The organism is Gloeothece verrucosa PCC 7822, assembly GCF_000147335.1.
Lineage (GTDB): Bacteria > Cyanobacteriota > Cyanobacteriia > Cyanobacteriales > Microcystaceae > Gloeothece > Gloeothece verrucosa.
In genome coordinates, this window is record NC_014533.1 from 634,388 (window position 1) to 692,058 (window position 57,671).

A 57,671-nucleotide genomic window follows, 5' to 3' on the forward strand; every position below is an offset into this window, starting at 1 on the left:
TGCGTAACTGCTATTTTTTCAGGTTTTAAGACAATTGACGCAAATGGTCACATTTAATGTTGTTCTAATGAATTTTTGAGGTTAGTAACAAGATGAGCCATCTTGCTTGAGGTTATGGGATTCATTTCCTTTTAAAGCAGGTGTAAAAACACAGACAAGGCGTAAAGTTTTTTTAGCTCGGAGGTAATGCTTATCATGCTTATTCAGCGCATACATACTACCGGCTTTGATGGGATAAATAGTACCGTCTGCTTCGACTTCGCCTTCCCCTTCAATGCAATAACAAGCTTCCATGTGGTTTTTATATTCGAGTAATGACTCGGTCCCTGCATTGACGATGGTGTCGGTTAGAGAATAGCCCATTCCATCTTTTTCAATCAAGAATCGGCGGCTTTTTCCGTTGCCCCATTCAACATCTCTTTCAGTGTTCAGAAGTTCGCTTAATTGAGTGATAATCATTGTTAAAATCTCCTATTTGTACTGTTGAAAAATCTAAAATCAAGGTTGAAAAAAAGCTGTTTTTGAGCGATATTTGCATGAAACTATCGAAACAACATTTATGATAGTTGTACCCAATCAAACGGCTTACGCAAAATCATAAAAGACATTCCTGTTGCTCCGGCAAAGTTATCCAAAATCAAACCATGTTCGTTCCTTGCCACTATTCCCTGTCCCTGGAATAGGCGATAAAGACGATAACGAAAGTAGTTTTTTAAGAGTTTTAGTAATGGTACATACTGCACGTAATTTCGAGGATATAATTCAGCATCCAGTCGCGGAAGTAAATACCAAGGACAACTCATTAACCGATGGTGTGCGTTGTGATAATTGTTGTTCAAACACAGTAAAACACTAAGCCAGGGCCGCAAGACAAGAGAGTAAGAATTAGTTTCTTCATACTCTAAAGTTTGTTTCGGCACTTCTCCTTTAATTTGAAAAGCTGAATAGGTGTGTTGAAAGCCTTCTATAAATTGAAGGGTGTGAAGAAAGCCGATGTAGCCAATAAAATAAAATATTAGGGAGCGAGGAGAATACAAAGCTAAGGCTGTAATTAAACCTCCTCTTAGTATTATGAGCAATACCTGAGAAAAACGCTCATTTTTACGGTTTTTACTCAAAAAAGGAGACAAAATAATCATCCAGCGAAACATAAGATTGACTATTGGGATACACAGCCATTCCAAAACAACAATTATTTTTAACAAAAGTTTGGGAAGCGACTGTAAAAAATCAATCATCGAGAAAGGATAAAAAGGAGAAAAATCAGCCCGGTAGATATGGTGGGCAAGATGATGGGAGGCTAAATCACCAAAGGGGCTATAGCAAGAGCCAGTGATGAAAAGCATGGCTTCTCCAAATACCAAGTTTAGACGAGAGTGAGCAAAAATATTTTGGTGAAAAAATTCATGAACAAAAAAAGCCGCCCACGTTAATGTATGCGTTAAAAGAACAACTCCTAACAAGTTTAACCATCCATTATTTGCCGTAATACAAAATAAGGACAATCCATAGCCGCCAAATATATATGCTATGACTATTCCGTTAAGCCAGTTGTTACGATGGTGAGCATAAAACTTAGGGTTAGGAATTTTCTTGGCCACTACCGATGATATAGGCGCTAAGAGGCTATTAGTAAACATGAGCGAGTTAATTTCAGTCATAGCTCAACAGTTCCTTTTGCTGTGGTAAGAACATCATCGAAACATCCAATTAGTGAGTTTGCAATTTATTTTGCCAATAGATTTGCTCAAACAGCAGTGTAACTGTAACCAACAGTTTTTTAGCTAAAAACTATTGAGACAATTGCACTTATCAGTAATAGCAGGGAAAATATTTTGAGGATTTAATAAGCCGTAGCCACTAAAAGTTTTGGAAAGAGTTTGAAATAGCACTATTGTTAATATAACCCTTGGTTTTAAATCCTTCAATATTTTTATGTAAATTGTACAGTATTAAGTTTTTAAATAAAATAAAACACATCAAAGCTTTATTGAGTTTTAGTTTAACAATCTATTTTGAGAATAAACCCTATTACTATAACCTCTTTTTCTATAAGTACCTGGACAAAATTAAAGTTAACTGTTTGGTAAGGGAACACCGGATCTGGGAACAGGGAACAGGAAAGGCTTTCAAGGCTTTTACATTTCTTAACATAATCAACTTTATTGATGTCCAGGTACTTATAATAATGTAACAGAAAATAAATATTTCTTAACATTGTTATAAGATTTTCCTGAATCTTAAAAAATGATTAATTAATTAATAATGGCTTTGGTGCATGAATAGGCAACGCGAGAATATGATAATCTTAAGATCTCTGTAAATTGTTTTGCTATCCCTGTAAATTGTTTTGCTAATGAGTAAGAGTAAGAATAAGAATAAGAGATCACGTCAACTCTGTCGCGTCTGTAATAAGAAAAAAGACGAAGCATTCCTTAAAAAACGAGGAATTTTAACATTTTGGCTAAGTAGTGACGTGGTAGGTGCAACAAGGCCTTTTTCAAGTCGGAAACCCCAATTTTTGAAAATGCCAATTTGGCACATTTTTAGCGACCTACATCAAGCTCTATCTTAAGGATGAATTTTGTAAAAAAATAAGGAATAGTCTTTAGCACTTTTGTGGTCACAATTATTGCTACATAACAGTAATTATTTGGGGGTGTCCTTTCATGAAGTTTTCTAACTCTTTACAAGTGACAAAATTCGAGGATGAATCACTGTCTCAAATATTACAACAGCAGATAACAGACAAAATCTCAAGTTTTGACTATGCTGTTCTTTCTCCAGAAATCCGAAATCTTGTCCAAAATAGAACTTGCGAACTTAAAAGTTTGATGCGACGAAGCGCTCAGGATATGATTGAGATTGGACAAAAGTTAATTGAGGTTAAAGAACAGTTAGGTCATGGATATTTTCGGGCTTGGCTAAAAACAGAATTTGAATGGAGTATAAGAACAGCAACTAGATTTATGCAAGTCACTACTCAATTCAAAGCAGCTAATCTTGATAATTTAAATATTGCTGTTTCTGCTCTTTACCTTTTAGCAGTACCATCTACTCCAGAAAAAGCACGCCAAGAAGTTTTGGAGCTTGCTCAAAGGGGACAAACGATTACTTATAGTAAAGCGAAAGCAATCATTAAGTTTCATCAACAAGAAGCTCAACTTCAAGCAAAGCTATCTTCTCAGTCGTTAAACTCTCTAGAGATGGCAAAAAACCAGGAGGCTTCGGCTCTGCCCAGTCTTTCCCCGCCATCAAACTCTCTAGAGATGACAAAAGACCAAGAGGCTTTGGCTCTGCCCGCTCCTTCCCCTCCGTCAAACTCTCCAGAGATGACAAAAGACCAAGAGGCTTCGACTCTGCCCGCTCCTTCCCCTCCGTCAAACTCTCCAGAGATGACAAAAAACCAGGAAGAGATGACAAAAAACCAGGAAGCTTCGGCTCTGCCCGCTCCTTCCCCTCCGTCAAACTCTCCAGAGATGACAAAAGACCAGGAGGCTTCGGCTCTGCCCCGTTTTTCCCCGCCGTTAAACTCTCTAGGTTTAAAAGAAGAAAAAGTTGTAGATTTGCCCGCTTCTTCTGAGCCTTTAAATTTTAAAAGAGAAAGCTGCTCTAAAATAACCGAACAATTAATTGGAACTTTATCTGATCATTGCTCGGATGATAATTGGCTTTCTAGAAAATTTTCAAAAACAGCATTTCAATTAGAGCCTGAAATTAGTCCTTGTTTGCGAATCCTTAACATCCAACCAGAAAATTCCGCTTTGCTCATGAATATTGCTCACACTTTTGAATTAAGTTTTTCGGGGACACGAGTGACTTTTGAAGGAGATCTAAAAGCATTATTTTTCTTATTTAAGTATATGCAAAATAATGCCTGTTTTGCGGAACAAATTTTACAACAAGTGAGATATATTATTGATGATTTAGGTTATGATTGGGATGATTTTATTGACCCAACTTAATTATCAAGTTCACTCCCAATTTTAAAATGCTCTAACTGGAGTAGCATATTTTGTAGAGATAGTGCCTAAAATGTCTCTACAAATTTTTTAATTTTCATCAAAAATTAAAGTTTAATAAAATTTAATCTTTAATAATTTCGGCTAAAATGCTAGGAGTTACGCACTCCGAATTAAAAATAACAATTTTATGTCATCCTTCGTTACCGCTTAGGAACTCGGACAATTTTAAACCCTGATGATTTGGTTACAGTGCGTAAGTCCTAAATTCTTGAAAAAATCTGAAAAATTTTTAGCCTTCTAATAAAAAAAATAGTTGACAAATAAGAAATATAGATTTAAGATGATTTTGAGGAAGAAAAATAAGCGTAGCCACAATATCTTAAGTAGTTTCGGAAAAGTTTGTTATTCATTAATTGAATTTAAATAGCCACAATTTAGTTAATCTAAAATCATTAAAATTTTAAAATTTATTTAATTATTAGTGATTTAGAGATAACTAAAAAATTTAGGCCAAGTTAGCTATTGGCTAAAAAAATTCAACGGAGCTACTTAACCATGACAAAGTATTTCACTCCCACTACTGTTGCTATTGGAAATTTTGACGGCATACATTGTGGACATCAACAAGTCCTTCAACCTATTTTGAATTCAGCAGGTCATCAAATCCCCAAAAATGGTTGCCAAAATCAATTTTTTTCATTTTCTACTGAATGTAATGAAACTCAAATTTATTATCCTACTGTCGTTACATTTAATCCTCATCCAAAACAGTTTTTTAGCAGACAGCATCGCCCTTTGCTAACTCCTCTACAGGAGAAAATTAAACAACTATTATCATTAGGCATTAAACAAGTAGTACCACTGACTTTTAATGAGGAATTAGCAACTATTAGTCCTCAGCAGTTTGTTGAGAAAATTTTAGTACAACAGTTAAAAGCTCAAAAAATTAGTGTAGGACATGATTTTCGTTTTGGGTATCAACGTAAGGGAACCGCTACGGATTTACAAGAAATAGCAGGATCTTTTGGCATTCCCGTTACTATCGTTCCTCCTTATACTTATAAAGGCGAACGTATTAGCAGTTCATTGATTCGTCAAAGCTTAGAGCAAGGCAACCTCCAATATATTAAAGCTTTGTTAGGCCGTTCTTATACTCTTCAAGGTTTCACTGAAAAACAGCAGGAAATGGGAGATTTTTCCCGGATTAAACTTAAGCTACCTTCAGAAAAGCTATTACCTAGACCTGGAAGTTACGCAGCAAGAGTTTTTATAGAAGACGCTAACCAAACGGCGTTGGAAACAGCTATTCTAAAAAATTTATCTTGCCAATTTTCTTTTCCTTTACTTTATCAAGGGATTGTTAATATCAATAACTTTTTTGGCATTAATGAGGAAGAATCTTATGTAGAAATCTATTTGTTAGATTGGCCTGGTGATTTACAAGGACAAACCATAACTATAGAACTAGAATATTTTTTACGACCTCAGCTAGAATTTACTTCTTTAGAGGCTCTCAAAAAACAGATTCAGATTGATCTAAGCCTAGCTAAGGTCATGCTTGATGTAAAGCCGACATCTTTTGTTAAGCAACAAAAAGAACATTTGCTTAGTAAGAGTGTACCTTAAACACTAGCAAATTTTTTGAATTTTTTAAATTTTTTCTAAAGCAAACAGATAAGTGGTTGCTTTTTAGAAAAACCCTTCCGTCAACTAAGTTTCAATATTAGTTGAACCTATTTTTTTAAAGGTAATTATTTATTTCTGATTTTCTCATCTTTAATTGTTGGAAAAAAGAATTAAATACAGCTTTAGAAAAAATAGGTATCAAAAAAAGCTCTAGTTATCAACTCAAGGTGGAATCATGGCATTAGTAAAATCTTCTGCTCAAAATCCTACAAAAGTCTATCAAGATAGGAATCTCCAAATAATATTTCTTACCATTCTAATGGCAGTTTTGGGGGCGACCAGTATTACTCCTGCTTTTCCTCGGCTGGCACGAGAGCTAAGTATCCCTACAGAACAGGTCGGATGGCTAACTACAGCTTTCATGTTTCCTGTTTTTTTAGCAACTCCTATTACGGGTCTTCTTGCTGATAGATGGGGAACCAAAAAAATCGTCGTTCCTTCGCTTATTTTATTTGCAGTTGCTGGAACAGCTTGTGCTTTTATTCAAGACTTTAAATCCTTGATAGAATTACGCTTTATTCAAGGAATTGGAGCGGCTAGTTTAGAATCTTTGGGTTTGACATCCATTAGCAAACTTTACTCCGGTGAAAAGCTTACTGCTGCTATGGGTTATAATTCCAGTGTTATTGGCATGGGCTTAGTAATTTATCCTTTAATTGGCGGCGCTCTTGCTACCCTAGGATGGAGATTTCCTTTTCTTCTGCCGCTAATAGCTATTCCTGTAGGAGTTATCGTTTTATTTAAGCTAAAAATTCCTGAAAAAAATAATACCCAGAATTTTAAGGAATATTTAGGCAGTGTCGGAAAAAGTATTAATAACCATCAAGTGATAGGGCTTTTTGTGGCAACTTTTTCTCTTTTTGTTTTACTTTTTGGTGCTTTTTTTACTTACATTCCCATGCTAGTCGGAACGACTTTAGGGGCTTCTGACTTATTCATTGGAACAATTCTATCAACGATGGCTGTCACTATCGCTTTAGTCTCTGCACAGTTGGAGAAATTGATAAAATTTTTCTCAGAACTGATCCTTATTAAGGTATCTTTCATTCTTTATGCCATCGCCTTAATTATTATTCCTTTCATTCATTATGCTTGGGCGGTTTTAATTAGTGCTGTTATTTTTGGCTGCGCCCATAGCCTAGTTTTTCCCTGTAGCCAAGCCCTTTTAGCTAGGTTAGCACCCAATGATTGTCGGGCCGGATTTATGGCAGTCAATGCAACTATTCTTACATTTGGTCAGGCAGTCGGGCCTCTCATCGCTGGTGCGGCTTTTACCCTATGGGGGATGAATGGTGTTTTTTATTTCAGTGCCATTTTTTCAGCAGTCACCCTAATCTTACTTCAATGGCTACTGCCACAACGGTAAGTATTGCTATCAGTCTTTCAAGGGACGGAAAAGGCAGGGGCAGAAGTTTATCAGGTGACTGCAAAATTGAAGTTAATTCTATCTAATTTCATCTATAACTTGTTAAACCTCTTGCATAATTGTCGGCATCCTGTAGCAGATGAACAATGAAATTAACATCCACGCCCAAATTTTAAATGACTGCGCTCTTGTATTAGGGAAAATTTGAATTTTATTTCAAATAAACTTTTGCTTTCTGCCTTCGTTTCCTTCTTTCATCACCTTTTTCTGATCACCGAGGTGGGTTTTGAGCCATACCTCTTGATTGATTTATATCTAACACTCTAGTAGAGGTAATTGATCATGAGTACACTACAAAAATATCATGGATGGATGATTTCAATTATCGACGAACCCATTGGCTTTTCTTTTTACTGCTGTTTTCCCCTAAAACGTATCGCCCTTGATGGCTGCCAAATTTATTCTACTCAGGAACGAGCTTTAGCCATAGCTAAGGATAGAATTGATTTAGCATTAGCTTGTTTGGCCTTAATGAATTTTTTAAATGAAGCCAAACAACGCCTTTACTATCTTAGTTCCCAAGAACATGAAGTTTTAAGTTATTACCTGATTGATTTGGCTCAATTTCAAAAGCAAGATACGGTTTGGGGTATGGGTTCATAGATTTAATTTTTTTGTTTAAATCTCTTGACAGGCTTCAAAATATTTAGTATTTTGGAATTAGCAAGATGACTGGTCATATTAAAATGCCAAAAGCAAACGTGCGCGATAAATTACTAACGGCGGGACTTGATGTAATACACCGTCTTGGCTTCAATAGATGTAGCGTGCAAGATATTACTCAATTCGCCGGCGTACCGAAAGGCTCCTTTTACAATTACTTTGAAAGTAAAGAGGTATTTGGGGCAGAGATTTTAAAACTTTACTGGCAAAAAGCGGCTTCTAGTTTAAAACTTCTCAGTGATAAGACACAATCACCTATCGTGCGACTCGAGCTATACTTTGATTCTTTGGCTGAGTTAACGAGTTTGGACTACCAGCGCGGCTGCTTACTAGGAAACTTCTGTGGTGAACTTTCAACCCAAAGCCCTTTAGTAAGAGAGTTATTATCTTCTCTACTCACTATATGGGCAGAAACACTTGAGAATTGTATATGCGATGCTCAAAATAAAGGTGAAGTTCGCTCAGATCTCGATGCCACCACTCTAGCCCACTTTTTAGTCAACGCTTGGGAAGGCTGTGTATTACGCTCCAAAGTCGAGCAAGACGGACGCTCATTCGAGCAATTTAAAACCATAATCTTCTCGTCCATTCGCGCGAGCGATAGCTAACAAATATGCCCAGTTATATTGCACAAAACAAGATTCAGACTACTACATTAAGAGAGTTTTTTATGTCCAAAACAGTCGTGTACAACCCTTCCATTGCAATTCCTTGCGACGCTTATTCTCAAGCAATCAGCACTCAATCTCTAGTTTTTTGCTCCGGGCAACTTGCCTATGATGCCCAAAATGATCGAGTATTTGACGGTTCAGCAGCCGAACAAACAGAGTATCTGATGAAAAACATTCAAGCTGTTTTACAAGCAGCCGGATTACATTTTAAAGATGTCGTCAAAAGCACTATTTACTTAACCAACATGAATGATTTCCCGGCGGTTAATGAAGTGTACGCCCGCTATTTTTCTGAAAATCCGCCAGCCCGCGCTACTATTGGAGTCGCGGCTTTGGCAAAAGGTGCTTGTGTTGAAATTGAAGTCATTGCCCAACGCCATTAAAACCGCCATTTTATTTCAGTTATTTCTGTTGAAAAGATAGTAAAGCTATCAAAGTATGATTAACTTTGAGTAAAAAGTAAAAGCTTGTCAAATAAAAAAGTCGGATAGCTTCAATTTATTAATACTGACACGGCTTAATTACTTAAAAAAAAGAATTTGGAACTTTAATCAATTCGATGATAAAGATAGATTCATTTCTAATTAGGGCAACACAAAAATTTAACATAACTTGCTCTTACCTAAATAACATCATTGATTTAGTTCCAGCTACTTAGGCTTTACTATCTATTACTTTTAGTCTTTTGGCTTTTAGTAACTCCAAAATTGTAAGGCAAATGCTTTTTGAATAATTATTGATTTAACTACTATGTCACCATCAATCATTTTACCGATAAAAAGTCAACAAAATCCTGACACAATAAAATCAAAAGAGTTAATACTCTTCCGTGAAGAAATTCAACATAACATTCAAAATAGAGAACAGTCTTCTACCAAAAACCACCAAACTCAATCCAGTAAAAAAGTTGACCAGTTTTTAAAAAAATGTGTTTATCAAGGAAAATGTTTACACCCAAGGAAGTTTTGTCGTCGGTGGTTTGGCATAGAAACTCTAGATCAATATGGGATACCTCGCTATACAGAACATCAAATTTTAGCCATTGAATCCGAACATGGCTATCGGGAAAAATGTATTAACTTAATTGCAAGAGTTTTAAAAATTAAGCCCAATACAATTCAGCGATGGGGAAAGGGAGTTGAATTTGATAAAATTCCTCAAAACAAGCGAGAGGAATATGAAACCTACCTAGGTTATATTGATACTTTAAGAGTTATGTCTCTTAGTATTGCCAAGTTAAATGAAGATTTTTTGCCCGAACTATTGCACCGTTTAGATTTTTCTTAACTTTTTGAAATTAATCTTTATTGAGCTAATACTGCCTTAATATGAGAAGTGCCAATTTGGCACTTTTTCCCATTACTACTTATGATAAACCCCTACAAGACATTCAAGACTCTATTGTGTACTAAATCCATGAATGCAATAAAGTACCTGGACAAAATTAAAGTTAACTGTTTGGTAAGGGAACACCGGATCTGGGAACAGGGAACAGGAAAGCCTTTCAAGGCTTTTACATTTCTTAACATAATGAACTTTATTTATGTCCAGGTACTAAGGATTTTTATTATGTCTTCTGTCTCCTGACTGCTGTCGTGCTAACAATCAATAAAGCTATTATCCCCCATATTCTTACTTCGGGAGAAGGTTCTGGAATGGCTTGGGGTTCTTCTAATACTGAAACAGCATATTCTGCAATCAGTTTATGAGCAGTAGTTGTCGGATGGATACTATCCCAGAAAAAAACTTGATTCGGGTTGCTACCACAAAGACTAGAAAGATCCGAAGCGGGTAAAGCACCTATTACTGTATTACCTAAGCAAGAACCGGTTACATCCTTAAAACCAAATTGATCGGGATTAGCAAAAACTTGATTGAATAATCCATTAATATCTAAAGAAACAATATTTACTTGGTTTAGTTCGCTTTTTAAAGCGTGAATACTTTGGGCTAGACTAGCGTTGTATTGAATAGTAGATTTATTAAGTTGGTTAGAAATTTCGCTATTGATAGTGCCTGGCAAATCTCCTAAATTTGGCAAATTAGCTACTAAAATATTTTTAGCTCCCCCTAGAGCAAGATTACGCACCCCTGTTAATATATTCATAACAGGCTCATTAATATCAATAGTGCCATTAGAAACAAAAAGATCGTTAAATCCCCCTGAAACAATGTAAAGCGCGTTCGGATTAACTGATGGAGTAGTCCCTAAAAAATTATTAATTTGCGATAAAACTCCCGTTAAATATAAACTAGGTATTGATGAAGGTGCAACCGCGTTATATAGCCCAGACGTTGCCCCAAGTACGGCAAAATTATTGTTTGAATTAGGACTTAAATTTAAATCCTGAGCCAGATATTCGGCCCAGACATTACCATTGGTAAGACGGCCTTCATAGTAAGGCTGTGGAGGAAATCCTGAACCAAAAATATTTTTGGTGTAATTATAATAATTTCCTACATCTAAGTAGCTATCTCCAAAGGCATAAACGGCTTCAAAGTTGGCGGCTAGAGTTTTTATCGGAAAAATAAAAGACAAAAGACACAATCCAGTTGTTATCACTTTTGACTTCATAATCATCGTTTATAATCCATTAGACAGTAACAATTATTATTAAAACTGTAATTGTTAATCAAGGCTTTTAGGATTAAAATTTTAAATTTAATTAAACTCAAAATTTTAAAAATCTTATGCCTGCTAAAATTCAATCTAAATCTTAAGTTATTTTTAAAATAACTGATAAATTCATGTTTGATTTTTTGATTTTGAAATTAACTGTACTCTTTTGAGTAAATTTGTATATTTTTTGAAAATATTATTAAATAATTAATGTTTAAAATCATTTTTTAAAACCGTTTATAATTTTTATGTAGCCAAAATATAGGAACTATTTTTATGAGCAGTATTAAAAATTTAGCAATTACTGTTGGAGCGATTTTAGTTACTTTAGAAACCGGTAATATAGCTAAAGCAGCTATTTTCCTGGGCAACTCTCCCCAAAAACTAGGAAACGGCATGATTAATTCCTATGTAGTAGTTGATGACCTAACCGGCGAGCCAGCCTCTATCGGTCTGACTTTTGATGTAGGAATTTTGTCAGGTTTATCTGATGGAGAAACTGATTCAGAAGATCATAGCCATGAACATGAGCATATTGACACAGTAATGTTGTCATTGCCTAGTCAAGCTTCCTCCACAGCATTTGAATTCGTGGCAGTGAATTGGAACCCTGATGGACATCCTCCTACGGGTGTTTATAATACTCCTCATTTTGATTTTCACTTCTATACCATTCCGCAATCTATTCAGCAGCAAATTAATCCGGCAAATCCTCAATTTCCTTCAGCAGCCTACAAAGTACCTCCTCCAGGTTTTGTCCCTGCCGATTATTATTTAATCCCTAACACAGCCGTTCCCGGAGAAGGGTCTCATTGGGCTAATTTCAATGCACCCGAATGGCAAGGAGTTCCTCATGGTTTTGAGCAGACATTTCTTTATGGTTATTGGCAAGGAATCATGGCTTTTCAAGAACCTATGGTTACCTACGAATTTTTAATAAATCAACAAAATCGATCAACTTTTTCTGAGGCAATCAATTTACCCGCTTTTTTTCCCAAGACTGCTTTTTATCCTACCAGCTATAGCATATCCTTTGATTCTTCAACAAGTATTTATAATGTGTCTTTAGACCACCTTACATGGCGCGTAGCGACACCTGTTCCCGAACCCTTTACCCTTTTAGGTGCTGGTATAGCCGTAGGATTTGGATTTCTGTTTAAACAAAAATTTCCTTCATGAGATTTAACCGTTTTTTGGCGAGCGCATTCGCTTAACTTACACTTTTGATATTTTATTTAGGACTTACGCACCATAACCCAATGATAAGGGTTTGAGAGTTCCGAGCTATAGCGAAGAATGACATAAACTCGTTAGTGCGCGTTTCTGAGTGCGTAACTCCTAAGCTAACACGCATTTAATTTTTATAACTTTATTTTTGGTACAAAGGTTCAATCCTTTCCCCTTTCCCCTTTCCCCCTTCTTTATCTGGACTAATAATTTAGATGCGTAACAGCTTATTCGCGATCCTTCGCCAGGCTGGTGGATGACATAAAATCAAAGAAAAACAAAAACTGTTTAATTAATTTTTTCAAATCCCGATAACAGTAGAACCAGCGTTAAAAATTATATTGCCTTTAACTTCAATAGAACCAAATAAGGTTGAATTGCCATTGTAAGTAAAGTTTTTAGCCGCTAAGAACTTGCCTCGGGTATTGGCTGCACCATTGTAAGCAATAGAACCTTGAGCAATAACCCGCAATTGACTGTTTGCATCGGTGGTTGTGGTAGCCCCATTAAAGTTAATACTACCGCTATTACTGCTATTAGCTAATAAAGTCGAACCCGAAAAACGCGCTCCTCCATTCATATTAATAGAGCCAGAAGCAAATACCGATAAATTACAAGACTGAACATTAGCTAGATTTACATTACCGTTGTTAGCAATTAAAACTACATTGTTGAGGTTATGACCTTGACCGTTAAAATTAATATCTCCTCCTTCCACAATAATTACATAATTACTGATATTTACGCCGCTAGGAATCGTTAAGCCGCCATTAGTAACACGAACCACAGTAGGCGCAGAAGGCGTACCGGCTGGGGGGAACTTCGTAGCCCAATCTGAGGCATTATTCAGGGGATTTTGTTGAGAATTGAAGATAACAGTAGGTGTTGCTGTGGGAATTCTACTCGTTAATTCCTGATTTAAAATATCTGTATAAGCGGGAACATTGACCGTCTGTTGCTCAATTACTTGAGGTGGAATGAGATTACCATATTGACGAGTAGTGGCATTGCTAACGGTGTAATTAGGAGCTACCGTAACCGCCCTATCTACCAAAATCAGCTTACCAGAATTATCTAGTATTGCATTACCCTGAGCATCTCGCAGAACCGGTAAAGTGATATTACCGTTAAAGGTAAATCCTTTACCCGCATAAATAAGAGCATCGTCTTCAGTAATTAGTGGATTTCCATCAAAATCGCCACCTCCGTTAATTGTGACAGTTCCTTCCGCTTTAATCGTAAAGGCAGGGGGTTGATCATTATTAACGATAGTTCCAGTTCCTTGAGCTTTACTCAAAATAGCATTAATAGGATTGCTTAGATTGAGCTTAAAAGTTTCATCAGGTTCCACCAGAAGATCTCCTTTAACGGTTACGGAAATGGTTTTACTGGTTTCTCCGGCGGCAAAAGTCAATGTTCCGCTTGCCGCTAAGTAATCAAGTTGTGCGGTAGCTGTACCGTCAGCAGTGGCATAATTTACACTGACTGTTTTAGCAGAAGCGGCAGAAAGACTCACCGTAAATATAACGATTTGTGTACCACTGTCCCCTTCAGTAATAGTTTGATCACTAACAGTTAAAGCGGGTTCATTATCGTTATCAATAATCGTACCAACAGCAACCCCATCACTTAGAGTAGCATTTGTCGCTTCAGTCAAATTGAGTAGGAAACTTTCATTAAACTCATCAAGTTGATCATTGAGAATTTGTACAGCAACCGTTTGTGAAGTTTGTCCGGGGGCAAAGGAAAGGGTGCCGCTTGTGGCTGTGTAGTCGAGTCCAGAAGAGGCTGTATCATCGGCGGTAGTATAATTGACCCGTATAGTTTTGCCACTAGCAGCAGAAAGCGTCACATTAAAGTTAGCGATCACAGTACCGTTATCACCTTCAGTAATGGAAATATCTCCCACCGATAGGGTAGGTGCAGCATCATTATCAATAATTGTCCCTTGTCCTTGATTATCTCCCAAAGTCGCTAAACATGGGTTACTCAAAACCACCAAGAAGTTTTCGTCAAATTCATCCTCAATATCGCCAACAATAGCAACAGCAATTGTCTGACTCGTTACACCAGGGGCAAAGGTTAAAGTGCCCGCCGTTGCCGCATAATCCAGCGATGAGTTTGCACTTCCGTCTTTGGTGGCAAAATCTACGGTAACGGTTTCACTACTGGGTTCTGATAAGCTGACAGTAAAGATTGCATTCGTGGTGTTATTATCCCCTTCTACTAAGGTAACGTCATTAATGGTTAAGCTAGGAAGCGGCTTCACATTAACCGTAAACTCGTCAGTCGTGCTTCCTCCGTCATCATCTGTCACCGTCAAGGTAACTGTATAAGCTCCTCCATTAGCATAAATATGAGTAGGTGTCAATGAGTCTGTATTACTGGTTCCGTCGCCAAAATTCCAGACAAAAGTATGAGTATCGAAAATACCGGGGTCTGTATAACGACCCTCAAAATTTATGGGTTGACCCTGATATACAATGCGATTTAATCCGGCTTCTACTGTAGGAGCGACATTAGAGACATTGACTTCTAAGTTTCTGGTGGTCAGTGCCCCTTCTGAATCTTGTACATTAAGAGTCACCAGATAAATTCCATTTTCAGCAAAAACGTGATTAACATTTTGTCCGTTTACTGCATCGCTACCATCCCCAAAATTCCAACTGTAAGTAATCGCATCATTACCCGGATCATTGGCGATAGCATTAAAGTTAGCCGTTGAACCTTCAGAAGGAGTTAGATCGCCAGTAATATTGGTGATTGTCGGTGCTTCATTATTAACTGTAATTGTGACGGTATCGCTATCGGTTCCTCCGTCAGAATCAGTCACTTGTAAAGTAGCTACATAGACCCCACTGTTAGCATAAACATGAGTAGGATTAAGTTGATTACTGAGGGTTGTTCCGTCTCCAAAATCCCAGATAATTGTATGGGTGTCTAGAATACCTGGGTCTGTAAAACTACCATTAAGGGTGATTGCTTGGCCTTCGGAGACGGTTTGATCTAATCCCGCAGACACCACAGGGGCGACATTATTAACTGTTACTAATAAAGTTTGACTGGTGGATGCTCCCTCAGCATCTGTCACGGTTAAAGATACGGTGTATTCGCCATTATTTGCCCAAATGTGGTTAACCGAAGCCGCATTAACGGGGTCGCTATTATCACCAAAATCCCAAGTATAAGTTAACGCATCGTTGCCGGGATCAGTTGCTGTCGCACTAAAGTTAGCAGAACTTCCCTCATTAAGAGTAGTTTGTCCGTTTACATTGGTTAAAGTAGGAGCCAGATTGTTGACTGTAACGGTGAGGGTATCAGTACCGATATCTCCATCAGAATCTATTACACTAAGCGTGACTGTATAGGTTCCGTTATTTGTATAAGTATGAGTAGGAGTTAAGTTCTCGCTTGTTGTAGTACCGTCTCCAAAGTTCCAGACAATGCTATGGGTGTCTAAAATACCAGGGTCAGTATAACTACCGTTGAAACTGACGGTTTCTCCTTCAGAAGAGGCAAAGTCTAAACCCGCATTGACTGAAGGAGCAACATTATTAACGGTAACACTTTTGCTTTGCTGTGCTGTCTCGCCTTGAGTATCGGTAACTGTTAAGGTAACGGTATAAGTCCCGTTATCCGCAAAGGTATGACTAACCACTTGACCGAAAACGGGGTCACTATTATCACCAAAGTTCCAACTATAAGTTAACGGATCATTATTGGGATCGATTGCTGTGGCACTAAACGTTGCCGGGGTTCCTTCATTGACGGTTGAAGGACTCGAAACATTGGTAATTGTGGGAGCAGAATTATTGACATTTACGGTTAAGGTTTGGGTTGCGCTGCCGCCATTCGTATCTGTAACCGTTAGAGTGGTGATATAGGAGCCATTATTAACAAAAGTATGAGTTACCGTTTGGCCCGTAATTGGATCGCTACCGTCGCCAAAATTCCAAGTATAAGTTAACGCATCGTTGCCGGGATCGGTTGCGGTAGCACTAAAGTTAATTGGTGTCCCTGCCTCTACATTTTGATCGGCTTCTACACTGGTAATAACGGGAGGCGCGTTATTAACTGTAACCGTTACTGTAGTTTCATTAGAACGAATTCCCTGATCATCTCCAACCGAATAACTAAAGCTATCAGTACCGACAAACCCTCCATTGGGGGTATAAGTAAAACTTCCGTCAGGGTTGAGTGAAACATTTCCGTTCGTGGGAGCTTGTCCAATTTGTACGAAGGTCGGGTCGATAGTTCCATCTTCATCGGTGTCATTAGCCAAAACGTTGATCACTACCGGCGCGGCTTGAAGGGTTGTGCTAGTATCACTATTGGCCACTGGAGGGACTTGTTGATCCCCTTCACTGAGAATCACAACATTATCAATAGTGACAGAACCTTCTTTTGTTCCAAAACCGAGTAAATCAAAGTAGAGTTTAGCTACCGTACCGGCACTAATTCCCGTTAAATCTACTTTAACCGTGCGAGATGAATTAAGACCGATTACATCCCCTGAAGTAGTTGCCCCGTTTATCTTGACTTTTGGACTAAAGTATGCTTTTCCAGTAGATTGTAGATTGAGGAAAGAGTCTGTTTGAGTCAGTCCGCTTGCGGTTCCCACCAGTGGGGTAAGGGTATTCGCATCCAGTAAAGCCGCTTCAAAAGCATCGCCGGGGGCTAGGGTACTGCTATCTAGGTCACTGTTGACGAGGGTAAACTGAAGGGTTTTAGCGCCTTGTGGAATAACAAAGCTTTGAGAGAAATTGCTCAATAGAGGAGAAGTTTCTCTTAAAACCGCTTGTCCATTAACAATTGCTGTCGAGCCTCGGGTTGACCAACCATAATTAGGATCGTTGTTATTAGTAATATCAAAGTCACCATTGAGAACCGCGATCAGTGGACTGGCGGTTAAAGGTGCGTTGAGGCCGTTTATTGGAGTGTTAGTTAGATTAGCGTGACGAGCCAGATTGAGGATTTGAATATCGATATTTGAGGGAAGTTTGCGAATACCTGGGGCTAACCTTGTATTCATCAGATCATAAGGATAAGCTGTAGTATCGAGGTGTGAGGAATCGCTCGTTAATTGGGCACTGAAATTATCACCTACAAAGACTGGAGAGCCGTTAATCATTTGAATATAGCTATCAAAGCCGCTCCATCCCGAGATAAAGCCAGCTAAATGTCCCATTTCATGAAGTATCGTGGTGAGTAAGTCGTATTTGCCATAAGCTTCTGAGTTAGAAGCGGCTTTTAAAGCCCAATTGCTCAGAGATTGGTTAAATTCGCTGTTTTCAAAAGGCGTAGAATCGATAAACCAACCCAAAGAATTAGCATCCTCGTCGATAGCAATAGTTCCGGCGATGGGACGACCAGAAGAGTCAAATTTAGTAATGTGAGTTTCCGCGAGTTGGCCAGTGGGGAGATTTGTAACCTCAAAATTGATCTCAAAGGGACTAGAAATTAAAAAGAGATTATTCCAAAAATTGAGAGCAGTATTATAGATATTGGCAAATAAATTAGATGTGTAATTATGAGTTTGAGAATAACTGCCCAAGAATTGTTGGAACGATACGCTGCCGGTGAGCGGGATTTTAGTGGTACTGGTTTGAGAGAAGTCGAGTTGATTGATGTTCGACTTCAGGGAATTAATTTGCGAGACGCTGACTTGATTGGTGCTGATTTGACTGGGATTAATTTGAGTGATGCCGACTTGAGTCGGGCTAATTTGAGAGGTACTAGATTGAGGCAAGCTAACCTTGAAAGGGCCAAATTGGTTGAGGCCGATCTGCAATGTGCTGTTCTTGAAGGAGCTAACTTGATCGAAGCTGATTTGACTAGGGCTAATGTCACTGAAGTTAACTTCATGTATGCTAGGCTCATGAGAGCGCAATTGTTCAACGCTAGAGCGCCATTTATCAACTTGAGCGGAGCTAATCTCAAAGATGTCAGATTTTTTAGTTTTATGTTCGATGTCCAAGGAATTATTGTCGATAATACCATTATGCCCGATGGTAGTATTGAGAAAGACTTTAGGTATTTGTATTGAAGGTGCTAAAACTTGATCAGCCAGTAACGGTGACGAAATTGGAGGGGTATATATCTGAAAATCTTTGTTGGCTTCAATACGATTTTCAACGTCATCAGGAAGATTAGCCAGAAAATCCAAACCTGTCCAAGATTCAATTAAATCAACAGGCTGTTTCCATTTCTGCCAATTTCTACTATCTGGGCTTAATTTTGGATCAAAACTTGGATCAGTAAAGTCATTAGGAATGTCAACTGCAATTAAATCGACGATTCCTCCATTTTGTTTATCACTAAGATTATTTGGAGTTAAACCAGGTTTTTCTAAAACAATAGCTACTTTCCAAAAATGAGAAGGAATTTGAATATTACCCTGAAAGACAGTATCGTTTTGTAGGAGGTCTTGCCATACTGGATCGTCATTAAGTCTTCCTCTTCCTCCTGTTATGATATAAATTTCTCGATTTTGGTTTTTAACTAAATCTTTCAAATAGGTTTCTAATGCTGCCCAAACCTCACTGTTCATTTCTCGGGCTTGAGGAAGGGTGTTAGAATATAAGAAAGTTGAATAATAATCTTTATCATTTCTATTTCTAATTGCTGCATCGGTTAAATGTCCAGCAGTATAAAAAGTCGTTTGATAATCATTAGGTTGAACTACATTAGAAAAAGGTAATAAAGGATCTGTATCAAAACGAGGACGAGTATTTACAGTTCCTAACCAAGATTTATTAAGTTGATAACTAGCCCAATTAGGACCTTTAGCAGTGCTGTTGTAAGAAATGGCATATTGAGGTTTTTCAATTAAATAATTATTAGCATAAGCATTGACATTTTCTGGAGTGTACCTAGCTTGAGAGGGATTACCCATTAATAAATTTTTACTTTCAAAAAACACATCATCTAAATAAGCAGTCCCCGAAATAGCTTTAAAAGTAAGAGTTGCTATTTTACCTCTTAACGCATTGGGAATATTTAAATGAAAAGTTTCAAATCCTTGTGTTCCATAAGCAATCTTATTAATGTTACTTAAATAAGATGCTGGGGAATTTGATGGGTCAGTCGCGGTTAAATCAATTGTGCCTAAACTGTAATTCTCAAACCCAGGTTGCTCAGATTGTATCGAAACCTCTACAGATCCGCCTAATTGTAGAGTGTACAAATCAAAGCGCAATGCACCCCAATCTGGAACCACAAAGCGGTTATGAATAAACTCTCGACCTTCACTAAGTAAGAGAGCATAATTTTTCTCGATTGTTGGATTAAAAACTCCAGTGAGTGTTTGACGGTCAATAAGACGGTCTTGCGCTCTTATAGAGCCATTATTGTAATAAGACCACCCTGGAATAGCTTGAGAGTTAAGTTGGGTAGTGATAGCGTCAAAGTTTCCATTAAACAAGGTAGGAACCGCAAAATCCCCGCGCATTCTTCCTTGCATATTGACATTATAAGTATTGTCTTCAGATACCGAAACTCGCCGATTTAAATCCTGTGCAGGTCGATAAAGAGTATTTCCTCCTCCTCCTAAAACCGAGTAAAACCAACCTGTTCCAATTCCTTCCCAAGGAGCCTTAATCTCCCCAAGTTCATAACTGGCTTTAGTATGATTGGGAGTGTACCAGGGGTTGGCTTGTGGATGATTGGAATCGAATAAATCATCGTAGTGTAAATCGCTGCGCCGACGATAAATAGAACTGATAGGATTACTATTTGGCGGGAACTGAGTCATGTTGAGATTTAAACTACCCGCATACCAAGCTAAGGTTCTGTAGTGAGCATTTCCTGATCGATCATCTACGGTAAATCCTACACGACTTGAAGAATCAAAAGCTCCCTCATTATTTACTCCTCCTAAAAACACATTGACATCTGCACCATCTAGGGCACGTCCAGCAAAGGTTAAGGTTGTTTGACCAGGTTGTAAATTAGGAGTTGTTTGGTAGTAGTTATCGGCAAAGGTAACATTATTCCAAACTTTGATCTCAGGTTCACGAACATTATCAAATTGGGGGCCTAAAGACGCTTGAACGAAATCATGAGGGTCAATAGTAGTCATTTGAAGGTCTCGATGGTCTCTGTCGAGGCCCCCTGCATTCGGATAAAAAGTTCCTAAGCGTTGAATAATCTCATCGTTGATCACAGCCCCTTGACCAAAACCAATAAAATGTAAGGGCGAATTAAACAGCGATCCTTGAGTACGATTTAAATTGCCTTGAGCGTCATAACCTCCTATGGTTCCTCCCAATTTTTGATCTAGCCTTACTAAAGCCGCATAGAAAGCATCGGCTGCCGCTTCAGAATAGCCCGAATTCGCGGTATTAGAGCCAACCCACCCCGGTAATAAGACAATAGGCTTACCGAGGTTAGCACTGAGTCGGTTTTCGTTATCCCAAGCCCCCGTATTGGCATTGTAATGTAAAACTAATCCCCCGCCATTTTGGGTGCTAGTGAGGCGGTTAGCGATTTCTTCAAATTCTTGATCGACCCCACCACTGTTAAATTCAAAGCCGCGTGTTAAAACAGTTACGCTACTAAACGGCGTTGTCCCTGCAAAAGGTTTGTCAAGAGGAGTAGTGAAACTTTCATTTTTAATAATTTCTTTGGTGGTTTCTTGCCCTAATCCATCGACATAAGTCCCTCGCACTGCCCAATAATATTTCTGACCTCCCGTTAAGCTAAGGTTTTCAGGGAGAGTAAATTCGTTATAGGGAGCATTAGCTTTTACCTCATTACCCCATTTCCAAGTTCCTATTTGTGAATCCTCTGCATTAGGTGTCCAAGTGGCTGTCAGAATTCGATTAGGATTATAATCTCGAATATCTCTGCCCTTTTCAATCCAGGGCCCTGTTAATAGTTCTTTCTTATTAAAACCTTGGAGAACGCTACTATCTTCTAGTAATTGTGGATTAGTAAAACCAGGAATGCTAAAGCCTGATGTTCCGTTATTTTTGTACAGTCGATCAGTGGGTAGAAGCCCTTGATTTTCTGGGAATACACTAACAAAAAGATTAATTGATTTTAGTTTTGGTCCTTCGGGTAAAGGAATACATTCTTCATCTTCGTTGTGATCATTATCTCCTTCTTGTAAACTCCAGGTAAAAGTCGGTTGACGAGGATTATCAAGAGCAACTCCATCTTGTTTTGGCTTAACCAATTTCAGTAAATCTCTGAAAGAAGCCTCTGTAACACTATAAGGATTACCGCCAATGCCTATTGGTGCAGTATTTGATCCGTTAGGTACACCATATTGATACCTTCTAATAATGTTTCCTATCAAATTTGGTAAACGCCGTAAATCTGAAGCAACACTGATATTAGGATTAATATCATCAATCGCAAATTTTTCTAAATCGGCCTGAGTTGCTTGATGGGTATTGAGAGGATTGTAAAGCCCAGGGTTTAGAAAATTAATTGAGGAATTTGAATAAAGCCCTCTTCCCAATTGATCGATGACATAATTTTCAGGATGTTCAATAGTTTTAATAATTTCTTCGACATTAAATTTGAAAATACTGTCAACCCCTGGATAATTAGCCGTGAGATATTTACTTTGATTTGAGATGGCTACTCCATAAGTCCAAGCATCAGGAATGGGTCGAGTTGCCGCTACTAAGCGAGGATTAGTTAACCCTTCATCAAATTTGATAATACCAATATTACTACCGGCTTGAGAGCCATCAATACTAGGAATTCCACTTCCCAATAAGCGGCTATTACGACCTGCTACAAAGCCATATTTTCCATCTTTTGTAACTGTAATTCCTACCGCTTCATTAACATCAAATTCATCATTTGTGCTGCCTAAACCTAAAGCTCCATAAGTGGTAGTAGCCTGGAAGTTGGCAGGATTGTCAGTAAAGCTAATAACTCCTATACCTTGAGATTCTTCATAACGATTAGTGAAGACCATTTTATGAGGATCAGAGGCAACAGAACTAATTGCAAATGTACCTGGACCACCATCAATTGTTCCTATTTGTTTGTTCCAGGTACTACTACCCCGGTCATTTAAATCAATGTTAACAACTAAAATTTTCCCTTTACTAGAACTAGAACCTCGAGTAGTGGTAACGAAAAGTTTACGCCCATCGCTGCTCATCGCCATCCGTGCTAAACCATCAATTGTGGGCCCTACATCAATGGTTTGAAATAATTTGTTGTATGTACTAGAGTTAGGATTAATATCAATAACATAAATCTTGCCTCGTCCATTAAAAGAACGAGTATCCGCCACATAAGCATATTGACTTCTAGGTCCAATTACAATAGCCCCAGGTTTTGCCCCGCTACCTAGATCAATTGTTGGATCAAAATTAGGACTATTGGGGTCTATATGGGTAGTATTGATCTGTCGCCGAGTCATTAAGTCCACTGCGGCAACACGCCCAGATCTTTCTAAAGACACATAAGCGGCGTTAGCATAATCATTAACCGCTACAAATGTAGGTCGATCTACTCGATTAGGCAGCCCTACAGGGATAATACTTTGTAAGAGATCTTGACTACCAGTTTCTCCAATCACATGAAGAGGATTACTGGTATTGGTAATCGCCAAACTGTCGCCAGACGCTCTCGGTTCTAAAGCCAATTCAACACAAGTTAAAGTGGGCAATTTAACGAATTCGCTCTCAAATTCGGTTTCTGTATCTGGATTTTGGCCAGGTCTTGGTATTGTATTAACTGGAACTCTCCGTTTAATTTTGATTTGATTAGGCGCTCTAAAGAATTCTTGGTCAGTGGGTTCGACAGCAATCTTCTGAGGTTCAATAACCGTAGTATTTGGATCATCTATTAGATTGCTAAATTGACTTAGTTTTCTCAACTGATAAGTTCTTCCATCAGGAGTAACATATTCTACATCCAAACTGTTTAAGTCGTTACCGAAATTAGTACCTGTCAGGTAAGCGACTGGAGTGACGACATTGTTATCTATCTGTTCATATTTTAACTCTACGCCACTGATAACTGGGTTTAATGTAGGGGTGGTAGGAGGTGCAATCGATACTGAAGCTGTAGGTATTTGTCCTGGATTGATTTGTACGCCAGCAGTAGTTCTATAGGGAAGACCAACTTTTGGAATTGTGAGAACTGTTATTTCTCTCTCAGAAGCTTCTATTAATGCTGGTACTACTACGGCAAGTATTCCTATTCCAGCCGCCAGAAGACCCGTACCGACGATATAGTCAGGTTTTGCATAGGTCAATGCAGAAAGTTTAGGATCGATTAAAGTTGCGACTCCGGCAAATGCTAAAGCAGCACCGGTACCAACAGCAATTTGAGCTAAAGTGACTTGTAATTGAGAATAAGTAAATTTGGGTACGGCAATGCTATAAGTGCCTGAATATCTAGCTCCTTGCCAAGGTGGAGATTGAGTGCGAATGAAACCATCAGAACCCACAATACCAGATTCTTCCATTAACCAAATAGGATTCCATGTTCCCGTTTCATCTGGAAGCGATCCCTCTCTCATAAAGAAGACTTCTGTACCTGGTGCTAAGTCTACCGGGGCGGGTATTGCTAATTGAGCAGGAATATTTAAGGGATCATTGCCTACATTTAATTGGAATGCGCCTTTAAAGTCAAATTTTTCAGGAATAGGCACAGTTAAATTTTGTAATTGCACAGGAGTCAGGCTAACCGTTGTGTCTGTGCTTAATGCCCCCTGTCCTAACATTACTAATGATCCATCACTCGCTTGGACAATTCCCCCATCTTTGCCTAATGTAGTAGCACCGATGTGAGGTGATTCGACATGAACAGGCACAACAGCCTCAGATGCTCCGTAGACTACAGTTACATTAGCGATACCTTCTTGAAGCGTGGTAATTATGCCATTTTCATCTACTGTTAATACATTCGAGTTACTGACAAAGTAGCGTGTTCCGTTGCTAGTAGCGGCTAAATTAACTGAATTTTCGACTCCATTTAATCGAACCAAAAGTTTTCGTTCTATTCCTTCGGTTAATGTCACTGCTTGGGGATAGAGATTTAATCCGTATTGTTCAGCAATGGCTACATTTAATTCTGCCTCTGTCGTCGGTGTTGCTTGTCTTCCGACTCTTGTAGCGGTTACTGCTGTAATTCCATTACGCGACGCACTTAGCACCGATACCCCATCGCTTAAACCTGTGACGTTCCCTGTGCCGCTAATCGTTGCTACAGTTGCATTATCGGAAGCAAAGGTTAAGTAAGAAGGACTTAAAATGACATCTTGTTGATCGGCAAAGTCTCCGATAGCTACTAATTGAGTATTTTGATTAATTTCTAAACGCGGGTTCCGTTGCTTAAAGTCTAGGTTAACTAAAGGTGCGTTACTCACATTAACTGTTACTGTTGTCGCTGCGGCTTGACTAAATCCGTCATCAGCGATAATTTCAAAACTAGCCGCTCCACTGTAGCTTTCTGTCGGTAAGAATTGAACGTTTTGCCCATCTGGACTAAATTTGAGTGTTCCATTAACAGGATTAAGGAAACGGTAATAGATGGGATCATCTTCTGGATCAGTAGCTAAATCCTCTAAAGAAATGATGGCTTCTAAATCTGTATGAGTCAAAACGGTTTTAGGTTTGACTACGGGAGCGCGATTAGCAATAAAGCCGTAATTGCCGCCTAAAATTTGCACATCTGTGCTATTGATAACCCCATCTCGATTTAAATCAAGAGTCGTGCTATAACCTGTCTGCCCGGCTTGAGTTCCTAATGCAGCCGCTATTAATTGTCCATCTAACCCATCCACTAACCCATCACGGTTAACATCTCCGGCGACAGATACTTGTAACGAGTAATCTCCGCCATTTAAGCTATTAAATTCAATCAGATTTAATCCGGCACGAGAGACAGCAAATAAAGCGTAGGTACTATTATTATCTTGTTGAGTTACTAGGGGAGTTAATCCAGTTAGCATCGGAATTGAAGGCGTTACCCCTTGTACCTCTACTCCAATCACCACAACCCCATTAGTAGTAGTCTCCAGTTCCGAATCTCGTAAGCTGAAGGTATAACGAGCCGCATCATTAGCAGTTAATGTGCCTTCTGTCGGTGTGGTATTAAATTGGGCCGCGCTTCCTAAATCTCCTAAAATTGTCCTTATTTGAGGGGTAGAACTATAGGAAATCATTTCTCCGGGAGTTCCGGGAGAACCGGTTGCTAAGGTTAATTTCTCAAGAGAATAACCGTAACGACTCGATTTTCCGGCGGCTAAATTGCGAGCAGAAATTAATTTTCCTGACTCATCATAACGGTAGATAACTTGTGTTCCATCTGGGGCGGTAATTTGAGTTAAATGTCCTAATTTATCTTTAATAAAGCTAACCACTTCCCCGCTAGAACTGGTAATGCCGCTATCGCTGTAAATTAAATCAGTTCCGTTTGTAGCCTTAATTTTTTCTACACCCCGTTCTGTGGAGAGTTCATATACTGTCCCATCTGGTGCAGTTAGAGTATATTCAGCCCCTTTAAACAATTTACTAGCAGGATTATAAGGATTACCACTATTTAATTGGTACAAACGATTACCCGCAAGGGTTAACTGAGTCTCTGCACTGGTAAGGGTATAATTAACTCCTGGATCGGCTACCCATGCCGGTGTGTAATAAGTTAACCCCGAAATTTGATGACGTTCGGGGGCAAAGGTAAAACCCACTCGCTCACCGGTGGGTAAGGTTAAATATAGACGAGTCCCAATACGGAAAGGATTATAAACTCCTCGAGTCTCCTGCTCACTCTTGGGTACATCGGTTTCTATGTTGGTTTCTATTGTCCCGAGTCGCCAACCGCCACCAAAAAGTCCGCTTTCATCAGCATTGAGAGAATCATAAACACGAACTATAGACAGAGGTACACCGCCCAAAGACAGACTTACATCGGTTTCGCTGCGTTTATACTGAGTTTGTTTCGTATTCGTATTGACTTCTAAGGCGATTTGTGCTGTGCTGGTTCTGCCGCTCAGGTCAGTTGCTTTTAAGCGCAGTTGATAGAATCCATTAGAGAAAGTAGAGGGATTAAACTGGGTTAAAGCGGCGTTATTAATCGCAGTATTGCCACTCGCTAAAGTGACATAATTATCCTCACCTAAATCAGCTATTTCTAACAGCCATTGGTCTAGATTGATGTCATCAACAGTAGCAATAATGGGCGTGATTGTATTAATTATATTTCCCTGTAATCCAGCCGCCAAAGCGACACTTGGGGCAGTTATATCTAGAGGGTTACGAACTTTAAGTATTTGAGTAGTGCTGCCGGTGCGTCCATCTGCATCAGTAGCAGTTGCTTGGATCGTATAGCTGCCAAAAGCAGTAGGGGTAAATTCAAATCGACCTTGATTATCTAAAGTCAGAGTTTGACCGTTAATTTTAGCCGTAATGTTAGTGATATCTGCTAAAGACGATGCAACGGTTTGAATTAAAACTTTTTGTCCAGGTACAGCCGGGAAGCTAGGAGTCAAATCTATTGTTACCGCCGGGGTGGCCGGAGTGGTCGTCACTCGCAATAAGGCGGCTTTAGATACAGTAGATTCCCCATCAGAAACGGTAAAGTTAACCGCATAATCTCCCGGTTTGTCCGGCATTAGGTGTCCAGCTAAATTTACCCGTAGTAGCGTCTAAAGTTGCTCCTTGAGGTAACTTATCAATCCCGTAAGTCAAGAGTGTGCCGCTATCGGGGTCAGTTCCATTGACGAAAAATTCGAGTTTTTCAGCCAAAGCAACCCCATGAGAAGAAACAGCGATCATTGGGGTGCGGTTAACATTTGCGATCTTGAGGGCGACATCTTGAGTATCAATTGCACCCGTTGGATCAGTTACCTTAAAGGTTAAGACATAATCCCCGGCTTGAGAGTATCCAGGTTTCCAGGTAAACTTACCAGTGCGCGGATCGAAAGATGCACCTGTGGGTAAAGCAGAAATCACCGAGTAAACTAACGGGTCATTATCTAGGTCGCCGGCGGCAAGGTTAAATGAGAGTTCAGTGTTTTCTTGTCCAGGTTGTATGGGTAAAGGTGCAATAACCGGTGCTTGATTGACGTTATTAACGGTAATGGAAATAGTTTCTGTAGTGCTGCGGTTTCCGTCACTTGCTTTTAAGACAATTCCGCTATAAATTCCTGCACTTGAGAAATTGGGGGCAAAGGTAAGCTTTCCGAGTTTAGCATCTAAGATGGCACCGTTGGGTAAATTGGTAGCACTGTAGGTCAGTTTATCTCCATCCCCATCAATTGCTGACAAGTTAATGGTTAAAGTTTGTCCTTCATTGACGGTTTTATTGCCTACTGGAGTTAAAACGGGGGTTTGATTGCTGGTGCGTGTGACGAGGTTAAAGGTTAGCTCATCGGTTAGAATTTGATTGGGATCGCCGTTACCGCCGTCTGTGAGGCGAATAGTAACCGGATGAGTGCCTATATCTGCATTGGTGGGAGTCCAAGAGAAGCGTGCTTGTCCATACACAGAAGTGGGGGTTAACGTTGCGCCACTCGGTAAACCGACAGAACTAAAGCTGAGGTTTTCTTGGTTGCGGTCATTTCCTTGGACTAACAATTCTAGTAACTCACCCACTACGGCCACTTGATCACCGATGTAGTTGAGGTGAGGCGGCGCATTGGGAGCATTAACCGATACGACAAAGGAATAAGTATCAGATTGAATTGTCGGTCCGCCATTTCTATTATCGGTTGCAGTGAGGGTTATTGTATAATTTCCGCCGTCATCAGCAGTAGGCGTTAAGCGGAGTAATCCGGTTCCATCTCCATTATCGATAAAGGTAGCAAAAGAGGGAATTTCAAACCCGGGTAATCCTTTTGCCGTTAAGGTAATGGGGTCACTATCAGCATCCGTCGCACTAATGGGAATTTCGAGGATTTGACCGGAATTTAGGGTCTTATTACCCAGTTCAACGATTTCGGGAGGACGATTAGTATTAAAGACGGTAATAGGAACTGTGACGGTAGAAGAAGCATTTACACCCGTGTTATCGCCGTTATCTGTCGCGGTAAAGGTGACATTATAAGTTCCGGCGCTGGTGAATCCAGGTGTCCAAGAGAAGATGGCGGTTTCTGGGTCAAAACTAGCCCCTGTCGGGAGATTGCTGGCAATGTAGGTAACAGTGGGGTCACTACCTTCAAGTATGGTTAACGTTCCTTCATTATTACGTTCTTGCGGCACAAAACCGGGATTATCTGCATCAAAAGCAAAAGCACGGAAGCGAACTTGTTGACCTTCTTGAATTTGCCAAACGCCTAAATTATCAAAAACCGGAGCCGCGTTAACATTAAGTACCGTGATTTTCGTTGTTTCAGTATGAGTCGTCTCTCCATCACTGACGGTAAAGGGTATATTATATTCTCCGGCTTGGAAGAAAGTGGGTGTCCATTCAAATACACCAGTATTCGGGTTGATAGTGGCACCACCGGGCAGTATATTGCTACTATAAGTTAAGGTTGCCCCTTCTGCGTCCCTTCCTTGTAATTGAATGCGAACATTATCCCCTTCTAGGACGGTTCGTTCTGCCGGCTTAATTAAATTCGGTTCTTGATTGGTGGGTGCAATGAGGAAAGTCGTCGTTTGAATAACTTGAGTTAACCCATCGCTGACGACAAATTCTACATCTTTATATGTACCTGCCGCATCATAACCCGGTGTCCAACTGAAAAGACGGGTTTGAGGATTAAAGGTTGCACCCGGGGGCAGATTATTAATCCAGAAATTGAGGCGGTTATTATCCGGGTCAGTAGCGTTTAAGGTTAAGGTAAAGGGTTGTCCTTCTGCGCCCCGGATTTCTTGGGGAATGGGAGTAAATACCGGTTGACGGTTGCCGCCAGTTAATTCAATCGTAAAGGATTGAGTCGCGGATGCCCCACGCCCGTCATATACTTGCAAATCTACCTTATTACTGGCCAAACTACTCGCCGTCGGCAACCAAGTAATTAATCCCGTATTTGCATCTATGGTCATTCCCGAAGGTGCATTATTGAGGAGATAGCTAAAAGTGTTACCATCAGGGTCATTCGCTACTACTTGATAGCTGTAAGCCTCTCCTACCGTTGCACGGGTGAGGGGATTAGAGGTAATAACAGGAGCTTGATTGGGATAGGGCAGAGCATATAAGCTAGTAGCAAATTCGATTCTTAATGCATCAGGGTCATAGACGGTAATGGTCCGGTTAGTAATAGATTGACCGGGTTTTAAACGCCCATCGGGGAGACTGCTACTTAAATCGATTAGATAACCTCCGTTAGTGGTTTTTACTCCATCTAGCGGTTGTCCAGTAAAACTCGTGGGCGGTTCTAATAACAGTTTTAGCGGCAGTAATAAATCATAATCCGCGTGGCTAGTAATAGTTATATCATAAGAGACGGTTTGATTTTGTCGGTCTAAACGCGGGTTGCTAAATTGTAAATCGATATAGGGTAAGAAATCTGAAATCGCCGTAAAATTTTCTCGGTAGTCTTGAGAAAGGGTTATTCCGGCGGCACTTTGAAGGTTGTCATCTACTCGAAGTTCATAAGCACCCGGAATGAGAGTATTAAATGAGAGTAAAACTGAGCGAGTAGCGGGGTCATATTGCACTGAGCGAGGGGTTATCGTGCTGCCAGCACTAATTAGTTGATAATTAGCCGGATTAAGGACAGATGCAGAGTCAGTGGCCGTCCCCACATACATATCTTGATCAAAAGTAATGGTAATATTGCCTTGAGGTAAAGGAACTACTGCATCAGGTGGCGGGTTAGTCGAGACAACTAGCGGCGCAGAAAGGGGATTTAAAACATCAATCTGACCTGATTGACTTAATAAAACTCGTCCATCGGCTGTAGTTTTAATATTTTCTCCACGAGTTCCCCCACTAGCGACTGTAATCGCTTCGAGAGTGGCTAAGTCAACCATTTTTAATTCCCCGTTGTTATTGGAAACAAAGAGTAAGCCGGCTAGCCGCGTTCCTTCAGTACCAAAAGCGATAGAATCCACAGGTGAATCGTATTGTAGCATCCGTTGAGGTTTGCCGGTGGCATCAAAACGAACAATGTTACCTCTTGAGGGCCAAGTTGTCGCCCAAAGTTTTCCATCAGGGGCAAAAGCCAGAGAATCTACTCGTAAATCACTATAATGAGTGAAAGTTCCGCTAATGGAGTTAAAAATTTCTATTCCATCCCCAGAAGAAACATAAATTAAGCCGCTTTGACTATCAATCGCTAAAGCTTGAGTGAGTCCATCTCCATATTCTTGTAAAATTTGCCCACTTTGAACATCAAGTTTAACCAAAGGTCCACCGCCAGTAGTTGCCCAAAGGCTACCTTCTCGGTCTAAAGCGAGGTCAAATATAGGATATTTTAGGGTCGAGAGGGGATTGCCGGCAGGTCCTCCCGTCTCGGAAAAACGATACAATGAACCTCGATTTGCCCCGCCACTGGCAATCACTGAACCATCCGCAAGCGTAACGAAGGCCAGAGGTGCTATGTTAGCGTGACTGGTGGGAATTCCCGTAGCAAAGGCCGAGGCACTAAAGGGGCGTAGGACGAGATCAAATTCTGATGCACGAGTGGCAGGAACCGCCGCCGGAATATTTTCTTTTGCTTCAATAAAAAGGGAATTTGTAGAAGGAGTAGGGGAAGGAGGAGGTAAAGTGCCTAAATCTGGTTGTGTGCTTTCATCACTTGTGGGTAAGCTTCCTAAATTAACTGCTCCTCCATCATCGGGGGCGGCAATTCCTAATCCGGGTTTTTCGGTGTTACCGGCGTTATCTGTGGCTAAAACTAGGAATTCATAAGTATGTCCCGCTTCTCCTGCATAAACCCCAGAAGTATCTGTCGTTTGCTGCTTCCAAATCTTGAAGTCTCCCCCGTCTTTTGCTACATAAACTGTCGCATACTTAACACCACTTCCTTCTTCATCGTCGGTGCTAGTCCATTTCACCTCATAATTAGAACTACCGGCCCCGAGTGGGGTTACTGTCACTGTTGAAGTGGGTGCTTTTCCATCAATAATGCTGCTTATGGTTGTGGTATCGATAGGAGCCGCCGTATTATAAAATACTCGTGCTTGGGCTGTTATTTGGGTTCCGGTCGCTAAACCGTCTTTTGGTAAAACGCTATAAGTGACAAAACCCGTACCAGCACCATTGGCTGTATTCGGGGGTAATAATCCTATATTAGGATTGGTGAGGACTTCGCCGCTATTGGGGTCAATCGCTTGTAGTAACCAAGTTGCGGTATTAGATAGGGGGTCTAGTCCGGCACTAACTCGCAAAATAAAGCCTTTAGTACGGGTAAAATCAAAATCCCCTTGGAATGCACCTCGTCCTTGAGGAATATGCAATTGTATATCCCCTATTCTTAAGTCCCCTAATTGGAAGTTTCTCGGGTCTAAATCTTCGTCAAGTTGGGTTACAATGCGAACCTCACTGACGCTACTCGATGCTGTTGCCGCATTTTCAAAACGAATCGTATAGGGAAGTTTCGTGTCTGTGGGGATAAAGTTTTCATTCCCATACCCTAATGGACCTGTTAAGTTGGCCAGGTTGCTAACGGTCCCTGTCGCATTAAAGAAACTGGCAAAAGAAGGCGGCGGAATAGGAACAGCCGGGGGTAAATCTTCAGCCGCTTCCCCAAAGGGTACATAGACATTAAATGCTTGGTAATGGGTGGGTTTAGATAATCCTAAGTCGAATTGTTTAGCATCTGGGGGTGATGCGACTCCAGTTTGACCAGGTTTATCGCCGTACCATTGACGAATTTTCTCGAAGAAACTGATGAGATTTCCATTAGAGATGACTTGCTCCCCTACCGGACCGAGTAAAATTCCTGTAGCGAGAGTAGATAAAAGACTGACAACTAGAGGATTTTGGCGGATAGGCGGGGCCTGGTTTTCTGGACGTAAGAAACCGGCTTCTTCTAGGGCGGCTAAATAAGCATTAGTCCAAGTGTTAATATCAGCCGCCAGTACCGTTAACGCTTGTGATGCTGTGGAGTCTGCAAGGATGGCGTTTCTTAATTTTTTGGCTTCGGCTTTTTGTTGTTCAATAAATTCGTCGCGGGTTAAAGCGGTAGCACTGGCTAAAATGTGGAAAGTGAAGGCTATTTGATCGTCTGGGACATCATCTAGAGCGGTGGGGTCTTGTTTTAATTTTTCTAATAATCCTGGATAGGTTTGAACATTAAAGGTTTGTCCAGCAAAACCGGCTGTCGGTAAATCAAAAATATATCCAGGGGCCAGAATTTCTCCGTTTTGATTGGTATCTGATACTAAACTCGCCCAAGGTACATCTGTATTTGAACCTTCGGGACTGCCGCGCAGGTTAGAACTAAAGACGACATAGGGTAATCCGAAAACTTCTGAATTTGTGCCTAATTCAGGGATGCCAAATTGGAAATTCACATAAGGAGTGTCGAGGTTGGTTAAACTCTTGACAGAAACGCCGTAAGTTCCCGTATCTCCAGGAGCAAGCACTCGCGGCCCGCCTAACCCTACTGTAACATCTGGCTCAATCGCCCGCTCAACTAAGTAACGATAGGGAACGATAGATTCTTGTCCGTTAGGATTAATGACTTTAACATCATATAAACCGTGAGGAACATCGGTAAAGTCAAAGATAGCTGTTATTTTGGTACTATCGACTACCTGATAACGCACGGGTGCAACTTCAGCGATGCCCGGACGAACTAATTTTACAATGGCGTTTTGATTAAACTGTGCCCCCAGAATATTAGTGGTGACATAGCGGCTATCTCCTCCTTGGTCTGTTATTACATCGGTTATTCCGAAGGGTAAGACATCTGCTAACAAGGTAACGGGAGTATTATTGGTCGGTTCTGAATAGCCGCGTACTAAGACATAATAAGTTCCTGGTTGGGTTGAGGCAATAACTGCTGATTGGTTGGGACCTAAAAGCCCTGTATAGGCGGCATCATAGACAATACCGGTAGGGGCATTATTAAAGCGGACAAAGACTTCATTAGCGGCTGTTGTGGCGGCTGAGTTAACTTTAACTTTTAAGGTTTGCCCTATGCCTACATTGACTTGATATAATCGCTCTTGCCCTGTGTTGAGGGTGGTTTGTAGAGGGACTCCTAATTGTAGTTCTTCTACCGTAACATTTAGGGTACTGGCCGAGGCAGTACGGTTATTCGCTTCGTCTTCGGCCTCATAAACTTGATTGAAGATATCGGGACGGACGATGAGCCGGTATTGACCGGGTGTTGCGGGCGGTAAAGTAGCATCTAAAGTAGAGGTGTAAGATTCTCCCGTGCCTAAAGTGCCGCTATGGGTAACGCGCCCAACAGGACGGTCATTGATATCCCATATTGCATCTGTAGACAGATAAGCCGCATCTGTCCAGGTCCCTTGGGCAGGGTTATCCCCGAGATTGCTTACTGTCCAGCTAAATCGTACTGAATCACCGGATTTCGCATTGGGAGGAAGGGTGATGGTGCTAACTTGTAAATCTGCCGGTGGGGGGAGTTCTATAATTAAAGGTTGAGTGCTAGGGGTGGCGTTGTTGCCGTCGTTAGTGCCTTCAAAAACTCGATATTGAGAATCAGCCAGTACAAAGACATAGAAAGGCCCGCTTAAATCGTTCGGTAAAGCGAGGGTTTTATTAACGCTATAATTTTGTCCGGCTAATAATTGTCCTGTATGTTCAGTGTAACCTAAATAACGGTCTGTTTGTAGGTCTAAAAATTGATCTCGAGATAAATAAATTAAATCTTGCCAGCTATTTTGGCGCGGCGGTGTATCCCCTACTCCGGTATTAGTAACCGTATAAGATAGATTAAATGATTGACCCACTTTTGCCCGTTCAGGAATGGTTAAAGTAGTTACTTTTAAATCGGCAGGTGGTTGTAAATTAATTCTTAGGGCATTAGAACTAATATTATTTCCTTCATCTTTAAATTCAGGAACTCGGGCAAATTTTTGGTCGCCTTCAAAATTAAGATTTAAGTTACCTCGTTTATATTCATAAACATTTGAATCGGTAAAGACTAATAAATAAAAGTCTCCAGAAATTCCATCAGGTAAGGTAACTTGAGCATTTTGAGTATAACTGCTTCCGGCGGCTAACAGGCCTCGACGTGTATACTCTCCTAAAAAGACATCCGCTAAATCTAAAGACGGGTCACGAGACAGATAAACTCGGTCTATCCAAGAATTTTGACGAGTATCTCGGGTTCCCGAGTTGGTAACGGTCCAGCTTAAATCAACCGTTTGACCCGATAATTGCGGCGTTTGAGGAGTGGTTAAATTGCTTATCTGTAAGTCGGGTTCTCGATAGGTAACCGCTAAGGCGGCACTATTTAAGTTATTAGAAGTATCTTCAAAAACTCGATATTCAAAACTTTCTCTTGAAGAGGTATTATCGCCACCATAACGAGGGATTTCGCCACTAAATCGAGCCGTGTTGTAATCATAGCTATAATCGGTACTGACATAAACATAATAGTTTCCGTCAATGCCGGCTGGTAAGGTAATGTCTTGGGTCTGAGTATAGCTTTCTCCGGTTGTTAAAGGTCCCGTTTGACTGTGTAGGAAGAAACCGACTTTTTGAGCGCGAGAAGGAATAAAGGTGGAGTCGGGAGATAACCATACTTCATCATACCAGTAGCGTGTACCTTCCCAAGTGGGGGCCCCAGTATTGGTGACGGTCCATTTTACAGTAGTGCGTTCTCCTGAGAAGTTATTGGGGGTGGTTACAACAGAACTGACAATTAAGTCGGCGGGGGCGTTAGTGACGTTAGTGGCGGCGGAGCGTTCGTTATTATTGTTATAAGGCCCTTCCCAAGTGGGTTCAAATCCTGAATTAGTTTTAACGATGACATATTGACCGAATGCGCCGGGTGTTAATTGGGTACTGAGTTGTCCGGTGTAAGTTTGTCCTACTCCGAGGGTTCCCGTGTGTTGAACGGTTCCCAGTTGCCAATATTTGCCACCAGGGGTGTTTAAGGTGGGACTGTCGGATAAATAAACGGTATCTGACCAAGTATTACCAGTGGTCTCGTTTGCGCCCTGATTTTTAACGGTCCAATTGACGTTAAAAAGTCCTCCTCCTGTTGCGGTAGCAGTTGGGGTTACTGAGGTGACGACTAAATCTGGCGGCGGTGTCAGTAATACGGTAATGGGTCGAGATTTATAATTATTACTATCGAGTTGGTTGGGGTCATCTGGGTTGCTGTTGATGTCTAGAGTGTCTTCGGTGATGACATCGTAAGCATCCGACCAAGGGGTAATATACCACTGACCGGTGATTTGACTCGGTAGAGTAACCGTGGCGGTTTGTCCGTAACTTTCCCCGACTTTTAAGGAACCGTTGTGTCCGATGGTTGTCAGTAGGATATCATCGGGTTGAGGGGGCGTTCCTTGAGCAACTGGAGAAGGTCGATTTTTATCTCGGGTTAACCATATTGTATCTGTCCAACCATCGCGGTCTGTTTCTCCTATCCCTTTATTAGTTACGGTGTAGCGAACTTCTATTTGTGACCCTTCAAAAGCTTGGTCCGGTGCAGTGACATTACTGGTTACTAAGTCTGCCGGGGGCAAGGGATTCACATATAATGCTTTGGTGAGAATATTGTTGTCTTCTTGAGGATATTCGTTAACTTGTCCGCCTGCATCCGTTTGTACAATGAGATAGACTTGTCCTCGGAAGCGCCGGGGAATAACTAGCGTGTTAGCGGTGGTGCGGTAACTTTCACCTGCGTCGAGGGCAGAGGCGTTATTAAAGTCTCCTAAAGAGAGGTCATCACCGCTTATTTGATTATCTAAGGACAGGTATACTCGGTCAAGCCAGTTGGGGGTAGTGGTAATGACAGTTCCGTAATTTTTGACCACAAATTCTAAGGATACAGTTCCGCCGGCTGAGACGGTATCGGGTGCGATAATGGATTCAACTCTTAAGTCAGGTCGTGGAGGTAAACTCAGTAACAAGGTAGCGTCATCTACAGTCGTGTTATTCCCTTTTGCTTGTGGTCCGTGTTCATAAAGGGTACTGGTTGCATTGGTTGTGATGACAACTTCATAGAGTCCTTGTAGAGTAGAAGGAAGCGTTATTTGTTCTGAACGGGTATAAGATTTCCCGGCTTGAAGTCCACTGCCATAAGTATAAGAGCCTAAAGAAATGAGTTGACTGTTAGGGTTTCCGGCTGCCCTTAAATAAATTTGGTCTGTCCAGGTACCCGCCGCATCCCCTATTCCTGAGTTATTGACGGTCCAGGTAATGTCAGCTTTCTCACCGGCAAGCATGGCGGGCGGCGCGGTAATATTCGTTACTGTTAAGTCTGGAGAATTACTTAAAGTTACTGCTGTTACGTTCGAGACTTTTTGATTATTGTTATCGTAAATAAATTCAAAAGGCCCTCCAGTGCTGACGACGAAATAATATTGCCCACTCAGTCCATTCGGAAGGGTTACCTCTGCGCTGCGGCTATAACTACCCCCTACCGCAAGAGAACCAATATGCTCAAAACTTCCTAAATTAGCGATAATATTTTGTCCGGCGGCATCTGTGGCTAAACTGAGGGTTTCTGACCAGGAATTGCTGCTAGTAGTCCCGATACCCTGATTTTTGACCGTCCAAGAAACCGTCGCCGCTTGTCCACTGTTGCCGCTTACCGGGGCGTTAACGCTATCTACAATTAAGTCTGAATATGGAATAGGCATTACCCCAAAAGGATTAGCCGCCGCCGCACTATTATTACTTTCTAAACCATTCTCGAAGACTTGATTCGTCGCATCAGTTTGTACAAATAATTGATATTGTCCAGTAAAAGCGGGAGGTAAAGCAAAGGTTTCAGAACGGGTATAATTTGCCCCCACTTCTAAAGCGCCACTATGGGTAAATTGTTTGAGAATGATATCGTCCCCATTACCGACTATTGCGTCTCTTGAAGCGATAATTCGGTCTTCCCAGGTATTAACTCGCCCTGCTCCTGTTCCGTTATTGCTCACTTTCCAACCGATAGTCACTGAAGCCGGGTCACCAATGGTTAATTCTGGGGCCGTGACATTAGAAACCGCTAAGTCTGCGTAGGGAGCAAGGGTAATGGCTAAGGCAGACTGGGCTAAGTTGTTATTTTCTGCGCCCCCCTCGTTGATGTTTGCTTCTGCATCGGTGACGAGGAGTAAATAACGATTTCCACTCACATCTATGGGCAAGTCTAGGTTAATTTGGGATGAGTAGCTATCTTGTGCGGCTAAAGAAGTGTTTCTAATGATTTCTTTTAATAGGATGTCTCTCCCGTCGTAACTGGTATCCGAAGAGAGATATATTTTATCTTTCCAATTCGTTAAGGTGGCGGCTGAACCGATGTTTTGTACTGTCCAAGCGAAGGGAATGGTTGTGCCAGAAGTCGCATTACTTGGGGCAGAGGTGATAGTGGGAGTTAAATCTGGATGACCTATCTGTAAAGAATTAGCCCCAACAGTTAAATTATTTGTATCGCCTGTGCCTTCAAATAACGTATTATTTGCGTCTGTTACGACTATTATTTTGTAGGTTCCATCGCTTACTAGCGGCAACAGTACCGATTGAGAAACGGTATAATTTTCTCCCACTGCTAAGTCTGCATTGCGGGTAACACTACTCAGTAGGGTTGCTCCATTTAAACTTCCGTCAGGGGATAGATAGATGCGATCTACCCAACCCCCTACTGCCGGGGCAACTCCGGCATTACTCACCGTCCAAGAAACCGTCTGAGTTTGTCCGGGTTGTCCTGTCGCTTCATTGGTTACAGCACTCACTTTTAAATCGGGGTCGGGTTTGCGAGTAACGGCGAGGGGGCTAACAGTGCGGCTGGTGTTGTTGTTATCATAGATATACTCGAAAACCTGGTTATTTATATCTGTTACGACGAAGATGTGATAGTTACCACTAATGCCGTTGGGTAGGGTATAAGAAGCCGATTGAGTATAACTATCGCCAATAGCTAAAGTGTCGCTATGATTGAGCCGCCCCAATTCTAAGTCATTATTATCGAGTTGGTCATCGCTTGATAAAATAACTCGGTCTGTCCAAGAATTACTATTGGTAACGGCGTTACCCTGATTACGAACTCGCCATAATACTTGAATCGCGTCCCCACTCAGAGCAGTAGAGGGAGTTGAAACCGCTTCTACCAGTAAGTCTGCATGAGGAGGAGCCGCAATTTGTAAGGGAGCTACCGCGAGGTTATTGGTTTCGTTGCTTTCGGGTTGCTGCCCGTTATAATCAGGGGCCAGGAGAAGATAGTAATTACCCGGGGTTAGGTTGGGTATGGTTACGGATGAAGAAAGCGTATAACTTCCACCAGCTAAAAGAGGCGTTTGATTAGCCGCCGAAATTGAGTTTAAAAAGACATCATTACTGTCCAGGTTTGCATCTGTAGACAAATATAACCGGTCTTCCCAATCAGCTACCGCATTTCCTTGCCCTGTATTCGTTACTGTCCAAGATATCGAGGGGGTGTCTCCCCATGTGACCGTAGTAGGTGCATTGGTGATAGTTGCAATTAGGTCGGCTGGCGGCTGTACGGTAAAGGGTTTTGCATAGATGTTATTGGTTTCATCGGTTTCGGCTTGATAGTTGTAGCGGTCCGTAATAAATAAAAGATAATAGCTTCCAGCCGCTAAGGTCGGAACGCTAAAGTTTTTAGTGAAGGTATAATTTGAACCGGCGGCTAAAGGCGTTTGGTCCCCCGTCCAAAATTCCCCTAAATAGGTGTCAGTAGAAGCATTAAAGGTTTGGTCCGTCGATAGATAGACACTATCATACCAGTCTGTGGGGGCTTGAGCGGTTCCTATGTTTTCTACTGTCCAACCGAGGGAGATATTTTCTGCCCAATAACCGCTATTGGGTCCTGTTACTTGTTTAACCCTTAAATCTGGGGCCTCTAAACTGATGGCTGTCGCATAAATATTATCATTTTCGTTTGTTTCTGCTTGATTGTTGTTGCGGTCTGCGGCAAATAAGAGATAATAATTGCCTGGGGTTACGCTGGGAATGGTTACGGTTTGTGTTCCATTGTAGCTTGCACCAGCCGCTAAGGGTGTATCATCTCCCGCCCAACGGTTTGTTAAATAACGGTCATTATTATCGAGAACCGTATCACTAGACAAATAAATATAATCATACCAATCATTTAATGCTGCCCCTGTACCTTGATTATTAACGCTCCAAGATAAATTAATATTTTCTCCTAAAGCGACACTCGTGGGAGCAGTTACGGCCGAAACTACTAAATTAGGGGCTTGCAACAGGATGGGAATTGAATAAATATTATTGGTTTCATCGGTTTCTCCTTGATTATTTCCCCCGTCACTGGCAATTAATAAATATTGATTGCCAACTCGCCCAATTTGGTTGGGAATGGTAACATTTAAAGATTGAGTATAGCTGCTATTGGAAGCTAAGGGAGTTTGGGCATCAATGTTTATAGAACCGATGGATAAGTCATTAGTATCTAAAACCGTATCATTAGATAAATATAAATAGTCAAACCAGTTCGCCGGTGCGGTTATATTACCCTGATTCGCTACTGTCCAAGATACATTAATTTCTTGTCCCCAAGTTGCACTTGCTGAAGTTGTGGCGGCGGTTACGGTTAAATCAGGTGCTTTTAATTCGATGGGAACGATACGAATATTGTTATTTTCATTGCCTTCGGGTTGTTCAAATTGACTATCGGTGACAAAGATTAAATAGCGGTTTCCTAATGGGAAGTTGGGTAAGGTGACGTTAGGGTTAAAACTATAAGTCCCGCCGGCTGCTAAAGGTGAAATGGCGGCGGCTGATTGAGAGTAAATGGCGGTATCATTACTATCAAATATATTATCTTGCGATAAATAAACGGTGTCTATCCAATCTGCCGGCGCGTTACTGGTTCCCGAGTTGCTCACTGTCCAATTGAGGTTAATGGTGTCTCCGACAATTGCCGTAGCGGGTGCGGTGGCGGCGGTAATATTTAAATCTGGCTGTTGAGAACCTAACGCGATGGGAAGGGAATATGTATTGTTATTGTTATTGCTTTCTCCTTGATAATTATAGGCATCAGCAACGAATAAAAGATAGTAGCTTCCGGTTGCGACGTTGGGTAAAGAAAGCCATTGGCTAATACTATATTGATTGTTGATTTGTAGAGGACTTAAATAATTTGTATAAATTTGTTTTAATTGTTGGTCGTTATTATCAAAAGTGGCATCAGTTGAAAGATAAATATTATCATACCAATCATCTGCCGCTACTGCATTTCCTGTATTTTTAACTGTCCAACTGACTTGTATTTGCTCAGTGGGTAAGGCAGTTACCGGGGCAGTAGCATTGGTAATTTCTAAATCTGGTGCTTTTAATGTGAAGGGGACAGAATAAACATTATTAGCTTCATTAATTTCATTTTCATAATTATTTCTATCGGCTACAAATAATAAATAATAATCACCAATAGTTAAATCATTGGAAAAGTAAATAGTTGTAGAGGCGTTGTAGCTGGCTCCGGCGGCTAGAGCTTGATAGTTATTAAAATAGCCGCTATATTGGTTAGTTAGATAAGTATCAGAATTATCATAGATCGTATCTTTAGAAAGATAAATATAGTCATACCAATAGGTATTACTGGTAGTTTGTGCCCCTATATTACTGACATTCCAATTAACTAAAATCGAGTCTCCCACAATGCCGGTGCTTGGGGCCGTTGCACTGGTGACATTGAAATCTGAACCGGTACCATTAAAGGTGATGGGAACAGCGTAAACATTGTTATTTTCATTACTTTCCCCTTGATAGTGGTCGCGGTCTGCAACAAAAAGTAAATAACGCTGTCCTACAGCATTTGAAGGTAGATTAATGGTTTGATTTTCGGTGTAACTGGCTCCGGCGCTTAGATTATTGTGATAAACATAGCTAATATAACTATCTGTATCGTCATAAACCGAATCCCCAGATAAATAAATATAGTCATACCAAGAGCCATTGGCATCCAGAGTGCTAGGATTAGTTACTGTCCAAGAGACTGAAGCCGCACTTCCTGGCGTGACGTTAGTGGAGGGAGTGACGCTGGCCGCCGTTACGGTTAAATCAGGGCTGTTAATAGTAATGGGAACCGCATAAACATTATTATTTTCGTCGGTTTCTCCTTGATAATTGTCCCGGTCTGCTACAAATAATAAGTAGAGGTTGCCGCTTGGTGCATTATTGGGTAGGGTAAGGTTTTGAGTTTGAGTATAACTACTTGATGGGTCTAGAGGGGTGGAACTACCTGTATAGTAATAGGAAAGATTTGTATCTGAACTGTCATAAGTGGGATTGCTCGATAAGTAAACATAATCATACCAGTCGGTGGCGGCGACGCTTTGTCCGGTGTTGGTGACCGTCCAAGATATTCCTATGTTGTTTCCTAATGCGCCTGAGACGGGGGCCGAAGCGGCAGTTACCGTTAAATCGGGTGCTGAAACGTTGACGGGTATTGCATAAACATTATTGGTTTCGTTGCTTTCTCCTTGATAATTACCTCGGTCAGCTACCACTAATAAGTAGTGGCTTCCTAGGCGACTATTGGGAATGGTTAAAGTCTGAGTTTGAGTGTAACTACTGTTGGCGGCTAAGGGTGTGTTTGTTCCTGTCCCAAAATCAGTAATATAGGTATCTGTATTATCATAAATTGGGTCATCTGACAAGTAAAATGTGTCATACCAATAAGTGGCGGGTGCTGTAACCTGGCTAGGATTATTCACTGTCCAAGTTACTGTAGTCGGGGCATTTACGGTCAGGTTTTGAGGGGCACTCAGATTGCTGACGGTTAAATCCGGTGCTATTAAGGTGATGGGAATGGCATAAACGTTATTACTTTCGTTTAACTCGATTTGATTGCGACCCCCATCAGAAACCACAAGCAAGTAACGGTTTCCTAAACCACTATTGTTGGGAATAGCAATATTTCTAGTGAGATTATAACTTCCTCCTGCGGCTAAGGCTTGATAATTAAGGTCATCTCCGAGATATTCGTAATCGATATAAGTATCTTTGTTATCTAGTACGCTATCGTCAGATAAATAAAAGTAGTCAAACCAATAATAATCAGAAGTGGCTTGCCCTTGGTTAACGACATTCCAGTTAACGGCAATTGATTCATTAAGGGCTGCATTTTGAGGGGCCGTGGCTGAAGTGATGGTTAAATCCGGACCTGAACCGGTAAAAGAAATCGGGACTGCATAGACGTTGTTGGCTTCGTTGGTTTCTCCTTGATTATTATCCCGGTCAGTTACAAATAGTAAATATCTTTGCCCAAGGGCATTATAAGTCGGGAGCGTAATGTTGCTTGATAAGGTGTAATTCGAGCCTGCCGCTAGGGGAGTTTTTGCTCCTGCCCATTGATAGGTTAAGTAAGAGTCTGAATTATCTAAATTCGCATCATTAGAAAAATAAACATAATCATACCAATCGGCTGTGGCGCTGATGCTGCTTTGATTGGCGACTGTCCAGTTCACTGATACACTAGCACCTGGTGCTAAATTGGCGGTTTGGCTGACGGTGGCTCCTGTAACGTTTAAATCGGCTCCGTTGATGGTTATAGGAACGGCATAAGTATTGTTGCTTTCATCAGTTTCGTTTTGCTGTTTATCCCGGTCAGCGACAAATAACAGATAACGATTCCCGGGTTTTGATTGGGCGGGAATATTGATGTTTTGGGTTTGGGTGTAGCTTGCACCTGCGACTAGAGGGGTTTTACTTGCTGCGGAAAAATAATTAACTGAGGTGTCGTTATTATCTAATGTGGTGTCATCTGACAGATAAATATAATCATACCAATCGGCTGCGGCACTCACATTGCTTTGATTGGTTACGGTCCAAGATACTGAGGCGTTAGTTCCTACATCGGCAGAAATGGGCGCTGCTGCTGTGGTAATGGTTAAGTCAGGTGCGTTTAGGGTGATGGGAACCGAGTAAACGTTGTTGGTTTCGTCGGTTTCGCCTTGGTAGTTATCCCGGTCTGCTACAAATAGAAGATACTGTTGACCTGTTGGCGCATTGCCCGGTAAGGTAATGTTCTGAGTTTGGGTGTAGTTATTGCCCGCAGCTAAAGGGGTTTGGGAGTTAATATAAAAATAGTTTAATGAACGATCTGAGTTGTCGTAAATGGTATTATCTGATAGATAAACATAGTCATACCAATTGGCATCGGCAGTATAAGGACTTTGATTGCTCACTGTCCAAGATACGGGAATGGTACTGCCTACGGTTCCTGTGGTGGGAACAGATGCGCTAGTGATGCTTAAGTCTGGGGCATATAGGGTGATGGGAACCGAGTAAACATTATTGATTTCATTGGTTTCCCCTTGGTAATTATCCCGGTCTGCTACAAATAAAAGATATTGTGAGCCTAAATGGGCATCTCCTGGCAAGTTAACTGTTTGAGTTTGACTGTAGCTGTCTCCGGCGGCTAGGGGAGTTGGTGTATTAATATAATAATAATTTAAGCTGCGATCTGAGCTATCATAAACGGCGTTATCTGATAAATATACATAATCGTACCAATCGGCGTTAGCGGTTACTGAGCCTTGATTTTTGACGGTCCAGGTGGCTTGAACGGTACTAGCAACGATGCCTGTGGTGGGCGCTGATGCTGCGGTTACGGTTAAGTCGGGCGCGGTTAAGGTGATGGGAACTGCATAAGTGTTGTTGGTTTCGTTGGTTTCGCTTTGATAATTGTAGCGGTCTGTGACTAAGAGTAAATAGCGGCTGCCTAGGGCTGTGTTGGGAATTTTTAGGGATTGCGTTTTACTATTCGTTGCTCCTGCTGCTAATGTCACACTATTGTAGAAGTCGTTAATGTAGGTGTCTGAGCTATCATAAATAGTGTCATTCGACAAGTAAAAAGTATCATACCAACCGCTTGTCGTTGCCTCTGTTCCTTGATTAATTACTCCCCAGGTAACTGATATGGTTTCTTGTAAAGCGGCTGTAGCGGCTGTATTAATGCTGTTAACAACTAAATCGGCTTGCCCTGCATTTTCTATAGAAATAAGTTGTCCATTTAGGGTTAAGGTAGTATGATCATCTTGGTTTTTTAAGGCTAATAGTTCATCTTCAAGTAAATTTTTTCCTTCGGCTAGTGCAGCAAAAATTTCTCCTTCGTCTCCGGGCGAATCATGAAGGTTAATTTTACTGTCTAAATAATGCCCTATTTCTTCTAGGAAAACATCGGTTATTAATTCTGGATGTTCGATATTTTGGCTAAGGAATTCTTGAGAAAGATAAATGGTTTTTGTTTGAATACTAAAGGCTCCTTTGGCGTTGAGAAGGGAACCCGGCAAAATTTCGATTTTTAGTTCGCCACCCGAATTAATCAGATCACTGATTAGATTTTGACCGGTTTGAGGGTTCCAATTGTTCCCAAAAGCCGCCTGGAGATGGGCTAATTTTGTTGAATCATTTTTTAATTGGCCCAGGGTATCAATGGCGGCTGATAAACCCTCAATTAATCCTTTTTCAGTGAGGTTTGATGTTTTAACGCCAGTTAATGGATCATTAAGGGAAAGACCAACTAATCCTGTAACTGACGAAGTTTGAAAATTATTTACTTCAATTGGGTTGATTGATGGCTCCTTTAAAATTGCTATCTCTTTTAACAAATTCGAGAGCGGTATTGTTAAAGGATTAGTGTTTGGTAATCCTAAATTGCCATTTAACAGACTGAGAGGATTTAGCGGCTCGGGGAATAAATAATTCGAGGCTACTGACTCATGGAATGATGATGACCAATTTTCTGATTCGTACATATTCTTTCTAACTAAACGTAGAGGTTACTGATTAGTTTTTCTGCTATTTTGTATTTTTTGTTTTCTAATTTTAACCAGCCACTTAAATGAGGATTAGCTTACATTCATTAGCTCATATATTTTTCTGGGTAAATGAAAGAAAAACTCATCACTAAAATAGTGAAAAAAAACTGAATTTTTCTCGTTTACTTGATATTTTTACTTTTATAGCAACCGCTCCTGTGGCTCTTGACAAATTTAAAGAATTAAACTAACAGAAGGCAAAGCTTTACCTGTTGCCTGTTGCCTGTTGCCTGCTATCTTTTGCTATACAAATTTAGAACGAGCTACTTCTAGGAAATAAATCAGCCGCTTCGGAAGTGTTGACTTCTAAATGAGCTAAAAATCCCTCGTTAATTAAATTTGTATAAGTATTTAAATCCTCCTTCCAATTAGCTATAATTTCTCCTATATTCTTAAGCCGCTCTTTCGGTTCAGATTCGCCTAAATCATAGCTAAAATTTCCCGAAAATAGAACAACGGGTAGAGTGACTTGTTCAGGAAACTGAAGTGTCGCTTCATTAACTGACAAGCTCAGTTGCCGATTTTCTAAATTATAAAAATAGTTGATCGAAGCTTTAGCTGGCGTATCTCCATAATTTTGCCATTTTCCCGCCGATAATAACTTATTACAAATATATTGATAAGCTCCATCGGCATCATTTTCATAGCCGACGTAAGAGCGTAAGTTAATACCTACTGCTTGATATTCAGCACGGGGAAGCGCTTCTATATACTTATAAGCGACCTCAGCTACTTCGAGGGTATTTAAGTTTTTAGTCCCTATGGCTTCTAAAAACATTATTCGGTCTGCTTGAGCCGCTATGCTAATACCATTTTGAAAGATGATTTGTACTACTTGATTCGTATAGACGGGAGGACGTGCTAATTCCCATTCAGCAGGGACTACACCACTGTACTTTAAAAAATCGGCGTTTAGAATAGTTGGATTGTTATTCTTTACAGCCACAACTATTACTAACTCTTGAGTGGTCAAGCTCTGAGTCATATATCACACTTTAATTGCTTTGTATTGAAATCAGTCTCAGGGTAGAGAAATTTCACAGAAATATTATACAGTGATGGCTAGAAAAATACAAACATTTTAAAAATTTTTTTCGGGGTCATCTCGCTTGTTTCATCGGAAGTTTAGCTAACAAAACCAAAGCCGGAACAATAGCAAACCCTCCACCAACTCCGACTAAACCCGTTAACATTCCAACTCCTATCCCTTCTGTCATCACCCACAACCAACAATATTTACAAACAGGTTTAGAATACTGTTCTATTACTGTTTTCAAATCTTGAGAAGTTTGAGCTTTGCTAGTTTTACGGATCATTAATAGGGCAGCCAGTAACATGGTGGTCCCAAAAATCAGCATTTGTAAGGTTCCGCTCATAAAAGGGAGAGTCGCTAGACGCGCTCCGCTATAAGCTCCGATCATGGTGGATAAGCCAAACACGGCAGCCGTTTTGAGTCGTACATTGCCGAGTTTCCAATGGGGTATTACCCCCAATAAACTCACGCTTCCCACTGCCACTAAAGTAACAGCGATCGCTTCTTTGGGTGGCACACCCATGATATAGACAAGGGTAGGAACCGCCAAAACTGATCCTCCACTGCCGATTAATCCAAGACTAATACCGATAAAAACCGCAATAATATGACCAATAAACCAACTCATCATCTATATTTCTCCATTACAATTTAAGATTGGGCAAAAAATCGCCATTCCAGTAATACTGGTGAAGGGACGAAAAGAGAGCGTTCTTTTTCTAAAGGCAAAATCAGCCGCACTCCTTTGTTAGTAGGCAATTGAGATAATATTTTTTTGAAGTCATATTGACCAACGTTAGGAGCGGGTGCTTGTTCGGCAAATTGATCTTGAGTTTTTAAAACGATTCCATCACTAATGATTATTTGCAAAATTTTAGGATGAACAAAAGAAGCTCTTCCGGGAAATCCGACCAGACGTAACTCAATGGTTTTAACTTCCCCATCTTGAACACGCTTAAATAAAACGACTTGCCAAGTGCTGCCAGTTTCATCTGATAAACTATGCCGGGATTGATATAGCAGTTGTCCAGGTGCTTCTTCCTGTTGGCGGATCAACGCTATTCCAGATTGAGAAATGCTTAAAGAGATAGATAATAGAAGAATAATACTTAAAGTCAGAGAAATAACAAATTTCATAATCAAACCGCTCAAAAAAATCTCTTGGACAACTTCCATGACTGACTTCTGCTATATTTACTAAACAGTTATATAATCATATCATAGATTAATGAGCAAAATTGGTCACGATTAAATTTTTAGCTAATGGAAAACAATCTTTCTTTCTAATTGGACTTTAGACAATTAGTAAATTAAGGGTTTATTAATTGAAAATTATAGCCTGTTGGATAAGTTTTTGAAGGTACTACTTCAAGAATAACTGATTTCATCAGCCGATAGCCATTGGGTAAAAATAGTACTTAATTATTATGATTGGAGCTATTAAATGCAAGGATATAAAGACTTGGTATAAGTTCGGTCTTAAAGCCCTTAAGTCATTTCTATATTTATTTTTCAGTTTGTTAAGAGGAATGCGATGCGCGAGCTATGACAAGAAGTTAAGTTTTGCAAAGCTCAAGGGGAATTTCATAAAAACTTCACAAAAATTGAAGATTGTAAAGTATGGATAAATTGAACTAGACAACGGATTATTCTGTGGAGAAAATCAATGCTGCCCTTTAATCCTAGAGCGGGTGAAAATGATGAAGTAAATTTAATAATTAGTGAAGCCATTCTACGGGGGTTTATTTGTCAAATTGATGAGAACAAAAAATGGAAAATCCATTTTAGCGATGATTGGGCTTTATCGCAAACCGAGACGGAATGGTTATTATTATTTAAAGCCGTGCCCCAGATGGCAATTTCTCATGAAAAACTTTTAAAAATGTTAAGATCTTCAGGAAATTGAGTGTGATAGAATTGAGGAAAATTTTCAAGATTAGTATTAAATCTCTTGGGTTAGTTTTTTGCCCTTTTAACAGATGAATGATCTTAAAAAAACCAAAGCACAACTGCTCGCTGAACTAAAGGAATTACGGACTCAAGTCGCCACTCTCAAGTCCTCCTCTTCAAAAGGGGGTGATCATTCCCTAGAGACGTTACATCAAACCTTTCAAGCCGAAACTGAGCATCAAGGGCAATGGCAACAACAACGACAACAACTAATTTATCGAACAGCCCTGTTAATCCGTCAATCTTTAAAACTCGAAGAAATTTTTGACACAACAGTAACGGAGATCAGAAATATTATTAAGAGCGATCGCCTGATCATCTATCAATTCTTACCAGATCGATGTGGGATAGTGGTGGCTGAATCCGTGTCCGAGCCGGTTTGGTCAATTAAAGGGCAAATCATGCCAGAGGAAACATTTCCTTATGATTGGGTTGCACCCTACCAACAGGGACGAACCCGGGCGATGAATGATATTTATACAGATCCCCATTTAAGTCAGTGTCATGTAGAATTTTTAGAATTTTTACGGGTGAGAGCGAATTTAATCGCTCCAATTCTCCATCAAAATAGCTTATGGGGGTTACTGATAGCCCATCAATGTAGCACCCCCAGACAGTGGACAGCCTCAGAAGTTGATTTAATGAAAGAATTGGCCATTCAAGTGGCCATTGCTATTCAACAAGCTCTCCTAGTCCGACAACAGCAAGAGGAATTAATCAGACGACGGGAGATAGAAACCGAACTCAGACAGCAAACACAGCTATTAGACCTCTCTGACGAGGCGATTATTGCTCTAAATATCAATAGAAAAATTATTTACTGGAATCGAGGAGCCGAACGTCTTTATGGTTGGACAAAAGAGGAAGCATTAGGGCAAAAAATTGAATCTATGTTGCAAACTCAGTTTCCTATCTCCCTTGAAGCCGCTCATCAGACGATTATTGAGCAGGAATACTGGGAAGGAGAACTATTGCATATTAGGCGAGATGGTCAGCCGCTTATTGTAGAAAGCCGCCAGGTGTTACAACGAGATTCAAAAGGCAATCCCGAAATCATTTTAGAAACCAACCGGGATCTGACTCGACGAAAACAATTAGAAGAAAACCTAAAGATAAATGAAGAACGCTTGCGTTTAACTCTAGAATTAACCGGAATCGGAAGCTGGGACTTCAATTTAAAAACTGAAGCCTTTATTTCGAGTGATAATGTTTTTCGGATGAGTGGATTAGACCCAAAAACGGCGGCTCCGAGTTATGCTCTCTGGCTCGAACAAATTCATTCGGATGATAGAGAGCGAGTCGAACAAAAATTACAAGAAGCGATACAGAATCAAACGCCTTTAGAAGTAAAATATCGAGTTGTTCACCCCAAAGGTCATATTTGTTGGATTTTGTCAAAAGCAAGTTTTATATGCGATCAAACGGGACAGGCCACAAGAATGCTCGGTATATGGATGGATATTACAGCCCAAAAAGAAACTGAGTTCGCCCTCAAACAAGGAAAAGAAACCCTCAAGCTATTTTTTAAATATGTCCCGGCGGGAGTGGTAGTGGTAGACCGTAATATGTGTTATTTGATGGCGAGTCAACGCTGGCTCGACGATTATAAAATCAGTTCCGATGATACGCTACAGGGGCACTCTCTTTATCAAATTGTTCCCGAAATCCCCCCGAAATGGCGGCAAATTCATCAACTTTGTGTCAAGGGGGCAACCGAAAAGTGTGACGAAGAGTTATTCATCCGTTCAGATGGAACCGAACAATGGTTACGTTGGGAAATTGTTCCTTGGTACGATAATTTAGGAAAAGAAGCGGGGATTATTATTTTTACTGAAAATATTAGTGAACGCAAACAAGCCGAAATCGCTCTGCAAGAACTTAATAGCCAACTCGAACAGCGCATTATCGAAAGAACCGAACAACTGCAAAGAGCGAAAAAGAACATCGAGCAAGAACTCTTAGAACGAAAAAAATTAGAGCGAGAACTCAGAAAACGAGAACAATTGCTAGATGGATTTTTCAACGCCGCCTCAGATGCTAAGGTGGGGATGTGTATTAACGACCTTAATTTTCGCTTTCTCAAGATCAATCAAGCTCTAGCTGACATTAATGGTTATAGCATAGAAGATCATTTAGGACGAAACCTTGATGATGTGTTGCCGGAACTGGCTCCCACCCTTAAACCTTTATGGGAAAACGTAATAGATAGCAACCAACCGATCAACTTAGAAATTTCGGCTGTTGTTCCTTCGAGTCGGGGGGTAATGCGATATTGGTCAGTAGCCTATTTTCCTATATTGGCAGAAAATGAAAATTTAATAGGGATAGGGGCAGTCGTTATCGAAATTACCGAGAGCAAACGTTTAGAACTTGAGCAGGCTAAGTTAATTGAAATTTTAGAAGCCACTCCTGATATTATAGCAACAGCCTCTTCAGCAACGCAAAAAGTCGGGTATTGTAACCAAGCTTTGCGGAAATTGTTAGGAGTAGCCCCTAATAGCCCCGTTACTGATTTGACTATCGCTGATGTTTATCCCCAATGGGCTTACTCCATGATCCAAAATGAAGGGATTCCCACCGCCATTAGAGAGGGAATCTGGAGAGGAGAGACGGCTTTTTTAGGGATTGATGGAGAAGAAATACCTTTTTCTCAGGTCATTATTGCTCATACTTTCGGAACCGAGGCAGTACAATCTGTTTCTACTATCGCCCGTGATATTAGCGAACAAAAGCAAAAAGAAGCTATTTTGCGAGAATCGGACAGACGTTGGCAATCACTACTCAATAATATTAAATTAATCGTAGTCGGGTTAGATTTGCAAGGTAATGTTGAGTATGTCAATCCTTTTTTCTTATCCTTGACTGAGTACACTGAACCTGAAATTTTAGGCAAAAACTGGTTTAACCAATTTCTTCCGGCTGACATTCAAACTTCCCTAACAACCACTATTTTTCGAGAATTGTTAGAGCAAGAAAAATATATTTACTATCAAAATCCAATCCTGACTAGCTCAGGAGAAGAACGGCTCATTGCTTGGACAAATACGGTGCTACGGGATGCTAACGAGCAACCAATTGGTACGGTTAGTATCGGGCAGGATATCACCGAAAGCGAGAAATTAGCACGTATGAAAGATGAATTTATTTCCGTTGTCAGTCATGAGTTGCGAACTCCCCTTACTTCCCTACAAGCGGCTCTCAGTTTATTGTATGAGAAAATTATCGATCCGACCTCTGATGAAGGACAAGAAACGATTGAGATTGCCACTGAAGGAGTTAATCGGTTAGTTCGTCTTGTTAATGATATTCTTGACCTCGAACGGCTATCTTCCGGCAAAATCCGCCTAGAAAAGCAATTTTGTCAAACTGATGGCGTGATCCTAGCAGCACTAGACCAAATCAAAGAGATAGCTAAAGAAGCTCAAATCATCATTAAATCTGAGTATGAAAACTTCTTTTTCTGGTGCGATAGTGATCGTCTTGTCCAAATTCTGATTAATCTTCTCAATAACGCCATTAAATTCTCTCCCCAAAACAGCATCATCGAACTGAAGGTTCAACAGCAGAATTCCCCGATGCCTAGTCTTTTATTCAGCATCAGCGATCAAGGGCGAGGTATTCCGAGTGATAAGCTAGAGAGCATTTTTGACAGATTTGGACAAGTCGATGCCTCTGACTCCCGCGCCAAAGGCGGCACAGGATTAGGTTTAGCTATTTGTCGTAGTATTGTCACGCAACATGGGGGCGAAATTTGGGTCAACAGTAAGCTTGGCCAAGGTAGTACCTTTTATTTTACTATTCCCCTAAATAAGCACTAAAATTTAATTATTAATCCTTCCAATTTAGCAGCGATTTCATTTGCTTGACTAAATCAGGAGCTTTGAACGGTTTAGTAATAATACCTTTTACGGGCAGCTTAGTAAACTCTTGCTGTTCGGAAACGTGAGCTTTGGCAGTGAGTAAAATTGTCGGAATCGCTCGAGTTGAGGGGTTAGATTGAAGTTGCTTAAAGGTGGTAATCCCGTCCATCTCTGGCATCATAACATCTAAAAGAATCACATCAAGAGGTTCCGTTTGGGCGATTGACAATCCTTCACTTCCTGATGCGGCTACCAAGACTTCCCAACCGGCGATCGCCTTAAGAGAAATTTGAGTAATTTTGCGAATACCCATTTCATCATCAATAATCAGAACGCGCTTTGACATAATGCCTCTCTATTCTCGAGTTTTTTTAGGTAATGTAAAGTAAAAGGTGCTACCTTGACCGGCAATACTCTCTGCCCAAATTTTTCCGCCATGTTGCTCAACGATACTACGACATATCGCTAACCCCAAACCCGTGCCCCCTTTAGTGCGAGAGTCGGAGGCATCAACTTGCCCAAATCGAGCGAAAATACTGTCTAGATGGGCACTGGGAATGCCCCGTCCCTGATCGCGCACCCCAAAACGCAAAACTCCTTTGACTCCCTCATCTTGTTGTTCCTCTACTGATAGCTCAATAGTCGAATGATGAGGAGAAAATTTAATCGCGTTACTCAGTAAATTGGTTAACACTTGTAATATTCGATCAGCATCAGCTTCAATTTGAAAGGAACAAAGAATAAATTTAAGGGTAATATTGGCTTGGTTAGCCATTTCCTGCATTTGAGCAATGGCCGTTTCGATTAGATCAATCACATTACACAAACTTTTCTTTAAGCGAATTTTGCCGGACTCTAAACGTTCTAAATCAAGAATGTCATTCACTAGACGCACTAAGCGATCTGTTCCTTCTGTGGCAATTTGGATGGTAGCTTCTCCTTCAGGGGAGTTAGGATCGATAATTTTTTCACTCAAAAGACTAAGGGCGGCTTGCATTGAGGTTAAAGGCGTTCGCAATTCGTGGCTAACCACTGAAATGAATTCCGCTTTCATCCGTTCTACTTTGTCGCGTTCTGTAATATCTTCTCCTATGCTCATCGTACCAATGGGTTCCCCTGCCACATCTTTTAAAATCGTGTTATTCCAAGCAATCATGCGTTCTTCACCGGATTTAGTCATCACAGAATTTTGATAGTAAGGATGAAAGTTTTGCTCTAGAACTTCTTTAAAAATAATTTTGAGCGGATGTTTCTCTTGAGGGTTGAGAAAATCAAACCAGTATTGACCCAATACTTCCTCTAACTGATATCCGGTAAGTTTTAAGAAGAATGGATTTGCGTATTCAATATAACCATCGAGATCTAACCCAATTACGACTAATTGTACATTATCGAGGAGCGATTGCCAGCGCCGATCCGATTCTCGAAGTGACGCTTCTATATGTTTGCGATCAGTAATATCCAACAGTACACCCAAAGAACGAACAGGTTGACCCTCTAGATCGTAAATTGCTTTTGCTCGGGCCATTAACCAATGCACCGATCCATCCGGATGGATGATGCGATATTCAGACTCGTAATCTGTATGAGTTTCTATGGATTTTGTATAAAGTTGCTCGACACGCTCCTTATCTTCAGGATGAATGCAATCTCGCCAATCTTCATATCGAGGTTTAGGATTGTTAGAAGGTAAGCCTAATAGGGTAAAGTGATTTTCATTCCAGATCAATTGTCCAGTGGGGATCTGCCAATCCCAAAAGCCGATGTGAGTCAAATCTAATGCTAATCGCCGTTGTTCTTCACTTTCTAAGAGAGCCGCTTCAAACAGTTTGCGGTCATTAATATCGCGATGAATTGCAATCATTCGCAAGGGTTTACCCTTTTCGTCTATAGCGACAACTTTACCATAATTAGCAATCCATTTCCACTCATTTGATTTTGTTTGTAAGCGGTAGTCAAAACGATAATCTACTGCGGTGTTTTCTAGATGTTTTTCCAGTCTTTCTTTTACCCAGATTAAATCTTCAGGATGTACTAACTGTTCCCAAGTGCTAAACGAGGAGGTTAATTCATCAGCTTTATAGCCTAACATTTGAAAAAATTGCGGATCAAGATAAACTTCATCCGTAAGAATATTCCAATCCCATATTCCATCACCAGACGCTTCTAGGGCCAGTTGTAAACGCTCTTGACTTTCCCGTAATGCTCCTTCTACCTGTTTTAACTCGGTGATATCCCGCCCCACTGATTGCAATTCAATTAGATTACCCTGATTATCGAATAACATACGATTAACCCATTGCGTCCAGCGTACCTCCCCCCGACCGTCGATGACCCGATTTTCAATCACTAACATCGGAGTTTCAATGCTCATCGATTCGACTAATTGATTGACTTTTTCTAAGTCCGCCTCATAAATCACAGGGCTATAACTCTTATTAAGGATTTCCTCTCGTTTAATATTAAAGTAACGACAGTAAGCCTCATTAACAAATAAAACAGTGCTATCAGGTAAGAAACGGGCTATCATTTCGGTTTGATCTTCGATAATAGCTCGGTAGCGAATTTCGCTCGCCTGTAAAGCCTTTTCGATGCGTTTCCGTTCAGTGATATCCACAGCAATACCACCGACTAATTGTTCGTCTGATGAATTAGGAACGAGGAAATTGTAAACTAAAAATTCGCCCATTGTTCCATCGGGTTTTAGACTATGCCTGGACGTTTCTAGTGTTGTCTGGCTTTTAACAACAGCTTGAATATTATTTAGATAATGTTGAGCAATTTCATCAGGATAAAGCTCAAAAAGATTATGCCCGATTACTTCTTGATTTAATAATTGAAAAGTCTGATAATAAGTTTGGTTAGCATAAAGCATCTGTCCATTGGAATCTGTTATCCAGGCACAGGCGGGATTATGAGCCATGAATGCTTGAAATCGCGCTTCACTATGACGTATCTCTTGTTCTATACGTTCTCGCCGCAGTAATTCTTGTTCTAATTCTACGGTTCTTTGACTGACTCGGATTTCTAATTCTTCATTTAATTTTTGTAATGCTAATTCTGCCTGTTTCCTTGCGGTGATCTCTTCGTAAGTACAGACATGACCGATGATTTCTCCTGTAGCTGATTGCATTGGCGCAACTTGAACCCAAACCCAGTGAACTTTTTTTTGTGGAGTTAATAAACGAAATTCGCTTAAAAATCTTCCTTTCCCTTGAAGATAAGTTTTCCAGCCCCTCAAACAGAGGCCGCGATCTTCTGGGTGAATCGCTTCTAGCCACCCATAACCGAGAGAATTTGTCAAGTCCTGTCCTGACATTTTCTGCCAGCGACGATTGCTATAGATGCACATTCCATCGGCATCAATTTGACAGATCCCTATGGGAGCGGCAGCGCTAAGGGAGCGAAATAACTCCTCGCTTTTTTGGAGAATATTTTGTATTCTTTTGCGCTCTGACAATTCGCGTCCCCTTTGCTCATAGAGTTCGGACTGTTGTACAGCAATGCTAACTTGGGTGGCCAGTCGCTGTAGTAGCGTAATTTCCGACGATTGCCAGACACGAGGGGCGCTACAATGATGGACAATTAGCAAACCCCAAAGCTGTTCTTCTAGCAGAAGGGGAACCACCAAGTTAGCTTTAACCTGAAAAGTTTTCAGTAGCTCAACGTAGCAAGTTTCTAGCTCTAAGCTATCAATATCGGACATCATCGCCACTCGCCCTTGGCGGTAAGGATCAATGTAGCACTCGCTAAAACAGGGGTCATAAATGGTGGTCGAAAGGATGGGAGTCCATTGTTCTGCAACCGATTCGCTGATGACATCGCCTTGCCAATCCGGGCGAAAGCGAAAGATAATAACACGATCTGTCTGGAGGAAATCTCTGACTCGATGGACGGTGCGAGACAATACCTCGTCTAGATTGAGGGAGCGTCTAATGTCTGAGGCGATCTCGCCGAGTAAATATTCTTGCTGAATTTGCTGTTCGAGAGTCGTTTGGGCTTGTTTAAGCTCGGTAATATCTTCCACAAAGATGAAAATACCGCCGATCTGTCCTGTTTTGTGCCGCCAAGGCTGAACTTCCCATTTCAACCATTGTACAGTTCCATCGGGTAAGGTAAAGCGGTCTTCCTCACATTTGATTAGTTCACCCACTAAACCGCGCTGATGGATTTCTCGCCAACGCTGAGGAATATTAGGGAAGATTTCGTAATGACAATGCCCCAATATTGCTTCGATTTCGCCCAGATGATAAACATCTACCCAACGTTGACTGACGGCTATATAATTCATATTCGTGTCAAGCATCGCTACACTAACCGGGGCACATCTGACAAATAAACTTAACTTTTGTTCATCTTTGGCCAGGGTTTCTTCCCTTTCTTTGCGCTCGCTAATATCAAAAGTCACCCCAACCATCCGCACTGCTTGACCTGCCTCGTTGTAAATCCCTTGCCCTTTGCTTTGTTGCCAGCGTATAGTGCCATCTTTTAATAAAACTCGAAATTCTACATCATAACCTGTTTTTTTGGTCAATGCTTGAATGAGCTTGTTTTCGACAGAACCGACATCATCGGGATAAATCTGATTACGCCAGAGTCGATAGCTTGGCTCAAGGTTCCCAGGTTCATAGCCTAATAAGCGGTAATAATAATCATTCCCCTTCATCACTCCGGTTGTTATATCCCACTCCCAAACGCCAATATCGTTTAGCTCCAGAGCCAAGCGTAACAAAAGTTCACTTTCACTTGATATAACTTCTAAAGTTTTTTGCTCCCATGAGGGGGGTTCGTTATTACTAATATTATCTACATTTTGTGAATGATTCATAGAACGATTACCCGTTTCTATTTTATATATTAAACTCCTTTAATTAACTGTCAATAAAATTAAAAAAATATTAAAATATCTTAAAATTATTTTTAAAAAAGTTTTTCAGTGGTTTCTCAGTTGTTAGGTTGGGATTTTTCGGCGGCTATTATTCGTCTTCTCCCTGCTTCCTTAGCCTGATAAAGGGCTTGATCTGCTGCTGTATAAAGCATTTGTAGCTCATTCCCATTTTCCCTTAATTGAGCAATGCCGCCACTAAAGGTAACTCTAAAAGATGTTCCATTCGCGGCTACAAACAAATAGTTATTTAATTTTTCTAAAATGTTTTCTAAACGCTTGCTCCCTTCAAGTTTAGTCATGCCAATCATGCCTACTACGAATTCTTCCCCTCCCCAGCGTCCGATAATGTCTTGAGAACGGAAGGATTTATTGAGTAATTGCCCAAAGTAGCTAAGAACAAGATCGCCAGTTTCGTGCCCGTATTGGTCATTAACCCGCTTAAAGTGGTCTAGGTCTAATATTGCTAAACAAAAAGGTTGTCCTTGTCGTTGCGCTAAATGAATAGCTCTCGTTAAATCTTCTAGGGCTTTGCGGCGGAGGCTAACGCCGGTTAATTCATCGTACTCGATAATTTTCCACATTTTTCTCTGTTTTAAGCGGCTTCGTACTCGGATTAACAGTTCACTAGCGACGACAGGTTTACTCAAGAAATCATCAGCCCCAGCCATAAAACCACGTTGAACGGTTTCTAAATCTGTGTGAACCGACAACAAAATTACCGGTAAGCGATTCCAACGCAAATCATTACGAATCACTTGACACAATTCAATTCCATTAAAAAATGAACTTCTTTCCTTTTCCTGGTCTGACGAGGCCGGCTTAGAGAATTTAATATCTAAAATCAACAAATCCGGCTCGCTTTGCTCTAAGAT

21 protein-coding genes and 2 pseudogenes (1 of these 23 cut by a window edge) are annotated in these 57,671 nt (G+C 40.7%); 11 read left to right on the forward strand and 12 right to left on the reverse strand.

The features are described 5' to 3' along the window. Window positions 1-81 precede the first annotated feature (81 nt). Together CYAN7822_RS29460 and CYAN7822_RS29465 are read right to left on the reverse strand one after the other, a co-directional pair. Window positions 82-459 (reverse strand): ectoine synthase, encoded by a 378-nt coding sequence (locus CYAN7822_RS29460; RefSeq protein ID WP_013334621.1) that lies wholly within the window; start codon window positions 457-459, stop codon window positions 82-84. Between the two features lie 98 nt (window positions 460-557). Then, window positions 558-1,661, reverse strand: coding sequence for a fatty acid desaturase family protein (locus CYAN7822_RS29465; protein WP_013334622.1), 1,104 nt, complete (start codon window positions 1,659-1,661; stop codon window positions 558-560). A 1,008-nt stretch (window positions 1,662-2,669) separates the two neighbouring features. Between CYAN7822_RS29465 and CYAN7822_RS34940 the strand changes: the two genes are divergently transcribed. The 7 genes from CYAN7822_RS34940 (at window position 2,670) to CYAN7822_RS29500 (ending at window position 9,698) form a co-directional block, all read left to right on the forward strand. Then, window positions 2,670-3,965: a DUF3102 domain-containing protein gene (locus tag CYAN7822_RS34940; RefSeq protein WP_013334623.1), complete on the forward strand. Its 1,296-nt coding sequence runs from the start codon at window positions 2,670-2,672 to the stop codon at window positions 3,963-3,965. 555 nt (window positions 3,966-4,520) lie between these two features. Next, window positions 4,521-5,591, forward strand: a complete 1,071-nt coding sequence (gene ribF / locus CYAN7822_RS29475) for a riboflavin biosynthesis protein RibF (protein WP_013334624.1) — start codon at window positions 4,521-4,523, stop codon at window positions 5,589-5,591. A gap of 235 nt (window positions 5,592-5,826) precedes the next feature. Continuing rightward, the gene (locus tag CYAN7822_RS29480) at window positions 5,827-7,017 is read left to right on the forward strand and encodes an MFS transporter (RefSeq protein WP_013334625.1); all 1,191 of its coding nucleotides are present in this window, start codon (window positions 5,827-5,829) and stop codon (window positions 7,015-7,017) included. A 342-nt stretch (window positions 7,018-7,359) separates the two neighbouring features. Next, entirely contained in the window at window positions 7,360-7,680 is a 321-nt protein-coding gene (locus CYAN7822_RS29485; protein ID WP_013334626.1) for a hypothetical protein, read from the forward strand. 65 nt (window positions 7,681-7,745) lie between these two features. Further along, complete coding sequence (locus CYAN7822_RS29490) at window positions 7,746-8,348, forward strand: TetR/AcrR family transcriptional regulator (RefSeq protein ID WP_013334627.1); 603 nt, start codon at window positions 7,746-7,748, stop codon at window positions 8,346-8,348. A gap of 62 nt (window positions 8,349-8,410) precedes the next feature. Then, window positions 8,411-8,794, forward strand: a complete 384-nt coding sequence (locus CYAN7822_RS29495; RefSeq protein WP_049802776.1) for a RidA family protein — start codon at window positions 8,411-8,413, stop codon at window positions 8,792-8,794. Window positions 8,795-9,161: 367 nt separating this feature from the next. After that, the gene (locus CYAN7822_RS29500; protein ID WP_013334629.1) at window positions 9,162-9,698 is read left to right on the forward strand and encodes a hypothetical protein; all 537 of its coding nucleotides are present in this window, start codon (window positions 9,162-9,164) and stop codon (window positions 9,696-9,698) included. A gap of 280 nt (window positions 9,699-9,978) precedes the next feature. Here CYAN7822_RS29500 and CYAN7822_RS29505 read toward each other — a convergent pair whose 3' ends face one another. Continuing rightward, window positions 9,979-10,992 carry an SGNH/GDSL hydrolase family protein gene (locus tag CYAN7822_RS29505; protein ID WP_013334630.1) on the reverse strand — a complete coding sequence of 338 codons (1,014 nt, stop codon included), beginning with the start codon at window positions 10,990-10,992 and terminating at the stop codon, window positions 9,979-9,981. 315 nt (window positions 10,993-11,307) lie between these two features. Between CYAN7822_RS29505 and CYAN7822_RS39780 the strand changes: the two genes are divergently transcribed. Continuing rightward, the gene (locus tag CYAN7822_RS39780) at window positions 11,308-12,210 is read left to right on the forward strand and encodes a PEP-CTERM sorting domain-containing protein (protein ID WP_013334631.1); all 903 of its coding nucleotides are present in this window, start codon (window positions 11,308-11,310) and stop codon (window positions 12,208-12,210) included. Window positions 12,211-12,559: 349 nt separating this feature from the next. Here the strand turns inward: CYAN7822_RS39780 and CYAN7822_RS40570 are convergent, their stop codons facing one another. Further along, complete coding sequence (locus CYAN7822_RS40570; RefSeq protein ID WP_425365349.1) at window positions 12,560-17,446, reverse strand: beta strand repeat-containing protein; 4,887 nt, start codon at window positions 17,444-17,446, stop codon at window positions 12,560-12,562. Between the two features lie 342 nt (window positions 17,447-17,788). Between CYAN7822_RS40570 and CYAN7822_RS40575 the strand changes: the two genes are divergently transcribed. Next, complete coding sequence (locus CYAN7822_RS40575; protein ID WP_425365350.1) at window positions 17,789-18,304, forward strand: pentapeptide repeat-containing protein; 516 nt, start codon at window positions 17,789-17,791, stop codon at window positions 18,302-18,304. 105 nt (window positions 18,305-18,409) lie between these two features. On the opposite strand, the pseudogene CYAN7822_RS40580 reads toward CYAN7822_RS40575, so the two are convergent. The 5 genes and pseudogenes from CYAN7822_RS40580 to CYAN7822_RS29535 form a co-directional block, all read right to left on the reverse strand. Next, window positions 18,410-26,848 (reverse strand): annotated as a pseudogene (locus CYAN7822_RS40580) (DNA/RNA non-specific endonuclease); the annotation flags it as partial. Continuing rightward, on the reverse strand, window positions 26,817-45,005 hold the full coding sequence (locus CYAN7822_RS29520; RefSeq protein WP_013334633.1) for a CARDB domain-containing protein: 18,189 nt from the start codon (window positions 45,003-45,005) through the stop codon (window positions 26,817-26,819). The pseudogene CYAN7822_RS40580 and the gene CYAN7822_RS29520, both read right to left, overlap by 32 nt. A gap of 316 nt (window positions 45,006-45,321) precedes the next feature. Further along, entirely contained in the window at window positions 45,322-46,053 is a 732-nt protein-coding gene (locus tag CYAN7822_RS29525) for a hypothetical protein (protein ID WP_013334634.1), read from the reverse strand. A 121-nt stretch (window positions 46,054-46,174) separates the two neighbouring features. Then, window positions 46,175-46,729: pseudogene (locus tag CYAN7822_RS29530) on the reverse strand (sulfite exporter TauE/SafE family protein); the annotation flags it as partial. Between the two features lie 23 nt (window positions 46,730-46,752). Then, a complete protein-coding gene (locus CYAN7822_RS29535; protein ID WP_157871982.1) occupies window positions 46,753-47,238 on the reverse strand; it encodes a DUF3122 domain-containing protein in 486 nt (161 codons plus the stop codon). 529 nt (window positions 47,239-47,767) lie between these two features. Here CYAN7822_RS29535 and CYAN7822_RS29545 point away from each other — a divergent pair. Next, on the forward strand, window positions 47,768-48,007 hold the full coding sequence (locus tag CYAN7822_RS29545) for a hypothetical protein (RefSeq protein WP_013334637.1): 240 nt from the start codon (window positions 47,768-47,770) through the stop codon (window positions 48,005-48,007). A 73-nt stretch (window positions 48,008-48,080) separates the two neighbouring features. Next, the gene (locus tag CYAN7822_RS34950; RefSeq protein WP_013334638.1) at window positions 48,081-51,869 is read left to right on the forward strand and encodes a PAS domain S-box protein; all 3,789 of its coding nucleotides are present in this window, start codon (window positions 48,081-48,083) and stop codon (window positions 51,867-51,869) included. A 10-nt stretch (window positions 51,870-51,879) separates the two neighbouring features. Here the strand turns inward: CYAN7822_RS34950 and CYAN7822_RS29555 are convergent, their stop codons facing one another. From CYAN7822_RS29555 to CYAN7822_RS29565, 3 genes are all read right to left on the reverse strand, one after another. Continuing rightward, the gene (locus CYAN7822_RS29555) at window positions 51,880-52,257 is read right to left on the reverse strand and encodes a response regulator (RefSeq protein WP_013334639.1); all 378 of its coding nucleotides are present in this window, start codon (window positions 52,255-52,257) and stop codon (window positions 51,880-51,882) included. Between the two features lie 9 nt (window positions 52,258-52,266). After that, complete coding sequence (locus CYAN7822_RS34955) at window positions 52,267-56,739, reverse strand: PAS domain S-box protein (protein ID WP_013334640.1); 4,473 nt, start codon at window positions 56,737-56,739, stop codon at window positions 52,267-52,269. A 116-nt stretch (window positions 56,740-56,855) separates the two neighbouring features. Further along, window positions 56,856-57,671 carry the end of a response regulator gene (locus CYAN7822_RS29565; protein WP_013334641.1) on the reverse strand. Its footprint extends 1,626 nt past the window's final position, so only the last 816 of its 2,442 coding nucleotides appear in the window; its start codon lies off the right edge, out of view — the gene reads right to left on this strand; it ends in the stop codon at window positions 56,856-56,858.

Coding starts and splice junctions, on each gene's coding strand:
- CYAN7822_RS40570 (WP_425365349.1), bottom strand. CDS start 17,446: ATGGGACATTTAGCTGGCTTTATCTCGGGATGGAGCGGCTTTGATAGC.
- CYAN7822_RS39780 (WP_013334631.1), top strand. CDS start 11,308: ATGAGCAGTATTAAAAATTTAGCAATTACTGTTGGAGCGATTTTAGTT.
- CYAN7822_RS34955 (WP_013334640.1), bottom strand. CDS start 56,739: ATGAATCATTCACAAAATGTAGATAATATTAGTAATAACGAACCCCCC.
- CYAN7822_RS29480 (WP_013334625.1), top strand. CDS start 5,827: ATGGCATTAGTAAAATCTTCTGCTCAAAATCCTACAAAAGTCTATCAA.
- CYAN7822_RS29525 (WP_013334634.1), bottom strand. CDS start 46,053: ATGACTCAGAGCTTGACCACTCAAGAGTTAGTAATAGTTGTGGCTGTA.
- ribF (WP_013334624.1), top strand. CDS start 4,521: ATGACAAAGTATTTCACTCCCACTACTGTTGCTATTGGAAATTTTGAC.
- CYAN7822_RS29495 (WP_049802776.1), top strand. CDS start 8,411: ATGTCCAAAACAGTCGTGTACAACCCTTCCATTGCAATTCCTTGCGAC.
- CYAN7822_RS29485 (WP_013334626.1), top strand. CDS start 7,360: ATGAGTACACTACAAAAATATCATGGATGGATGATTTCAATTATCGAC.
- CYAN7822_RS34950 (WP_013334638.1), top strand. CDS start 48,081: ATGAATGATCTTAAAAAAACCAAAGCACAACTGCTCGCTGAACTAAAG.
- CYAN7822_RS34940 (WP_013334623.1), top strand. CDS start 2,670: ATGAAGTTTTCTAACTCTTTACAAGTGACAAAATTCGAGGATGAATCA.
- CYAN7822_RS29465 (WP_013334622.1), bottom strand. CDS start 1,661: ATGACTGAAATTAACTCGCTCATGTTTACTAATAGCCTCTTAGCGCCT.
- CYAN7822_RS40575 (WP_425365350.1), top strand. CDS start 17,789: ATGAGTTTGAGAATAACTGCCCAAGAATTGTTGGAACGATACGCTGCC.
- CYAN7822_RS29535 (WP_157871982.1), bottom strand. CDS start 47,238: ATGAAATTTGTTATTTCTCTGACTTTAAGTATTATTCTTCTATTATCT.
- CYAN7822_RS29490 (WP_013334627.1), top strand. CDS start 7,746: ATGACTGGTCATATTAAAATGCCAAAAGCAAACGTGCGCGATAAATTA.
- CYAN7822_RS29500 (WP_013334629.1), top strand. CDS start 9,162: ATGTCACCATCAATCATTTTACCGATAAAAAGTCAACAAAATCCTGAC.
- CYAN7822_RS29520 (WP_013334633.1), bottom strand. CDS start 45,005: ATGTACGAATCAGAAAATTGGTCATCATCATTCCATGAGTCAGTAGCC.
- CYAN7822_RS29505 (WP_013334630.1), bottom strand. CDS start 10,992: ATGATTATGAAGTCAAAAGTGATAACAACTGGATTGTGTCTTTTGTCT.
- CYAN7822_RS29555 (WP_013334639.1), bottom strand. CDS start 52,257: ATGTCAAAGCGCGTTCTGATTATTGATGATGAAATGGGTATTCGCAAA.
- CYAN7822_RS29460 (WP_013334621.1), bottom strand. CDS start 459: ATGATTATCACTCAATTAAGCGAACTTCTGAACACTGAAAGAGATGTT.
- CYAN7822_RS29545 (WP_013334637.1), top strand. CDS start 47,768: ATGCTGCCCTTTAATCCTAGAGCGGGTGAAAATGATGAAGTAAATTTA.